The organism is Arthrobacter rhombi, from assembly GCF_900163545.1.
Lineage (GTDB): Bacteria > Actinomycetota > Actinomycetes > Actinomycetales > Micrococcaceae > Arthrobacter_H > Arthrobacter_H rhombi_A.
Genome location: NZ_FUHW01000025.1, coordinates 1 through 56499, shown reverse-complemented (window position 1 = coordinate 56499; position 56499 = coordinate 1). Strand labels below are relative to the sequence as shown.

At 64.4% G+C, this 56499-nt stretch carries 55 protein-coding genes (1 of these 55 only partly in view); 44 read left to right on the top strand and 11 right to left on the bottom strand.

Features of this window, described 5'->3' with window-relative positions:
* Window positions 1-841: the 5' portion of a sensor histidine kinase gene (locus FM101_RS06845; RefSeq protein WP_179204264.1), read on the bottom strand. The gene continues 452 nt to the left of window position 1, outside the view; the window shows 841 of its 1293 coding nt (coding positions 1-841); it begins with the start codon at window positions 839-841; its stop codon lies beyond the left edge, outside the window.
* Window positions 842-965: 124 nt separating this feature from the next.
* Between FM101_RS06845 and FM101_RS06840 the strand changes: the two genes are divergently transcribed.
* Window positions 966-1760: a GAP family protein gene (locus FM101_RS06840; RefSeq protein WP_086997470.1), complete on the top strand. Its 795-nt coding sequence runs from the start codon at window positions 966-968 to the stop codon at window positions 1758-1760.
* 6 nt (window positions 1761-1766) lie between these two features.
* Here FM101_RS06840 and FM101_RS15560 read toward each other — a convergent pair whose 3' ends face one another.
* Both FM101_RS15560 and FM101_RS06835 read right to left on the bottom strand, forming a co-directional pair.
* Complete coding sequence (locus FM101_RS15560) at window positions 1767-2033, bottom strand: hypothetical protein (RefSeq protein ID WP_143269239.1); 267 nt, start codon at window positions 2031-2033, stop codon at window positions 1767-1769.
* On the bottom strand, window positions 1955-2971 hold the full coding sequence (locus FM101_RS06835) for a heparan-alpha-glucosaminide N-acetyltransferase domain-containing protein (RefSeq protein WP_086997367.1): 1017 nt from the start codon (window positions 2969-2971) through the stop codon (window positions 1955-1957). Before FM101_RS06835 ends, FM101_RS15560 begins: the two co-directional genes overlap by 79 nt.
* A gap of 199 nt (window positions 2972-3170) precedes the next feature.
* Here FM101_RS06835 and dapA point away from each other — a divergent pair, with 199 nt between their 5' ends.
* The 6 genes from dapA (at window position 3171) to FM101_RS06805 (ending at window position 10486) form a co-directional block, all read left to right on the top strand.
* Window positions 3171-4088 (top strand): 4-hydroxy-tetrahydrodipicolinate synthase, encoded by a 918-nt coding sequence (gene dapA / locus FM101_RS06830; RefSeq protein ID WP_086997364.1) that lies wholly within the window; start codon window positions 3171-3173, stop codon window positions 4086-4088.
* Window positions 4089-4101: 13 nt separating this feature from the next.
* Window positions 4102-5808: a ribonuclease J gene (locus FM101_RS06825; protein ID WP_086997361.1), complete on the top strand. Its 1707-nt coding sequence runs from the start codon at window positions 4102-4104 to the stop codon at window positions 5806-5808.
* Between the two features lie 50 nt (window positions 5809-5858).
* The gene (locus FM101_RS06820) at window positions 5859-8777 is read left to right on the top strand and encodes a DNA translocase FtsK (RefSeq protein WP_086997358.1); all 2919 of its coding nucleotides are present in this window, start codon (window positions 5859-5861) and stop codon (window positions 8775-8777) included.
* A 9-nt stretch (window positions 8778-8786) separates the two neighbouring features.
* Window positions 8787-9395, top strand: coding sequence for a CDP-diacylglycerol--glycerol-3-phosphate 3-phosphatidyltransferase (pgsA, locus tag FM101_RS06815; RefSeq protein ID WP_086997355.1), 609 nt, complete (start codon window positions 8787-8789; stop codon window positions 9393-9395).
* Complete coding sequence (locus FM101_RS06810; protein ID WP_245806648.1) at window positions 9392-9880, top strand: CinA family protein; 489 nt, start codon at window positions 9392-9394, stop codon at window positions 9878-9880. The genes pgsA and FM101_RS06810 overlap by 4 nt, the downstream gene beginning before the upstream one ends.
* Before the next feature lie 168 nt (window positions 9881-10048).
* A complete protein-coding gene (locus FM101_RS06805) occupies window positions 10049-10486 on the top strand; it encodes a helix-turn-helix domain-containing protein (RefSeq protein ID WP_086997352.1) in 438 nt (145 codons plus the stop codon).
* A gap of 76 nt (window positions 10487-10562) precedes the next feature.
* On the opposite strand, the gene FM101_RS06800 is transcribed toward FM101_RS06805, so the two are convergent.
* Window positions 10563-11042 carry a MarR family winged helix-turn-helix transcriptional regulator gene (locus FM101_RS06800; RefSeq protein ID WP_086997349.1) on the bottom strand — a complete coding sequence of 160 codons (480 nt, stop codon included), beginning with the start codon at window positions 11040-11042 and terminating at the stop codon, window positions 10563-10565.
* 48 nt (window positions 11043-11090) lie between these two features.
* On the opposite strand from FM101_RS06800, the gene FM101_RS06795 reads away from it, so the two are divergent.
* The 6 genes from FM101_RS06795 (at window position 11091) to dapF (ending at window position 16700) form a co-directional block, all read left to right on the top strand.
* Window positions 11091-11312 (top strand): DUF3046 domain-containing protein, encoded by a 222-nt coding sequence (locus FM101_RS06795; RefSeq protein ID WP_086997464.1) that lies wholly within the window; start codon window positions 11091-11093, stop codon window positions 11310-11312.
* Window positions 11313-11508: 196 nt separating this feature from the next.
* Window positions 11509-12561: a recombinase RecA gene (gene recA / locus FM101_RS06790; RefSeq protein ID WP_086997461.1), complete on the top strand. Its 1053-nt coding sequence runs from the start codon at window positions 11509-11511 to the stop codon at window positions 12559-12561.
* Window positions 12562-12602: 41 nt separating this feature from the next.
* Window positions 12603-13244 (top strand): regulatory protein RecX, encoded by a 642-nt coding sequence (locus tag FM101_RS06785; protein WP_342744368.1) that lies wholly within the window; start codon window positions 12603-12605, stop codon window positions 13242-13244.
* A 60-nt stretch (window positions 13245-13304) separates the two neighbouring features.
* Window positions 13305-14828: a tRNA (N6-isopentenyl adenosine(37)-C2)-methylthiotransferase MiaB gene (gene miaB / locus FM101_RS06780; protein ID WP_086997346.1), complete on the top strand. Its 1524-nt coding sequence runs from the start codon at window positions 13305-13307 to the stop codon at window positions 14826-14828.
* Between the two features lie 6 nt (window positions 14829-14834).
* The gene (gene miaA, locus FM101_RS06775; RefSeq protein WP_086997343.1) at window positions 14835-15749 is read left to right on the top strand and encodes a tRNA (adenosine(37)-N6)-dimethylallyltransferase MiaA; all 915 of its coding nucleotides are present in this window, start codon (window positions 14835-14837) and stop codon (window positions 15747-15749) included.
* Between the two features lie 9 nt (window positions 15750-15758).
* Window positions 15759-16700: a diaminopimelate epimerase gene (dapF, locus tag FM101_RS06770; protein ID WP_086997341.1), complete on the top strand. Its 942-nt coding sequence runs from the start codon at window positions 15759-15761 to the stop codon at window positions 16698-16700.
* Here the strand turns inward: dapF and FM101_RS06765 are convergent.
* Window positions 16697-17344, bottom strand: a complete 648-nt coding sequence (locus tag FM101_RS06765) for a class I SAM-dependent methyltransferase (RefSeq protein ID WP_086997455.1) — start codon at window positions 17342-17344, stop codon at window positions 16697-16699. The genes dapF and FM101_RS06765 overlap by 4 nt on opposite strands.
* Before the next feature lie 189 nt (window positions 17345-17533).
* Here FM101_RS06765 and hflX point away from each other — a divergent pair, with 189 nt between their 5' ends.
* Entirely contained in the window at window positions 17534-19108 is a 1575-nt protein-coding gene (hflX, locus tag FM101_RS06760) for a GTPase HflX (protein ID WP_086997338.1), read from the top strand.
* Window positions 19101-21119 carry an ATP-dependent DNA helicase gene (locus FM101_RS06755; protein WP_086997335.1) on the top strand — a complete coding sequence of 673 codons (2019 nt, stop codon included), beginning with the start codon at window positions 19101-19103 and terminating at the stop codon, window positions 21117-21119. The genes hflX and FM101_RS06755 overlap by 8 nt, the downstream gene beginning before the upstream one ends.
* Before the next feature lie 58 nt (window positions 21120-21177).
* Here FM101_RS06755 and lexA read toward each other — a convergent pair whose 3' ends face one another.
* Window positions 21178-21903: a transcriptional repressor LexA gene (gene lexA, locus FM101_RS06750; RefSeq protein WP_086997332.1), complete on the bottom strand. Its 726-nt coding sequence runs from the start codon at window positions 21901-21903 to the stop codon at window positions 21178-21180.
* A gap of 263 nt (window positions 21904-22166) precedes the next feature.
* Here lexA and FM101_RS06745 point away from each other — a divergent pair, with 263 nt between their 5' ends.
* The 7 genes from FM101_RS06745 to FM101_RS06720 all read left to right on the top strand — a co-directional run bounded on the left by FM101_RS06745 (window position 22167) and on the right by FM101_RS06720 (window position 26965).
* A complete protein-coding gene (locus FM101_RS06745) occupies window positions 22167-22565 on the top strand; it encodes a LysM peptidoglycan-binding domain-containing protein (protein WP_086997330.1) in 399 nt (132 codons plus the stop codon).
* Window positions 22566-22633: 68 nt separating this feature from the next.
* Complete coding sequence (locus tag FM101_RS06740; RefSeq protein ID WP_086997328.1) at window positions 22634-23764, top strand: histidinol-phosphate transaminase; 1131 nt, start codon at window positions 22634-22636, stop codon at window positions 23762-23764.
* 58 nt (window positions 23765-23822) lie between these two features.
* Window positions 23823-24443 carry an imidazoleglycerol-phosphate dehydratase HisB gene (hisB, locus tag FM101_RS06735; protein ID WP_086997325.1) on the top strand — a complete coding sequence of 207 codons (621 nt, stop codon included), beginning with the start codon at window positions 23823-23825 and terminating at the stop codon, window positions 24441-24443.
* A complete protein-coding gene (hisH, locus tag FM101_RS06730; protein WP_086997322.1) occupies window positions 24444-25082 on the top strand; it encodes an imidazole glycerol phosphate synthase subunit HisH in 639 nt (212 codons plus the stop codon). It begins immediately after the preceding gene.
* On the top strand, window positions 25082-25234 hold the full coding sequence (locus FM101_RS15720) for a hypothetical protein (protein WP_179204263.1): 153 nt from the start codon (window positions 25082-25084) through the stop codon (window positions 25232-25234). The genes hisH and FM101_RS15720 overlap by 1 nt, the downstream gene beginning before the upstream one ends.
* Before the next feature lie 43 nt (window positions 25235-25277).
* Window positions 25278-26036: a bifunctional 1-(5-phosphoribosyl)-5-((5-phosphoribosylamino)methylideneamino)imidazole-4-carboxamide isomerase/phosphoribosylanthranilate isomerase PriA gene (gene priA / locus FM101_RS06725; RefSeq protein ID WP_086997319.1), complete on the top strand. Its 759-nt coding sequence runs from the start codon at window positions 25278-25280 to the stop codon at window positions 26034-26036.
* Window positions 26037-26038: 2 nt separating this feature from the next.
* A complete protein-coding gene (locus FM101_RS06720) occupies window positions 26039-26965 on the top strand; it encodes an SseB family protein (RefSeq protein ID WP_086997316.1) in 927 nt (308 codons plus the stop codon).
* A gap of 98 nt (window positions 26966-27063) precedes the next feature.
* Here FM101_RS06720 and FM101_RS06715 read toward each other — a convergent pair whose 3' ends face one another.
* Window positions 27064-27432 carry a DUF1844 domain-containing protein gene (locus FM101_RS06715; RefSeq protein WP_086997314.1) on the bottom strand — a complete coding sequence of 123 codons (369 nt, stop codon included), beginning with the start codon at window positions 27430-27432 and terminating at the stop codon, window positions 27064-27066.
* Between the two features lie 237 nt (window positions 27433-27669).
* On the opposite strand from FM101_RS06715, the gene infC reads away from it, so the two are divergent.
* The 7 genes from infC to FM101_RS06680 all read left to right on the top strand — a co-directional run bounded on the left by infC (window position 27670) and on the right by FM101_RS06680 (window position 33041).
* Window positions 27670-28746: a translation initiation factor IF-3 gene (gene infC / locus FM101_RS06710; RefSeq protein WP_245806646.1), complete on the top strand. Its 1077-nt coding sequence runs from the start codon at window positions 27670-27672 to the stop codon at window positions 28744-28746.
* 116 nt (window positions 28747-28862) lie between these two features.
* Window positions 28863-29057 carry a 50S ribosomal protein L35 gene (gene rpmI / locus FM101_RS06705; RefSeq protein ID WP_086997312.1) on the top strand — a complete coding sequence of 65 codons (195 nt, stop codon included), beginning with the start codon at window positions 28863-28865 and terminating at the stop codon, window positions 29055-29057.
* A gap of 104 nt (window positions 29058-29161) precedes the next feature.
* Window positions 29162-29854 carry a 50S ribosomal protein L20 gene (rplT, locus tag FM101_RS06700; RefSeq protein ID WP_086997309.1) on the top strand — a complete coding sequence of 231 codons (693 nt, stop codon included), beginning with the start codon at window positions 29162-29164 and terminating at the stop codon, window positions 29852-29854.
* A gap of 139 nt (window positions 29855-29993) precedes the next feature.
* On the top strand, window positions 29994-30908 hold the full coding sequence (locus FM101_RS06695) for a TrmH family RNA methyltransferase (RefSeq protein WP_086997306.1): 915 nt from the start codon (window positions 29994-29996) through the stop codon (window positions 30906-30908).
* Window positions 30909-31006: 98 nt separating this feature from the next.
* Window positions 31007-31963, top strand: a complete 957-nt coding sequence (locus FM101_RS06690) for a cation diffusion facilitator family transporter (protein ID WP_086997304.1) — start codon at window positions 31007-31009, stop codon at window positions 31961-31963.
* Window positions 31960-32424, top strand: coding sequence for a (deoxy)nucleoside triphosphate pyrophosphohydrolase (locus FM101_RS06685; protein WP_086997302.1), 465 nt, complete (start codon window positions 31960-31962; stop codon window positions 32422-32424). The genes FM101_RS06690 and FM101_RS06685 overlap by 4 nt, the downstream gene beginning before the upstream one ends.
* Window positions 32421-33041 carry a hypothetical protein gene (locus FM101_RS06680; protein WP_086997299.1) on the top strand — a complete coding sequence of 207 codons (621 nt, stop codon included), beginning with the start codon at window positions 32421-32423 and terminating at the stop codon, window positions 33039-33041. The genes FM101_RS06685 and FM101_RS06680 overlap by 4 nt, the downstream gene beginning before the upstream one ends.
* A 425-nt stretch (window positions 33042-33466) precedes the next feature.
* Here FM101_RS06680 and FM101_RS06670 read toward each other — a convergent pair whose 3' ends face one another.
* Window positions 33467-35392: a penicillin-binding transpeptidase domain-containing protein gene (locus FM101_RS06670; protein ID WP_086997451.1), complete on the bottom strand. Its 1926-nt coding sequence runs from the start codon at window positions 35390-35392 to the stop codon at window positions 33467-33469.
* 168 nt (window positions 35393-35560) lie between these two features.
* Here FM101_RS06670 and pheS point away from each other — a divergent pair, with 168 nt between their 5' ends.
* Both pheS and pheT read left to right on the top strand, forming a co-directional pair.
* On the top strand, window positions 35561-36646 hold the full coding sequence (pheS, locus tag FM101_RS06665; RefSeq protein WP_086997295.1) for a phenylalanine--tRNA ligase subunit alpha: 1086 nt from the start codon (window positions 35561-35563) through the stop codon (window positions 36644-36646).
* A gap of 2 nt (window positions 36647-36648) precedes the next feature.
* Window positions 36649-39192, top strand: coding sequence for a phenylalanine--tRNA ligase subunit beta (gene pheT, locus FM101_RS06660; RefSeq protein ID WP_086997292.1), 2544 nt, complete (start codon window positions 36649-36651; stop codon window positions 39190-39192).
* Between the two features lie 96 nt (window positions 39193-39288).
* Here pheT and FM101_RS06655 read toward each other — a convergent pair whose 3' ends face one another.
* A complete protein-coding gene (locus tag FM101_RS06655; protein WP_086997289.1) occupies window positions 39289-39870 on the bottom strand; it encodes a DUF2087 domain-containing protein in 582 nt (193 codons plus the stop codon).
* A 19-nt stretch (window positions 39871-39889) separates the two neighbouring features.
* Complete coding sequence (locus tag FM101_RS06650; protein WP_086997286.1) at window positions 39890-40876, bottom strand: quinone oxidoreductase family protein; 987 nt, start codon at window positions 40874-40876, stop codon at window positions 39890-39892.
* A gap of 135 nt (window positions 40877-41011) precedes the next feature.
* Here FM101_RS06650 and argC point away from each other — a divergent pair, with 135 nt between their 5' ends.
* The 6 genes from argC to FM101_RS06620 are packed head-to-tail and all read left to right on the top strand — an operon-like array spanning window position 41012 to window position 46980.
* On the top strand, window positions 41012-42043 hold the full coding sequence (gene argC / locus FM101_RS06645) for an N-acetyl-gamma-glutamyl-phosphate reductase (RefSeq protein WP_086997283.1): 1032 nt from the start codon (window positions 41012-41014) through the stop codon (window positions 42041-42043).
* On the top strand, window positions 42040-43233 hold the full coding sequence (gene argJ, locus FM101_RS06640; RefSeq protein WP_086997280.1) for a bifunctional glutamate N-acetyltransferase/amino-acid acetyltransferase ArgJ: 1194 nt from the start codon (window positions 42040-42042) through the stop codon (window positions 43231-43233). The genes argC and argJ overlap by 4 nt, the downstream gene beginning before the upstream one ends.
* Window positions 43234-43244: 11 nt before the next feature.
* Window positions 43245-44192 (top strand): acetylglutamate kinase, encoded by a 948-nt coding sequence (gene argB / locus FM101_RS06635; protein WP_086997278.1) that lies wholly within the window; start codon window positions 43245-43247, stop codon window positions 44190-44192.
* A complete protein-coding gene (locus tag FM101_RS06630) occupies window positions 44189-45490 on the top strand; it encodes an acetylornithine transaminase (protein WP_086997275.1) in 1302 nt (433 codons plus the stop codon). The genes argB and FM101_RS06630 overlap by 4 nt, the downstream gene beginning before the upstream one ends.
* Window positions 45491-46468: an ornithine carbamoyltransferase gene (gene argF / locus FM101_RS06625; protein WP_086997272.1), complete on the top strand. Its 978-nt coding sequence runs from the start codon at window positions 45491-45493 to the stop codon at window positions 46466-46468.
* The gene (locus FM101_RS06620; RefSeq protein ID WP_086997270.1) at window positions 46465-46980 is read left to right on the top strand and encodes an arginine repressor; all 516 of its coding nucleotides are present in this window, start codon (window positions 46465-46467) and stop codon (window positions 46978-46980) included. The genes argF and FM101_RS06620 overlap by 4 nt, the downstream gene beginning before the upstream one ends.
* A gap of 13 nt (window positions 46981-46993) precedes the next feature.
* Here FM101_RS06620 and FM101_RS06615 read toward each other — a convergent pair whose 3' ends face one another.
* Window positions 46994-47425 (bottom strand): ankyrin repeat domain-containing protein, encoded by a 432-nt coding sequence (locus FM101_RS06615; protein WP_179204262.1) that lies wholly within the window; start codon window positions 47423-47425, stop codon window positions 46994-46996.
* Between the two features lie 131 nt (window positions 47426-47556).
* Between FM101_RS06615 and FM101_RS06610 the strand changes: the two genes are divergently transcribed.
* The 7 genes from FM101_RS06610 (at window position 47557) to tyrS (ending at window position 55933) form a co-directional block, all read left to right on the top strand.
* Window positions 47557-48765 (top strand): argininosuccinate synthase, encoded by a 1209-nt coding sequence (locus tag FM101_RS06610; RefSeq protein WP_086997267.1) that lies wholly within the window; start codon window positions 47557-47559, stop codon window positions 48763-48765.
* Between the two features lie 2 nt (window positions 48766-48767).
* Window positions 48768-50189, top strand: coding sequence for an argininosuccinate lyase (gene argH / locus FM101_RS06605; protein ID WP_086997264.1), 1422 nt, complete (start codon window positions 48768-48770; stop codon window positions 50187-50189).
* A 63-nt stretch (window positions 50190-50252) separates the two neighbouring features.
* Complete coding sequence (locus FM101_RS06600; RefSeq protein ID WP_086997260.1) at window positions 50253-50990, top strand: maleylpyruvate isomerase family mycothiol-dependent enzyme; 738 nt, start codon at window positions 50253-50255, stop codon at window positions 50988-50990.
* Window positions 50987-51679 (top strand): DNA-3-methyladenine glycosylase, encoded by a 693-nt coding sequence (locus tag FM101_RS06595; RefSeq protein ID WP_086997258.1) that lies wholly within the window; start codon window positions 50987-50989, stop codon window positions 51677-51679. Before FM101_RS06600 ends, FM101_RS06595 begins: the two co-directional genes overlap by 4 nt.
* A gap of 30 nt (window positions 51680-51709) precedes the next feature.
* Window positions 51710-52225 carry an adenine phosphoribosyltransferase gene (locus tag FM101_RS06590; RefSeq protein ID WP_086997255.1) on the top strand — a complete coding sequence of 172 codons (516 nt, stop codon included), beginning with the start codon at window positions 51710-51712 and terminating at the stop codon, window positions 52223-52225.
* Window positions 52226-52299: 74 nt separating this feature from the next.
* Window positions 52300-54582, top strand: coding sequence for a HelD family protein (locus tag FM101_RS06585; RefSeq protein ID WP_086997252.1), 2283 nt, complete (start codon window positions 52300-52302; stop codon window positions 54580-54582).
* 31 nt (window positions 54583-54613) lie between these two features.
* Window positions 54614-55933 (top strand): tyrosine--tRNA ligase, encoded by a 1320-nt coding sequence (tyrS, locus tag FM101_RS06580; RefSeq protein WP_428844147.1) that lies wholly within the window; start codon window positions 54614-54616, stop codon window positions 55931-55933.
* Window positions 55934-56499: the final 566 nt, after the last annotated feature.

Genomic DNA, 56499 nt, shown 5'->3' with positions numbered 1-56499 from the left:
CGACCAGTGCCTCAAGGTCCACGAGGAACCCTGCAGCTTCCTCTGCGACCCCCGAAGACAGGATCCGGATCATCGAGGTCAGCTCATTTAGACCGGCGACGCTTTCATGCCGGACATGGGACAGGACCTTGACAGCGAGTTCACGGGTCCCGGTGCTCAACGCGGCACCGGTCTGCAGGGCAATCGCCGAGAAGCGGGCCGAGAGGACGTCGTGGAGTTCATGGGCCATACGTTGGCGTTCGGAGGCCATCGCCAGTTCGTGTCGGGCGGATTCCAGTATCGCTTGCTGTCTGACCGCTTCCTCCGCCGCCAGAGCCCGGGTGGCCTCCGCCGCGGACAGTTTGCGTTCCTTACGCACGTTGCTGGCCCATTCGGCCGGGAGCAGCAATGACATCCCGGCAATCAGTGCTGTCAAGATGGCAGCGGGCAGCTCCGCGGTGAAAGCCAAGACGGTCAGGGTGGCGCCTGCGGTGATGGCGAGGGCAGCGATTTCGGTCAGGTGAGAGACCCGGTCCCCGGCAAAGAGGACGAGTGAGAAGACGGTTTCCCAGAACAGAAATAATGCTGCCGTCTGCCCCATCAGCAACAACAGGAGTGCCGCCGTCCCGGTGAGGGAAGCCATCAGGAACGTCGCCTCCCGCCGGAAGAGGATGCCCACCGACCCCACGACGGCCACGGCTGGCCACCAGGCCGAGAGAGCCGCTGGGAACCAGGCCCAGTCGCCATCGTTGTTCACGGTCGCCAGCAGCCACATCATCGCCGGATAGCCCAGGGCCAGCAGAAGGTCCTCGCGCCGGATGGCACGTAGCACCTGGAGAGCGGGTTGTTCGGCGTGGTTCATGGTTTCATCGTGCCCGTTCTCCCCGGGGCTTCCAAGGCGGGAGGTAAAAGATGAGACGAAGGGATGACCCCCGGTGCATCGATGGAAGGACGCACGAGGACAGGGAGCCGAGCAGGCTGGGGGTATGACCGCTGACAGTCTCTTCAAACTCCTCGTCCTGGCATTGATCGACAGCACCAGCATCGGCACGTTGGTGATCCCCGTGTGGTTGCTATTGCGCCGTGACGCCGGGCGCATCGCCGGACGGATCGGGATCTATCTGGTGACCATCGGGATCTTCTACTTCCTCATCGGTGTGCTCATGCTGACCTCTGCCACCGCGGTGCTGCACCTCTGGGGCGATGGTGCTCGGACGTTCATCGACTCACGTCCGGCCCATTGGATGGCGCTCGCTGGCGGAGCCGGGCTGCTGTGGTTTGCTCTCAAGGACGGCAAAACGGTGAGACGGACGACGCGCCCGCAGCACGCGAGGACGGTCGCCGGTAAAATTGCCACCGGATCGGAGACACCAAGGCCACCGGAGTCGTCCGAGCCGGACGTGTGCCGGCAAACGGCGGAGGGGCGGTGGAAGGCGCGCATCGGCAGGGCACTGTCCACCCCCGTCGGACTGTTGGGCCTGGCCCTGGTGGCCGGTGTGCTCGAGCTACCGACCATGCTGCCCTACGTGGCAGCGATCGGTGTACTCACCGCCTCGGGCCCTGCCGGGGCGGGATCGTTCCTGCTGCTGGCCGGCTACTGCACGGTCATGTTGCTGCCAGCGGCTTTGCTGTTGATCGCCCGGACTTTATTGGCCCACCGCATCGATGGAGCCCTGCACCGATTGGGTCAGTGGCTGGGCCGGGCCTCAGCAGAAGCGGTGTTGTGGATCATGGGAGTCGCCGGGTTCTTGTTGCTCCGCTTCGCGGTCGCTGGGCTCTAAGCGTGATCAGGCGGTGCCGCTGCGGGCGAGCACATGTATTCCGGCTTCCAAGGGCCCCCGCCGACCGGCCCACTTCAGCCCGATGCCCACCAGCAGGGAACCGACCACAAAGCACAGGTACAACCCCAGGCGCGGCATGCCTGCGGTGACGGTGCTCAGCAGGTCCAGGGCGACCAGATGCCCCGCATACAGTGTTAATGTCGCGGAGCCGGCCCCGGAGAGCGGCCAGAGCAGGGCGTCGCCGGCCAGTCCGAGTAGCGCCGATAAGGCCATGGCCAGCAACTGGCAGAGGCCCAGCACGGCGAGCGCTGTCCCGGCCACATGCAGCAGGTCCAAAGGCGTGCTGCTATGCGGGGCAGAAAGGGCGAACCACCAGGGGTCCCTTCAACCCCCTCCAGTCCGTGCCCGGAGAGCAGCGCCGCATCGAGCGGCAAACCGTTCGCCTCGGTGATCGCCCCCAGCGTTCGTAGCGCCTGATCATTCGCGCCGATCAAATGGTCCGAGAGGGCCCGGGCCGCCCACGAGAGTAAGGCGCCGCCGACGGTCAAAGCCAAGGCGACCGGAGGCAGGGAGAGCCGGCAGCGTCCCACGGCCAGACCCAGCACAATGAACCCCGTCCACACCAGCACCGGGTAGTAGCCGGTGATGAACAGATCGGCGGTTAGCGATGCCGGACGCAGGAGGTCGCCCAGCCCGGGGGAAGGGCCCACGGTGGCGGGGGAGATCCGGGAAGTGGCCAGCGGGAGCAGGAGGTACCAGAGGACGGGGGAGAGTAGCAGCCAACCGACCGCGGAGAACCAGAGGGTCCGCAGGCGCAGCCCAAGGAATAAGGTAGCGATCAAAAACAGCGCACCGTAGTGCACCAGGATGACTGCCACATTCGTGTTCAACGCACCGCAGCCCAGCCCGATGACGGTGATCAGCACGGCGCGTACCAAAACCGAACGCCGCCCGGATTTGAGTCGGGTGCCGGTATGGGGTCGGCTTCCCCCGGTGAGCAATGCCAAACCGACACCGGCGAGGATCGCGAAGAGGGCGGAGGACGTCCCGGCGAAGATGGTGGCAGCCCAGGTGGCGTGGACGGCCCCGGACTCATCGGCGCGGGTCAAGGGCATGATGTGGGTGGCCATCATGCCCAACAGGGCCAGTCCGCGGGCCACATCGACCCCGACGATCCTGCCGGCGGGGGCGCTCGCGCTCTGACTGGGCATGGGCTCCTGGGAGATCGGATCGGGCGGCTGGGATGCCGGGGGACTCAGGGACGAATATACCAAGACGAGCCAGCTGGCTGTGCGGTGTACGACGACGGAATCGGACTCGCATCGTCATCGTCGAACACCAGCGCGTCATCTTGGTCACGTGACGCGTGGACAGAGGGGATTCACGGTGGCTCCGGGGTAACGTGGTGCCATGCCTACCCCGGAATCCAACACCCCGCGTCATGATGCCATCTTCGGGAACCTGGGGACCGCCATGGTCACCCCGTTCACGTCAGCCGGAGAGGTCGACTACGACCAGGCGGCGGCCCTCGCCACCAAACTCGTCGATGAAGGGTGCGATAACCTCGTGGTCACCGGGACCACCGGGGAGACCTCGACTCTGACCGACGAAGAGAACGTGGGGATGTTCCGCACGGTTGTTGAGGCAGTGGGTGATCGCGCGAAGATCATCGCCGGTTCAACCACGAACGACACGGCTCATTCGATCCAGCTCTCCCAGGCCGCAGCGAAGGTCGGCGTGCACGGGCTGCTGGTCACGGCGCCGTATTACAACAAGCCCAGCCAGGCGGGGGTGCAGGCCCACGTCGAGACACTCGCCTCCTGCACCGATCTGCCCGTCATGGTCTATGACATTCCCGGCCGTACAGGGATCTCCATCAGCACCGAAACCCTGATCCGTCTGGCAGAACACCCCAACGTGGTGGCGTTGAAGGACGCGAAGGCCGACTACCAGGCCACCACCCGCGTGTTGGCCAACACCGACCTGGACGTGTACTCCGGTGACGACGGGCTGACGCTGCCGCTGATGGCCGCCGGCGCGCAGGGCGTCATCTCCGTGACCGCCCATGTCGCCACCGCCCGCTACCGCCGTCTGGTCGACGCCTTGCTGGCCGGCGATCTGGCGACCGCCAGGGCCCTGCACTTCGAGCTGGACCCCATCCAACGCGCCGTCATGTCACATATCCAAGGTGCTGTGGCGGCCAAGACGGTCCTGAAATGGCAGGGGGTCCTCTCCAACGCGATCGTGCGTCTGCCGCTCGTGGAGCCGACCGAAGAGGAAACGGCACCGATTCGTGCCGACCTCGCCGAGGCAGGAATCAAGCTCTAGGAAAGGTGCCCCGATGAGCGAAACCGGCGTCGTTCCGGATCAGGAAACTCCTCCGAACCCGCCACCACCGCTGGCCCCCGATGTCCTGCGGATTGTCCCGCTGGGCGGGATCGGAGAAATCGGCCGGAACATGGCCGTCTTCGAGATCGGCGGAAAACTGCTCATCGTGGACTGCGGGCTCCTCTTCCCCGAGGAGCACCAGCCCGGGGTGGACGTCATCCTGCCGGACTTCGACTACATCCGCGAGCGCATCGACGACGTCGTCGGGGTCGTGCTCACCCACGGACACGAAGACCATATCGGCGCCGTGCCCTACCTGCTGCGGTTGCGCGAAGACATCCCACTGATCGGTTCACGGCTGACGCTGGCCCTGATCGAAGCCAAACTGGTCGAACACCGCATCACTCCCGTGCTGGTCACCGTCGAAGAGGGGCAACGCCAGAGATTCGCCGGCTTCGACTGCGAATTCGTGGCAGTGAACCATTCGATCCCTGACGCGCTCGCCGTCTTCATCCGTACGAACGCCGGCACCGTATTGCATACCGGTGACTTCAAGATGGACCAGCTTCCACTGGACGGGCGCATCACCGACCTGAGGTCGTTCGCCCGCCTCGGCGAAGAGGGCGTGGACCTGTTCATGTCCGACTCCACCAATGCCGACGTCCCGGGTTTCACGACGGCCGAACAGGAGATCGGACCGGTCCTGAACGACCTCTTCTCCCGGGCCACCCGGCGCATCATCGTCGCCTCCTTTTCTTCCCACGTCCACCGCGTCCAACAAGTGCTCAACGCCGCGGCGGCGCACGGCCGGCAGGTGGCTTTCGTGGGCCGCTCCATGGTGCGAAATATGGGCATCGCTGCCCAACTGGGCTACCTGGAGGTGCCCGAGGGGATCCTCATTGACCTCAAACAAGCCGACCAGTTGCCGGAAGACCGGGTCGTGCTGATGTCCACCGGCTCCCAAGGCGAATCCATGGCCGCGCTCTCCCGGATGGCTAGCGGTGAACACCGGGTCTCCGTCGGCCGCGGAGACACCGTCATTTTGGCCTCCTCGCTGATCCCCGGCAACGAGAACGCCGTTTTCCGGGTGATCAACTCCCTGATGGCCCGGGGCGCAGACGTCGTGCATAAGGGCACCGCGAAGGTCCATGTATCGGGGCACGCGTCCGCCGGTGAACTGCTCTACTGCTACAACATCCTGCGGCCCGGCCATGCCATGCCCGTACACGGTGAAACCAGGCATCTGCTGGCCAACGCCCGTATTGCCGAACAAACCGGCGTTCCCGCGCAGAACATCCTGGTCACCGAAGACGGGGCAGTGGTCGATCTGAAAGACGGGGTGGCCCGGCGGGTCGGGACCGTGAACTGCGAACTGGTCTACGTCGACGGGTCAGCAGTGGGGAGCATCACCGAAGACGACCTTCATGACCGCATTGTTCTGGGCGAAGAAGGGTTCATTTCGGTTATTTCGGTCATCAGCCGGCAGAACGGAACAGTTCTCTCCGGGCCGGAGATCCACTCCCGCGGGATCGCCGAAGATGAGGCGGTGCTCGAATCCATCAAACCGGCCATCCTCGCGGCACTTGCCGAGGCACTGGCGAAGAACCCCGCCTCAACCACCCACCAATTGCAGCAAGTCGTCCGCCGGACCATCGGTTCTTGGCTCGGCCGGACCCTGCGTCGCAAACCGCTCATCATGCCGGTCGTCCTTGAGGCCTGAAGGCGTGTGAATCCGGGGTTTTGACCCCTGTATCCTGTACGGTTGCGCATATGGCGACCCGTACTTCCCCCACCCCGACGAAGGCCTCCGGCCGCAAACCGGCGGGCAAGACACCAGCGCGCGGAAAAACGGGTACCGGTTCCACGCGTCAGGGCGGGACGAAGCCAGCGGAGAACACCACGCCTGCCGAACAGGACATCGCCCTGCCGTTGCGCGCCATTCGGGGCCTATGGATGGGGTTGGCCCGTGTGGTTGGCGGTGCCTTCCGCAAGATCGGGCAGGACGTTCGTCCCGACCGGGACATCCGTCGGGACGGGACGGGGCTTTTCCTCGTCGTCATCGCCGTCATCGTGGGCAGCGTTGAATGGTGGGGACTGCGCGGGGTCGGTTGGTACGGAACCACCGTGCACAACATCTTCGGCGGATCGCTGGGCTTCATGGCCTCGCTTTTGCCACTGGTGCTGTTCATCGGCGCCTACCGGCTCTTCAGGCGTCCCGCAGAAAACCGGGCCAATAACCGGATCGGCATCGGCCTGACCCTAGCCACCTTGTCCATCGCCGGCATCGCTCATATCGCTGCCGGATTGCCGACCCTCGATCAACCGCTCAACGCCCTCTGGGCCGGTGGCGGTGTCGTCGGGTTCCTCATCACCGTTCCCTTGGCCGGACTGCTGACCAAATGGGGCGCCCTGGCGATCATGATCGCCGGTGCCATCCTCAGCGTGATGATCATGACGGCCACCCCGTTCCGACATATTCCGGCACGCCTGCGCCAGGGATACGAATGGATCATGGGCCAGCCGGAACCTGGCTCCGAACCTGCCGAACACCACGAGCAAGCCGCTTCCGAGCATGACCAGAGCTACCTCTATGCCGATCAGGGGGGCGAGGGAGCCCGCCCCAAGCGCAGCCGACGCTTCGGGAAGGCAGCCAGGGCCCGCCAACGCGAGGAAGACGACGCCGCAGCAGCCACCGAAGGCCTCACCGGCGATGAAGCGTATGACAAAGCGGTCATCAACGACCACGACACAGCCACCAAACCGGTTCCGGAGCCGAAGATTCCGCCGGGAGTGCGCCGCCCCACGGCCTCCGAGAAGGCCATGGAGAAGGTCAAGAACGACGTCGGATTGGGGACCCCCGCTGCTGCTCAGGGCGGGGAGCCGGCCACCGAGGCGCTGGACACGACCGCGATCAACGGCATGCTGGCCGGAGCCGGAAGCCCGGCAGCTCCCTCAGTCGTGGCCGTCAACCCGGTGGCCCAGCCGGCACCGTTGACGCCGATCCCTCAGCGCACCGAACAGCTGCAGCTCTCCGGCGACGTGGCCTACACGCTGCCTTCCTCTGAGTTCCTGCCGGCCGGCCCCCCAGCGAAGGAACGCTCCGAGGCCAACGACGAGGTCGTCAAGGCCCTGACCGACACCCTCGACCAGTTCAAGGTCGAGGCTCACGTCACCGGCTTCAGCCGCGGTCCGACGGTCACCCGCTACGAGATCGAACTCTCTCCGGGAACCAAGGTCGAGCGCGTGACGGCCCTATCCAAGAACATTTCCTATGCGGTCGCCTCCTCCGATGTCCGCATCCTCTCGCCGATCCCGGGCAAGAGCGCCATCGGGATCGAGATCCCGAACGCCGATAAGGAAGTCGTCGCCCTCGGCGACGTGCTGCGTTCGAATGCCGCCCGTAAGACGGAACATCCCATGGTCATGGGTGTTGGCAAGGACGTCGAAGGAGGGTTCGTGGTCGCGAACCTGGCCAAGATGCCCCATATGCTCGTCGCCGGTGCGACCGGTGCCGGTAAGTCGGCCTTCGTGAACTCGATGATTACCTCCATCTTGATGCGCGCCACCCCCGATGACGTGCGCATGGTCATGGTCGACCCTAAACGGGTGGAACTGACCGCCTATGAGGGGGTTCCGCATTTGATCACCCCGATCATCACGAACCCGAAGAAGGCGGCAGAGGCGTTGCAGTGGGTCGTCCGGGAGATGGACACCCGCTACGACGACCTGGCGAACTTCGGGTACAAGCACATCGATGACTTCAATAAGGGGGTACGCAACGGCAAGGTGGTTCCCCCCGAAGGCTCCAAACGCGTATTGAAGCCCTACCCGTATTTGCTGGTGATCGTCGATGAGCTGGCCGACCTGATGATGGTTGCCCCACGTGACGTCGAGGACTCGATCGTACGCATCACCCAGCTCGCTCGCGCCGCGGGGATCCACCTCGTGCTCGCCACGCAGCGGCCCTCAGTGGATGTGGTCACCGGTTTGATCAAGGCCAACGTACCCTCGCGTATGGCGTTCGCCACCTCCTCGGTGACCGACTCACGGGTGGTGCTGGACCAGCCAGGAGCCGAGAAGCTGCTCGGCCAAGGCGATGCCCTCTTCCTGCCGATGGGGGTTTCCAAACCGATGCGTGTCCAGGGTTCCTGGGTTACCGAATCCGAAATCCATCGGGTCGTGGAGCACGTCAAGGGCCAGCTCACGGCCGTCTATCGCGACGATGTTGCTCCGGAGGCCGCCCCCAAGAAGGAGATCGACGACGATATCGGCGACGATCTCGAAGTCCTTCTGCAAGCCACCGAATTGGTCGTCACCACACAATTCGGCTCGACCTCGATGCTCCAACGCAAGCTACGCGTCGGCTTCGCCAAGGCCGGACGGCTCATGGACCTGCTGGAATCACGCGGAGTCGTCGGCGCGTCCGAAGGTTCCAAGGCCCGCGACGTCCTCGTCCAGCCAGACGACCTTCCGGCCGTACTCGCTGCCATGAGGGGGGACACGCCTCCGGCCAGTGCTGAAGACGCCGCGCCGGCGGAGGCCGCTCTGGTCGAAAACGCCAACGCGAACCACGTGGGCACCGATCTCGTTGCAGAAGATCTTGCATCACGGACACCGGTCACCGAATATCACGACGAAGACGATGATGACTCCGGTTCGGAAGACGCCTGGAACCTCACTGGACGGTAACCTGAAGGGGTGACTGATACACCAGCAGGACAGGCCCCCGGCCACGTCCCAACCCTAAACATCGCCAACGTTCTGACGACTCTTCGGATCATCATGGTTCCCTTCTTCGTTTGGGCGCTGGTGGCCGATGACCAACAGCACGCGGCGCTGAGATGGACTGCCGTCGGACTTTTCGTCGTGGCCATGTATACGGACAAACTCGACGGAGATCTGGCCCGCAGTCGCGGTTTGATTACCAACTTCGGTAAGATTGCCGACCCCATCGCCGATAAGCTCCTGCTGGGGGCCGCCCTGGTGACCCTGTCCTGGCTGGGTGAACTGTGGTGGTGGATTACCATCGTCATCCTCGTGCGCGAACTCGGAATCACGGTGCTGCGCTTCGCCGTAATCCGCCGCGGGGTCATGGCTGCCTCACGCGGCGGCAAGCTCAAGACCGTCACCCAGACGGCGGGTCTGTTCCTCTTGTTGTTGCCGTTCACCCCAGCGATCACGTGGCTGTCGATAGTGGCCCTCGTCGTTATTCTGCTGGCTGTGCTGATCACCGTCTACACGGGGATCGACTACATCATCCAAGCCGCACGGATGGCTCCAGCCGGCCCAGGAGGAACGACGTCGTGACCGGCGCCAGCCCCCTGCCGGTGGCCGAGCGGATCATTTCGGAGGCAACCCTGCGCGGAGTGAGCGTAGCCACCGCCGAGTCTCTGACCGCGGGCTGGATCGCCGCCGCCTTGGCCGATGTTCCTGGAGCCTCAGCTGTGTTGCGCGGGGGTGTGGTCAGTTACCATAACCAGGTCAAACAGGAGGTCCTGGGGGTCGAAGAGTCCTTACTGGAAGCCCGGGGATCCGTCGACGCTGAGGTGGCGCGACAAATGGCCGAGGGAGCACGCAGAGTCTGTACCAGTGACGTCGCGGTTTCCAGCACGGGGGTTGCCGGTCCCGAAGTCCACGACGGCAAGGCAGTGGGTACGGTCTTCATCGGCTATGCCAGTGCCGCCGGAAGCGGTTCGCTTGAATTCCGGTTCACCGGGGGGCGACAGGCGATCCGTTCCCAGGCACGCGATGCAGCCTTGGAATGTCTGATGGATCTCATCGAGGAAAAGTGACCCTCCACAACTGCCCGAGAGCACTGGCTGTTGGGGCAGTTTTGTGACTAGGCTAGAGGCTGGGGAACAAAACCGGGGTCCCGTGAGTTGAAAAAACTACAGGGTCCATGACAGGACTCATCGGCCAGGGACACTTGGCACAGGATCAAAAGGAGTAAGGCGATACACATGGTCAAGCAACCCGTATCCGTAAACGGCATCGTCCGTTGGCGAGATGTGGGACTGACAGAAGATGCCCATCGCGAGCATAAGGAGCCCAAAATGGTAGTACTCCGCCACGAGATTGGGGACGTCCTGAGGGATGTCCGCCAGCGTCAGGGCAGGACCCTACGCGAGGTTTCGCATAATGCCCGTGTTTCCCTTGGTTACCTCTCCGAGGTGGAGCGTGGACAAAAGGAAGCATCGTCCGAACTGCTCTCATCCATTTGCGGAGCTCTGGATGTTCCACTGTCCTTGATGCTTCGCGAGGTCAGCGACCGGGTCGCAATGGCCGAGGGTGTCGACATTCCAGACACCGTGCCGTCCGACCTCACCAACGAATTCGCTACGGTCCTCCCCGAGGACTGGACCGAAGGTCTGGCTCAGGGAATGGCCCCGACCCACTAGGGGCGGAGCGCAACCGAACGCCACCGCAGCGAGGCAGCCGTTCATACGGCTGCCTTGCTGCGGTTAACGGGTGTTCTCAGCCGCGGTCATTCAAATAGGAACCATTGAGCTTGGTCAGCAAGGCGGCCAATGACAGGAGTTCCTCATCTGGCCAGTCGGCGAGCAGGTCGCGGAAGATGTGCTGGCGTGAGGTCTGCGCCGCCGCCAGTTGCTGCGCCCCGGCCCGGGTCAAGGTGATCGACTGGGCGCGCCCATCCGCAGGATCGGCAACCTTGGCCAGCACACCCAGCTCCTCCAGCATTTTGACCTGACGGCTCACCGAAGGTTTGCCGACACCGATCTCCGCGGCCAGCTCCGTCAACCTCAGGGTGCCGCGGCGCTGCAGTGCCGCCAGCAGGCCGTAAGCTCCGGGCTCCATATCGGGATGGACTTGTTTGGCGACCTTATTGCCATTGGACCGGGCCCGACGCCAGAGGAAACTGAGTTGCTCCTCCATGTCATGGATGGCTCGGGTGCGCTGGGCCACTGCATCATCTACGGGATCCGGTTCATTCATGGCACCATCTTAGGGTCGGAAGGACCAACCCGTGGAAGAATGGACAACGTGAGACTCAGTGATTTCTGGCGCCTAATGGACGACGAGTTCGGAGCCGGCTACTCCCGCGTGCTGGCCTCGGAACTGGTTCTGTCCGAGCTGGGAGGCCTCAGCGCCCAAGCGGCTCTATCCTCGGGGATCGAACCCCGCCTCGTGTGGTCGGCCATCTGCGAAAAACAGGATGTTCCGGCCTCGCGACGACTCGGTCGCGATATCGCCCCGAAGAAGTAATCGGCGATGACACGCCGACCCGTTGTTCGAACATGTGTTCGGAACAGCTGTAGGCTGTCCACAGAGACATGGCACGGGTGGCAGACCGGGGTTCTCCACAGGGACGACGGCCCGCACCAAACTGTCCGGTGCGGCGCATACCGTGTGAAACAGGACGACAACAGGCCGTAGGGCCGCAACACAACCGAGGTGAATGATGGCCGCAGCAATGGACCGCGAGAAGGCTCTCGAATCAGCGCTGGCACAGATCGACAAGCAGTATGGCAAGGGGTCGGTGATGCGTCTGGGAGACGATACCCGAGCCAGGATCGAGGTCATCCCCACCGGCTCGATCGCCATGGATATTGCCTTGGGTATCGGCGGACTGCCGCGGGGTCGCGTCGTGGAGATCTACGGGCCGGAATCATCGGGTAAGACGACCTTGGCACTGCACGCGGTGGCCAACGCACAGGGCAACGGAGGCATTGCGGCCTTCATCGATGCCGAACACGCGTTGGATCCCGAATATGCCAAGAAGCTGGGCGTTGACACCGACGCCCTACTGGTTTCCCAGCCGGACACCGGCGAACAGGCGCTGGAAATCATGGACATGCTCATCGGCTCCGGCTCCCTTGACGTCATTGTCATTGACTCGGTGGCTGCCCTAGTGCCACGCGCCGAAATCGAAGGCGAGATGGGCGATAGCCATGTGGGCTTGCAGGCACGCCTGATGAGCCAGGCATTGCGTAAAATCGCCGGGCGTCTGAGCCAGACGAAGACCACTGCAATTTTCATCAACCAGTTGCGTGAAAAAATCGGTGTCTTCTTCGGGAGCCCCGAAACCACCACCGGTGGCAAGGCGTTGAAGTTCTACGCCTCCGTGCGGATCGACGTCCGTCGCATCGAGACGCTCAAGGAAGGCACCAACCCGGTAGGAAACCGGACCCGTGCCAAGATCGTCAAGAATAAAATGGCGCCACCGTTCAAGCAAGCAGAATTCGACATCCTCTACGGGGTGGGGATCTCCCGTGAAGGCGGCCTCATCGACATGGGCGTCGAAGAAGGCTTCGTGAAGAAATCGGGTGCTTGGTTCACCTACGACGGTGACCAGCTCGGCCAGGGCAAGGAGAATGCGCGTAAGTTCCTGCGTGACAACCCGGACCTCGCCGACGAACTGGAACGACGCATCAAGGAAAAGCTGGGGATCGGTGCCCTGCCCCCGGAGGAACCGGGTGACCCGCAGTTGCGCGCTGTGGGCACTGACTCCTAGGCCAGGGGACGCGACGAAACGCCGGCCCGGACGGGGTGGCAATGGAGGAGGACAACGCCGTCATGGTGAGCGGTGACCGGGGTGGGGGAGCCCTGTTCCCTCCAGAAGATGCCGAGCACCTCGAATCAGGTGGCGAGCACCAGACGGGGCAGGAACCTGGTGGTCGGGGCGATGAACGGCGACGCCGGGGAACCGGACGGGCCCCAGAGGCTGACCCGGAGTCTGCGGCACGGGCCATTGTTTTGCGACAGCTCACCGGCTCGCCGAAGAGCCGCAAGCAATTGGCCGACAAACTCTTCGAACGAGACATCCCGGATGAGATCGCCGAGAACATCTTGGATCGCTTCGAGGAACTTCAACTCATCGACGATGCGGCCTTCGCCGATGCCTGGGTGCGCAGTCGCGCGCGCACGCGGGGGCTGTCCCGAAGCGCGTTGCGCCGCGAACTGCGAGATAAGGGCATTGCCGAGGAACTCTCAGCTGCCGCGCTGGAACAGCTCAGCGGCGAAGACGAGGTGGAGATGGCTCGCGAACTCGTGGAAAAGAAGGTCAGATCCATGCCGGCAGGCCTAGAGCGCGATAAGGGCGTCCGACGACTAGTGGCGATGCTCGGACGCAAGGGATACAGCTCGGGGATCGCCTTCCGCGTCGTCAACGAGGTGTGGCCCGACGCCCGAGGCTAACCCGCCGCGCCCCGTCCAAGCCGAGTTCCTCCGGCTCCATGCGTTCGGTACTCTGGGGGAGTGAGTTTGACCATCCCCAGCCCCGATTCAGCCCCGACCGTCGACGAAGCACACCGTAGCTACGAGGTGCGCACCTACGGTTGTCAGATGAATGTCCACGACTCCGAGCGCTTGGCCGGACTTCTGGAAGAAGCGGGTCTGGTTCCCAGCCAGGACCCGGATACCGAAGCCGACGTCGTCGTGTTCAATACCTGCGCCGTCCGGGAGAACGCCGATAATAAGCTCTACGGGAACTTGGGCCGCCTGGCCCACGTCAAGGAAAAGCGTCCCGGCATGCAGATCGCTGTCGGCGGTTGCCTCGCGCAAAAGGACCGCGAGACGATCTTGCGCAAGGCCCCCTGGGTTGACGTTGTCTTCGGAACCCATAACGTCGGTTCCCTGCCCACGCTCCTCGAACGGGCCCGGCATAACAACGAAGCTCAGTTGGAGATCCTCGAATCCCTGGACGTCTTCCCCTCGACCCTTCCCACTAAACGCGATTCGGTCTACGCCGGCTGGGTGTCGATCTCGGTGGGCTGTAACAACACGTGCACCTTCTGCATCGTCCCGTCCTTGCGCGGCAAGGAGCGCGACCGGCGGCCCGGTGACATCCTGGCCGAAGTGCAGGCGCTGGTTGACGATGGTGCCATTGAGGTGACATTGCTCGGGCAGAACGTGAACTCCTATGGCGTTGAATTCGGAGACCGTCTGGCCTTCGGCAAATTGCTGCGTGCCTGTGGCCAGATCCCCGGTCTCGAGCGGGTCAGGTTCACCAGTCCTCACCCGGCTGCCTTCACCGATGACGTCATTGACGCGATGGCCGAAACACCCAATGTCATGCCGCAATTGCATATGCCGTTGCAATCGGGATCCGACCGGGTCCTCAAGGACATGCGCCGCTCCTATCGTTCGAAGAAGTTCCTGGGAATCCTGGACCGGGTTCGTCAACGCATGCCTGAGGCAGCCATCACCACAGACATCATCGTTGGTTTCCCCGGGGAAACCGAGGAGGACTTCCAAGCAACACTGGACGTGGTCGAGCGATCGAGGTTCTCCAGTGCCTTCACCTTCCAATATTCCAAACGACCCGGTACACCAGCGGCCGAATTGGCCGATCAACTGCCTAAAGAAGTCGTCCAGGAACGCTACGAACGGCTGACCGCACTTCAGGACCGTATTTGCGCTGAAGAGAATGCCCGCCAACTCGGCCGTGAGGTTGAAGTCATGGTCACCGCGCAGTCAGGTCGCAAGGCCGAACAGACCCATCGGCTGTCGGGGCGTGCCCGCGACCAGAGACTCGTGCACTTTTCCGTCCCCGACGGTGCCGAAGCCCCCCGGCCCGGGGACCTCGTGAGCGTCACCATCACGGAAGCCGCTGCCTTCCATTTGGTGGCCGATCCGACCACTGCTGGCGAATACCATCTGCGTCGTTCACGCGCCGGCGACGCGTGGGACCGCTCGCAGGAAGAGTCCTGCGGCACCGGTCAGGGGGCCGCCGGTCTGGGAGTCTCCCTGGGGATGCCCGCTCTGCCCCCGCGTCGCTAGCCCGAGATGAGGCCACTTATTGCGATCGTCGGGCCGACGGCAACGGGAAAGTCCGACGCCGCCATCGTCCTGGCCCGGCGCTTTGACGGGGAGATCATCAATGCCGATGCCCTGCAGTTCTATCGCGGCATGGACATCGGCACGGCCAAACTGCCGGAGAACGAGCGGGGTGGAATCACACACCACCTAGTGGACATCATGGACATCGATGACGAAGCAAGCGTCGCCACGTTCCAGCAGCAGGCCCGCGAGAAGATCGCCGAAATCCAGGAACGTGGCCGGCTGCCGATCCTGGTCGGGGGTTCCGGGCTCTACGTCCGGGCAGTGATCGACGACCTGGAGTTCCCGCCCACCGATCCGGTGATCCGCGGACGCCTGGAAGACGAGGCGTCCACGGAAGGTGTGACCGGAATGCGTGCCCGACTCGCGCTAGCTGACCCGGTATCAGCAGCCCGGGACCTCGACGAGCGTCGACTGATCCGGGCCCTTGAAGTCCATGAGCTCACCGGCCGTCCCTTCAGCTCCTATATGCCCCGCCGCAACTACCGGCAACCCACCCTGCAACTGGGGTTGGACATCGAACGTGGGCGTCTGCACGCCCGGGTGGCAGAACGGGTACACACCATGTGTGACTCAGGGCTGCTGGCCGAAGTGGAATCGCTGGCACAGCGCGGTCTGCGCGAGACCCGAACGGCATCCCGGGCCATCGGCTACTCTCAGTTCCTTCAAGTACTTGAGGGAACCAGCACGATCGAGCAGGCCATCGAATCAACGACAGTGGCCACGCGGCAGTTTGCCCGCCGCCAACTCACCTGGTTCCGGGCCGATCCCCGAGTCCGCTGGTTCGATGCAGCCGAACCGGACCTACGGGGGATGCTGGCGACCGCCGTCCAGGAATTCGAAGCTTCCGGAGGGACGTAGGCTGGGTTGATGAGCATGAGGGAACCTGAACACCACACCGACGTCCTACCGGCGCTGTCCGGTCTGGCTTTCACCAAGGGCCATGGAACGGGTAATGACTTCATTCTGATCTCCGACCCGGATAATCGGCGGGATATCCTGCCGACACAAGTGGCGTCCCTGTGTGACCGTCATCTAGGTATCGGTGCCGACGGTCTGATCCGTGCCATCCGATCCGAGACGCTGGCCGAGGGGCGGGATGTGCTGGACGGGCACCCGGAGGCCGAATGGTTCATGGATTACCGTAATGGCGACGGATCGGTATCCGAGATGTGCGGAAACGGGGTGCGGGTCTTCGTCCATTTCCTGGTCTCCCAGGGTCTGGTGTCCCTCGCCGATGGAGACGCCCTGACGATCGGCACTCGAGCAGGCGTGAAGGTCGTCTCCCGTTCAGCTGCCGGGTACTCGGTAGACATGGGGCCGTGGGAATTCCTTTTCCCCGAGCAGGCCCACGAGCGGGCGCTGGACAGCATCGTGGATGCCTCGCTGGAGGTCCCGCGACCGGGCCTGAGCGTGGACATGGGCAACCCCCACACCGTCGTCGCGCTCTCCGAAGCGACCGAGCTTGACCAGTTGGATTTGCAGCGCAGTCCGGTGGTTGACCCCGTTCCGGAGCATGGAACGAATGTGGAGTTCGTGTTGCCCTCTGATCCATTGGTCAACGACGGGGTCGGAACCATTCGCATGCGCGTTCATGAACGCGGGGTGGGGGAGACTCTCTCTTGCGGAACAGGAGCCTGCGCCGCCGTGGTCGCGACCCGCCATTGGGCCGGTGGGGCCTCGGCGCGGCGTTGGGACGTGCAGGTCCCCGGTGGGACCGTTTCCGTGCGGTTCGTTACGGGGCCCGACGGCCGTGAGCATGTGGTCCTGGAAGGGCCGGCGGCACTGGTGGCCGAGGGGACCCTCGTCTAGGCCTCCGCCGGAATCGAGTCGTGCTCAGCCATGCCGAGGGTGTTGCGCACCCGCAGGATGCGGAAAGATTTGGCCGTTGAATACCGGTCCACGAGGAATCCCGTGGGTAGTTCTCGAGCCAGCCACTTCTGGAGGGAATCAGAGCCTAGGTTCTTCTGGACGACCAGCCAGGCTGTCCCTCCCGGTGCCAGCCGGGGTAACCATTGGAGCAGGATCCCGTGCAGGGCCTCTTTGCCCACCCGAATCGGGGGATTGGACCAGATGGTGTGGAACCGCACGCTCTCATCGACGGCTTCGGGGGTCGTCGTGACGACATTGTCCAGCGACAGAGCCTGGGCATTTTCTCGGGTGAGTTCCACGCTGCGCTCGTTGACGTCCACCGCGTGAACTGTGGCTTCTGGGGAAGCCATGGCCAGGCTCAAGGCGATGGGGCCCCAGCCGCAGCCGATATCCAGCAAGTGACCCTGCGGGGCCGGAGCAGGTACGCCGCCGAGCAGGACCGCGGTGCCCTTGTCGATCCCGTCGGGGCTGAAGATGCCTCCGGCCGTGTTCACGGTGTGCTCCCGGCCGCCGAGCGTCACGTGGATGCTCTTGCGGGTGAAAGGCGTCGACGGCTGTGCGCTGAAGTAGTGGTCCGAACCCATGAGTTGAAGATTAACCGTCCGGGCGAGGGCAAAGCGAATCTTGTCCTCCCGGGGGGCCTGCATTTAAGTGATAGAGTAATCCCAATCACTAATAGTTTGGAGGTCTGCTGGTTTCGGCCTGTGGAGAAAATCCGCCACTTATCGGCGGCCCGGACTAGAATTGGTGGACGAATCCTTTCAAAGGGGAACATGACCACTCACAATGAGCCCAATCCGGAGGGACGCGACCTCCCAGAGGACGAGATCCAATCCGTCATCGACCGTATTCTGGCGAGGGACGATGCCGCGGACCGCGCCACGTCTCAGCGTGACGATAGCTGGCGCACGCAAGCACCGCTGGGTGGCAAAGCCCTGGCGTTGGATGGTGACGGTGCCGGACACTCCCTCAGCGATGGTGACCAGCAGGACCTGGCCGAACGACATGCCTTGCGCCGCGTCGCCGGACTGTCCACGGAGCTCGAAGACGTTACCGAAGTCGAAAACAGGCAGCTACGGCTGGAACGTGTGGTCCTGGCCGGGATCTGGACCGAAGGAACAGCCCAAGAGGCCGAGAACTCCCTGCGTGAGTTGGCTGCCTTGGCGGAAACAGCAGGTTCGGAAGTTCTCGATGGAATGGTCCAGCGTCGTCTGAAGCCTGACCCTGCCACGTTCCTTGGATCCGGCAAGGCCCAAGAACTGCGAGATATCGTGGCCAGCACCGGAGCCGACACCGTGGTCGTCGACTCCGAACTGGCTCCTTCCCAACGCAGGGCGTTGGAGGACATCGTACGGGTGAAGGTCATCGACAGGACCTCCTTGATTCTGGACATCTTCGCCCAACATGCGCAGAGTCGTGAGGGCAAGGCCCAGGTTGAATTGGCCCAGCTTGAATACCTGCTTCCTCGCCTCCGTGGCTGGGGCGAATCCATGTCGCGGCAGGCAGGTGGCCGGGTCGGCACGGCGGGCGGCGGCATCGGTTCACGCGGCCCGGGTGAGACCAAGATCGAATTGGACCGCCGACGGATTCGTGACCGCATGGCCAAACTGCGCCGTGAGATCAAGGGCATGAAACCGGCGCGTGATGCCAAGCGGTCGAACCGCAAGCGAAATGCTGTACCTGCGGTGGCCATTGCCGGCTATACAAATGCGGGAAAATCTTCGCTGCTGAATCGGTTGACCGACGCGGGAGCCCTGGTGGAGAACGCCCTTTTCGCCACGTTGGATCCAACGGTTCGGCGGACGGAAACCGAGGATGGGCTGGGATATACCATTGCCGACACCGTGGGTTTTGTCAGGTCATTGCCCACCCAACTGGTGGAAGCCTTCCGCTCGACGCTTGAAGAAATAGCCGACGCAGACCTGATCTTGCACGTGGTCGATGCTTCGCACCCGGATCCCGAAGGGCAGATCCATGCGGTCCGTGAAGTCTTGACCGAGGTCGACGCCCAGAACATCGCCGAGATCATCGTGTTGAATAAGGCCGACATTGCCGACCCGTTCGTTGTCGAGCGTATTCGCCAACGCGAACCGAACCATGTGGTGGTCTCCGCTCGCACCGGCGGCGGGATCCCCGAGTTGCTCGAAGCGATCAGCCAGGCAATTCCCCGCCCTGATGTGGCCCTGGAATTGTTGATTCCCTATGACCGCGGCGATCTGGTTCACCGGCTCCATGGCACCGACGCGGAGATCCTGGAAATCGAGCATCTTGATGAAGGCACTCGCCTGTCCGTGAAGGTACGCGGGGCACTCGCCGCTGAATTGGAGCAGTTCGTCGCACATGGCTGAAGTACAAGAGGTGGTCTCCCTCCTGGACCAGGCCGTTGAACGCATGGGCGGACAAAGCCGGCCCGGACAGCACGAGATGACCAAACAAGTGCTCGAGGCCTTCGAGAGCGGAAAGCATCTTCTGGTGCAGGCCGGCACCGGGACCGGCAAATCACTGGCCTATCTGGTCCCCGCGATTGCCCACGCTCTCGAATCGGATAAGCCAGTCGTTGTCTCCACAGCCACTCTTGCACTGCAGGCCCAGATCGTCGGCCGGGACGTTCCCCGCCTCCTGGAGAACCTCAACGACGAGTTACCTCGCCAGCTGGATGTAGCGCTGGCCAAGGGGCGGTCCAATTATGTCTGCAAGTACAAGCTCGGCGGCGGATACCCCGATGAAGATGAAGGGGCACTCTTCGCACTGGGTGACGATGGGGCCGCCCGGCCGCTGACGGCTGGCGCAGGGCCCACCTCGGCACTGGGCCAAGAGGTCGTGCGCGTACGTCAATGGGCCGAGGAAACCGATTCGGGTGACCGCGATGATCTGGTCCCGGGGGTCAGCGATCGGGCGTGGAGACAGGTCTCCGTGAGCGCCATGGACTGTCTCGGTGCTCAACGATGCCCCATGGCCGAGGAATGCTTCAGTGAATTGGCCCGGAAGAAGGCCGGCGACGCCGACATCGTGATTACCAACCACGCCCTGCTGGCGGTCTCGGCCTTTGAAGGACTGGCGGTGTTGCCGGAGTTCGACACGGTGATCATCGATGAGGCGCATGAACTCCAAGACCGGGTGACCAATTCAGTGACGCGCCCCATCTCTGCTGCGCTGGTTGCTGCGGCAGCTACTGCGACCCGACGCAATTGCAAAGGTGTCGCCGTCGAAGCGCTTAATCAGGCCGGCAAGGCGCTAGCGGACTCCTTGGAAGGTGTCCCGACCGGTCTGCTACCCAAGGGTCTGAACGAGGAGCAGGGTGCTGCCATTGCCGCTGTGCGTGAGGCGGTCCGCACAGCGTTGTCTGATTCAAAACCCGGAAACGGCGAAACTGCTGATGGTGGGCGCCAGATGGCCCGGTCCCAATTGCTGTATCTCCAGGAACAGTGCGAACGCCTTGATGGTCCCGCCGATGAACGGGAAGTCGTGTGGATCTCCCGACAAGGAAACTTCACCCCGGGCGCCGGCTACAGTGCTCCCGATGAGTCGGCACCAGCGACCATCAATGTCGCCCCGCTATCGGTGGCCGGCAAATTGCGTGAGGGCCTCTTCGATGGCCGAACGGTTGTGCTGACCTCAGCCACCCTGGCCATAGGTGCCGCTTTTGAACCGGTGGCCGGTTCGCTTGGACTTCTGGGCGAGGGCGCTCCTGCCTGGACAGGTATCGACGTCGGTAGCCCCTTTGATTACTCCCGACAGGGGATGCTCTACGTCGCACGGCATCTGCCCAAGCCGTCGCGAAATGTATCCACCGAGGCGATGGATGAGCTCGCAGATCTGATTGGGGCATCCGGTGGGGGAGTGCTCGCCCTGTTTTCCTCGCGTCGGGCCGCCGAGGAGGCTGCCGAAGCCTTGCGACCGCGGGTCACTCCGGAAATTTTGTGCCAAGGCGAATCGAGCATGTCCACCCTGGTCAAACAATTTGCCGATGAACGCGACACCTGCCTCTTTGGCACCATGACCCTCTGGCAGGGAGTCGACGTCCCCGGTCAGTCATGCCGCCTGGTGGTTATTGACCGGATCCCCTTCCCCCGTCCGGATGACCCGCTGTCCACGGCGCGCAGTCGGGACGTGGCCCGCCATGGCGGGAACGGTTTCATGGCCGTCTCCGCCTCCCATGCAGCGGTGCGTCTGGCCCAAGGGGCGGGCCGACTCATCCGATCGACGGACGATCGTGGCGTCGTGGCCGTATTAGATTCACGGTTGGCCACTGAACGCTACGGTAGCTACCTGCGGGCATCGCTGCCCCCCATGTGGTCAACCACGGATAAGAACGTCGTGCTGGGTTCATTGCGCCGTCTGGCGGCCAGCGAGCACTAGATAGAGATGAAGGAGGGCCCCGTCCACGGACGGAGCCCTCCTTGGTCTCTACGGCGGTCTAGATCGAGCGCATCACCGAAACGACCTTGCCCATGACGGTGGCATGATCGCCCAAGATCGGCTCGTACTGGCGATTCTGTGGCAGCAGCCAGGTGTGGCCGTCACGCTGCCTGAAAGTCTTCACCGTGGCCTCGTCGTCCAATAAAGCCGCGACGACATCGCCGTTCTCTGCATGTTGTTGGCGGCGGACGACGACCCAGTCCCCATCACAGATCGCTGCTTCAACCATTGAATCGCCGCTGACCTTGAGCATGAACAGCTCGCCGTGCCCAACCAGCTGGCGGGGCAGGGACATCACGTCTTCCACTGCCTGGTCCGCCAGAATTGGTCCGCCCGCCGCGATGCGCCCCACCAGAGGCACACGGGCCACCTCTGAGGAGTCGTCCGACTCCACCACTGAAAGTGTCGGGCGGGGCTGCACCGGCTCTTCGGGGGCGAGGGACAGCTGTGGGTTCGCTGCCGTCTCCGGGTGCCCGGAACGCAGGATTTCCATGGCCCGCGGGCGGCGCGGGTCCCGCCGAATGTAGCCGAGCTTCTCCAACTGAGCGAGCTGGTGGGTGACGCTAGACAAACTCGCCAGACCGACGGTGTCGCCGATTTCGCGCATGGACGGCGGGTACCCCTTATCGGCCACGGCATCCTGGATGGTTTCCAAGATCCTCTTCTGTCGGATAGTCAACCCCTTCGGTGCCTTCTTCGGCGCCGGATTCTCAGCTGAGCTCATGATCCATCCCGTCCTGGTAAATCGCCGGCGTACCGGGGCTGTGCGCAATGTGTCGGATGCAACTGGTGGACTCTCATCCATCCAGCCGATGGCTTCTACTCTAGGGCAGTCGTCGACGTCATTCAAAGATTTATTCGAACGTGTCTCGACAATCTTCGTACATAGATGCTAAAAATGAGACAGAAGTTCGAATATGAGTTCGAAGACGGGAGTTGAATCCCGCAACCAGGACCCGCTTCGGCGGACAACAGGAAGGTAAGACCATGGCGCAGATCGCACTCGCGACCCCGGTGTTCCTCAATGACGATTCCGTTCAGACCATTTCCTCCAACCCCTCCAAAGCTCGCAGTGGCCGCCTGACGCTGACTCGTCGGGGCCGGTTCATCCTCATCGGCTTGCCGGTCATGCTGGTGGCCACCACACTCCTGGTGCTTGCCGGTATCTTCACCGCTCCGGTGATGGCCTCTGACGCCTCCGACACGACCTCTGTTGAGGCGCAGACGGTCTCGGTCATGGAAGGGGATACCGTCTGGGCCCTGGCCGCGGAATTCGCTCCGCAGCGCGACCGCCGAGACGTTGTGGCGGAAATCACCGAAATGAATGACCTGAAGGGATCGGTCCTCGTCCCCGGCCAACAGATCTTCGTTCCCGCCGGCAGCTAAGCCTCCTTTATGACCCCGGGCCCCGGCCCCGATTCCCGCCCCGGACGGACGGGCAATAGAATGGGGCCGTGAGTGATCAGCTGGAACGACTGGCCAAATTGCCCCTGCGTGAGAACCTGCGGGGCATCGAACCCTACGGCGCACCCCAACTGGATGTTCCCATCCTGTTGAATGTCAACGAGAACACCCATCCGCTGCCCGCAGCCGTGAGCCGGGCCATCTCCGAAGACGTGAGCGCAGCCGCAACGGACCTGAACCGCTACCCTGACCGCGAGTTCACCGAACTGCGTGAACGCCTTGCCGGATATTTGGGGCACGGGCTGGGAGCCGAAAGTATTTGGGCGGCCAATGGCTCCAACGAAGTTCTGCAGCAGATCCTCCAGGCCTTCGGGGGGCCGGGGCGGACCGTGATGAGCTTCCCTCCGACATATTCGATGTACCCGCTGCTGGCCAGCGGTACCGATACCACCTACCTTGCCGGAGCGCGGGGCGAGGACTTCGGACTCAGCGCCCAGTCAGCAGCGGATCAGGTCGCAGCGGCCGCCCCGAATCTGGTGATCCTTTGTTCACCGAATAATCCGACAGGCACCGCCCTCGGGTTGGACGTCGTTGAAGCCGTCTACGAGGCGGGGCGGGCCAGCCAGGCGATCGTCATTGTTGATGAGGCCTACGCCGAATTCGCGCTCAGCGGGACCCGGTCGGCGCTGACGCTGCTTCCCGGCCGTGAACGACTGATCGTCACCAGGACCATGAGCAAGGCCTTCGCGCTGGCTGGAGCACGGCTTGGCTACCTCGCCGCAGCTCCGGAAATTGCCGACGCCCTGCGCTTGGTGCGTCTTCCGTACCACCTCTCGGCCGTCACTCAGGCCACCGCCAATGCTGCGTTGAAGCAGGTTGATGCCTTGCTGGCCACGGTCGAGGACATCAAGGGCCAACGCGACAGGATCGTCAGCGAACTGACCCGGTTGGGTTTGAAACCTGCGGTGAGTGACTCCAACTTCGTGTTCTTCGGTGGTCTCGAACATTCCAGTGCGACCTGGCAGGGCCTACTCGACGCCGGCGTGCTGGTCCGCGATGTGGGCATCGCCGGCCACCTGCGGGTCACGGCGGGAACGGAAGCCGAGACAACCGCTTTCCTCCACGCGTTGGAAGCCCTCGTGTCCTCCGCCCCGAAAACTGATTCAGGGCACGACAGCTAGACTTAACCCGTGGGCCGCCACCGTTGCCGCCCGCCCCACCCACACCGAAGGAATACCCATGTCTGCAGAACTGCTTGGCGGTCGCCGAGCCCGCATGGAGCGCGCCACCAGCGAGTCCACCGTGTCTGTTGAACTCGACCTTGATGGCACAGGTACCGCCAACATCAGTACCAGTGTCCCGTTCTACGACCACATGCTGACAGCGTTGGCCAAACACTCACTGATCGACCTGAACATCCAGGCGACCGGCGACACCCACATCGATGCCCACCACACGGTGGAGGACGTTGCCATCACCCTCGGCGAAGTCCTGCGCACCGCCCTGGGCGACAAGGCAGGCATCCGCCGCTTCGGCGAGGCTTCAGTCCCGCTGGATGAAGCCCTGGCTCACGCTGTCGTTGATATCTCGGGACGTCCGTACCTGGTCCATGGAGGCGAACCGGCAGGACAGGAATACCACCTCATCGGAGGCCACTTCACCGGTTCGCTGACCCGCCACGTCTTCGAATCGATCACCTTGCACGCGCAGATCTGCCTCCACATGCGAGTCCTGGGCGGTCGGGATCCGCACCACATCGTCGAAGCGCAGTTCAAGGCCTTCGCCCGCGCCTTGCGGCAAGCCGTGGAACCAGACCCTCGCAATGCCGGAATGATCCCCTCCACGAAGGGTGCCTTGTAGATGGCCGGGCCCCGTATCACGGTGTTGGATTACGGGTCGGGCAACATCCGATCCGCGGTTCGCGCACTTGAACATGTCGGCGCCGAAGTCACGTTGAGCAATCAACCAGCCGATATCCGTGAGGCTGATGGCCTCGTCGTCCCGGGCGTGGGTGCGTTCGCCAGCGTGATGAAAGCACTCAATGACGTCGGGGCGGGACCGCTCATTGGTCGCCGGATCGCCGGGGGGCGACCGGTGCTGGGAATCTGCGTCGGCCATCAGGTCTTCTTCGACGAAGGCGTCGAACATGGCATTCGGACTGCCGGTTTCGGCGAGTGGCCGGGAACCGTCGAACGACTCAAGGCCGAAGTCGTCCCACATATGGGGTGGAACACCGTGACTGCGGCGACGGGATCACGACTCTTTGCCGGCATCGAAGATGAGCGCTTCTACTTCGTGCATTCCTACGCAGTCCAGCATTGGGATTTCCCGGTGGCCCAGCCGCGTATGAACCCCCCGGCAGTGACCTGGTCGGATCATGGCGGCCCATTTATCGCCGCCGTGGAGAACGGCCCGCTTTCGGCCGTGCAGTTCCACCCGGAAAAGTCAGGGGAAGCAGGGGCGCAACTGCTCTCCAACTGGCTGGAGACCCTGTCCTGATGTGGAGCCTGATTCTGATGGCGGTCGGAGGAATCCTCGCTGGTGGCGCCCTGTCCCTGCGCCAGCAGAAAGCCCATATCTCCTGGATCGTTGCGACCTGGGTGCTGGCTGGGATGGCCTTGTTGGCCGCCTACATCATGACCCTGAAGTAGCCGTCCCTGCCCGGCGTATGCCGGGCAGCGGCCCACCCAATCGATGAAGACCGGAGAAGAACCTGTGACCAGCAACAACATCCTCGAACTCCTGCCAGCGGTGGACATCGCCGACGGGCAAGCCGTCCGCCTCGTTCAGGGCGAAGCCGGCAGTGAGACCGGATACGGTGACCCGCTTGATGCAGCCCTGGCCTGGCAGCAGGACGGCGCCGAGTGGGTGCACCTGGTGGATCTGGACGCCGCGTTCGGCAGGGGGAACAACACCGAGGCCGTCGCGAGGATTTCTCGCGAACTGGGCATTAAGATCGAACTTTCTGGTGGAATTCGCGACGACGAATCATTGGAACGTGCGCTGGAATTTGGGGCGGCCCGGGTCAACCTGGGCACTGCGGCACTGGAGGCACCGGAATGGACGGCCCGCGCCATCGCCCGGCATGGAGACAAGATCGCCGTCGGACTTGACGTGCGAGGAACGACGCTGGCCGGCCGTGGATGGACCAGCGACGGCGGAGACCTCTGGGATGTCCTGGCCCGGCTCGAAGACGCTGGATGCGCACGCTACGTCGTCACCGATGTGACCAAGGACGGCACCTTGCGCGGACCGAACGTCGATCTCTTGCGCGAAATGTGCACCCGAACCAGACGACCCGTCATCGCCTCCGGAGGAATCTCCAGTCTGGAGGACCTGCGCGAACTGCGGGCCTTGGTGCCCAACGGAGTTGAAGGCGCGATCGTGGGCAAGGCGCTGTACTCCGGGCAGTTCACCCTGCCCCAGGCCCTCGACGTCGCCGGCCGGCGGTAGCGATGAGCGACGGCGCTCCTGAACCGGCCGCCGGAACCCCGACCGGAGGCAGCCCGGCGAACCCAAGGATCAGTCGGCACCTGCCCGGCCATATCGAAGCCGCGCTGCTCCGTGCCGGAGAGGCCACTGACTCCGCTGGCCAGTCCTGGGCCGGAAGGGACCTGTCCGGCGAAGGCAATCCGTTGCATCATTTCGACGACGACGACGGGGCACCAGACGCCGGCTATCTCGAGGCGATCGGCGCGTTGAAGGCTGGTACCGGCACCGAGCGTGAAGTCCACGCTGCATTGGCCCACGCCAGGCTTTTTGTCCCCGTCGTGGCGACTCTGGCCGAAGGGGGCATCGGTGAGCACGGCTTCACCGAAGACAAGGAAGCCGATATGGCGCTGGTGACCATCACCGCTCCCGACGGCCGACCAGCCCTGCCGGTCTTCAGTAGCGTTGACCTGTTGCAAGCGTGGCACGAGCAAGCTCGCCCTGTTGCCGTCTATGCTCCGCGTGCAGCCTTGTCGGCAGTTGCCGAAAAAGCCCAACTGCTGGTCATCGACCCGGCCGCAGAGACTACTTTCGTCCTGCGTCGGCCAGCCATGTGGGCGCTGGCTCAACAGCAGGAGTGGACTCCCAGCTACGCCGACGAGGCGCTCTTGCCGCTCTTGCAGGCAGCAGCCGACGCAGACCCTGCCATCCGCGGGATCACCGCGGCGCCCGGGCGGGGAGTGGCCTCTCGTACCGCAGACGGGACGGTCATGGCAGGGGGAGGCCCGGGCCCCGAACTACGCGTGGAGATCTCCTTGCGTGCCGGGATGGCCCGCGAAGACGTGCAGGCCACCGTCGGGCGACTTCAACGGGTACTTGGCGCGGACGCGGACTTCGCTACGCGGGTGGATTCGTTGGAAATTGGGCTGCACGGGCCGGCTGCACGCGTGTGAAGGGCAGTGGCTGCCGGCGGCGCTGAATCATGGTGGCGCACGAAAAGGGAGGTCGCCACCACGGTGGCGACCTCCCGGGTGAGACGTGCGTTGGAGCTTTAGTTCACGGGACCAGTGAGTTTTTCTCCGGGCCCCTGCCCGGGGGCATCCGGGTAGTTGGAGGCTTCGCGGAAGGCCAGCTGGAGCGAGCGCAGACCGTCGCGGAGTGGTCCGGCATGTTGTGAGCCGATTTCGGGTGCTGCCGAGGTGATCAGGCCGGCCAGGGCAGTGATGAGCTTGCGGGCTTCATCTAGATCCTGCAGGCCCTCGGCGTCTTCGCCTTCGGCGAGCCCGCATTTCACGGCCGCCGCGCTCATCAGATGCACGGCAGCCGTCGTAATGACTTCCACGGCCGCCACTTCGGCGATGTCGCGAACCTCGTTGGTCTCGCCGAAGGTGGCGTCAGGATTGGTTTCAGGGGTACTCATACTGCTAAGCTTTTCACAGACCGACTGGTTTTGCTGACTCAGCGGATTCCGCCCCATCAGGCGAAGGATCTGCCTCGAGCAACAAGACGAGTATGCAAGTGGAGGCCTACTCCCACCCGCTGTAACCGCTTCAGGTTGCCGGGTCACTTCGGTACGGAACTTCTGGTTCCGTGGCATGCGTGAGCAGCCGAACCGAATTTTCAGGCCTCCATCTGCCCAGCAGCTGGAGGCCTTCTCTTGTTGCTGGGGGCTTCGAACTACGAACAGCAGGAGCGACACATCAGCGATCCACGCATTAACGATCGAATCCGCGTCCCCGAGGTGCGGCTGGTTGGACCCAACGGCGAACAGGTGGGCATCGTCCGCATTGAGGACGCGTTGCGTCTGGCCGCGGAGTCCGACCTTGATCTGGTCGAGGTGGCGCCGACGGCCAAGCCTCCCGTGTGCAAACTGATGGACTTCGGCAAATTCAAGTACGAAGCCGCGGTTAAGGCTCGTGAGGCACGCAAGAACCAGACCAACACGGTGCTCAAGGAAGTCCGCTTCCGACTCAAGATCGACAAGCACGACTATGAGACGAAGACCGGGCACGCTTTGCGTTTCCTCGGTGCTGGCGACAAGGTCAAGGCCATGATCCAGTTCCGTGGACGTGAGCAGCAGCGCCCAGAGCTGGGCATTCGCCTGCTCAACAAGTTCGCCGAAGACGTTGCCGAAGTCGGCGTCGTCGAGTCGAGCCCGCGCCAGGACGGCCGGAACATGGTCATGGTCGTTGGACCGCTGAAGAACAAGGCAGAGGCCAAGGCCGAAGCACGCCGTCAGGCACAGCGCGAAAACGACAAGGCCAAGGCAACGGCAACCAAGGAAGGTCGCGTCGATACCTCGGGCGATCAACCGGCAATGACCCAGTCGCTGGGGGACAACCTCCCGGACGAGTTCCAGGCACGCCTGGCTCAGGTCGAAGCGGATAACGCAGCGAAGGCCAAGGTTGACGCTGCTGCCGCCAAGGAAGCCGAAGCTCAGGCCGCCGCAGCCCCCAAGGCCAGCGAAAAGCCGGCAGCTGAAGCTCCGAAGGCCGCTGAGGCCGAGCCGGCCGCGAAGCCTGCGACGGCTACCAAGCCGGCTGCAGCAGCGAAGCCAGCAGCAGCCAAACCGGCAGCAGCCAAACCGGCCGCCGCCTCGAAGCCCGCAGCTACTCCGAAGCCGGCTGCCAAGCCCGCGCCGAAGCCTGCACCGAAACCGGCCCCGAAGCCCACCGCGGCTCCGAAGCCAGCACCGAAGCCCACCGCGGCTCCGAAGCCACGCCCGGGCAAATAGCCCGGAACGGCGAGCCCCTCAGGGGGCAGCACCTGACCCACGGGTTTCCAATACCGGAAGCCTCAAAGATCCCCGGTCCGATAGGGCAACGGGAGCACGTAAGGAGAACGGCGGATATGCCGAAGTTCAAGACCCACAGTGGCGCCAAGAAGCGCTTCAAGCTCACCGGTAGCGGCAAGATCATGCGCCAGCAGGCCAATCGTCGTCACTACCTGGAGCACAAGCCTTCCAGCCTGAAGCGCCAGCTCAAGGGCGAACGGATCGTTGCCAAGGCGGACACCAAGACCATCAAGCGGATGCTGGGCATCTAAGCACACGCACCGGGAACGGTGAGTTCCCACCCATCCATGGAGTTCCCCCGGACAGATCGCCAACAGGCAGATATCCCGAGGGCAAGATATTAAGGAGTACACACGTGGCACGTGTGAAGCGGGCAGTCAACGCCCATAAGAAGCGTCGGGTCGTTCTTGAGCGGGCCAAGGGCTACCGCGGTCAGCGTTCGCGCCTGTACCGCAAGGCCAAGGAGCAGCTGCTCCACTCGTTCGTCTACAGCTACGGCGACCGCCGCAAGCGCAAGGGTGACTTCCGTCGCCTGTGGATCCAGCGCATCAACGCTGCCTCCCGCGCGAATGGCCTGACCTACAACCGTCTGATCCAGGGCCTGAAGGCCGCTGAGGTCGAGGTTGATCGTCGGATGCTCGCCGAGCTGGCCGTTTCCGACGCCAACGCGTTTGGCGCGCTGGTCAAGGTTGCCAAGGAGGCCCTCCCGGCCGATGTCAACGCCCCGGCCGCCGAGAAGCCCGCCACCAAGTTGCCGGCCGCTCCTGCCGCCAAGAAGGCTGCCGCCCCCAAGGCCGCCGCCAAGAAGGCTGCTGCCCCGAAGGCCGCCAAGGCCACCGAGGGTGAAGGCATGGTCAAGGCCGTTGAGGGCGAGGATGCCCCCGAGGGCTACGTCATCAAGGGCAACCAGTCGATGAAGTACCACGTGCCGGATTCGACCTGGTACGAGCAGACGCAGCCGGAGTTCTGGTTCAACTCCGTCGAGGCCGCCAAGGCCGCCGGTTTCGAGCCGGCAGGTGGCGAGTCACGCCAGCAGTTCTCCAAGTAGAACACTGCGCCGCGGGCCATCGTCCGCCCGGTGTGAGGGGACGGAATTCTCAACGGATTCCGTCCCCTCGGCCGTTAACCAGTGGTGGGAAACTGCCCACCTGCGCGCTGCGGCGCCCGAGCCCGATAAGGTTCTTCTCATGAACGCTGTGCACCACACCGAGGCCGAGATGACCAATCCGCGGGCCGAACGTGTCCGAGATGTCGCCCGGTTGGCCACCCGTTCTGGGCGGTCTAAGCGGGCGGCCTTCCTGGCCGAAGGCCCTCAAGCCGTTCGCGAAGCGTTGCAGCGCCACGACACGGCACTGGCCGACGGCGGAGGGGGAATTGTCCAGGAGGTCTTCGCCACCGTCGAAGCCCTGGAACGACACCCGGACTTGGGTCTGTCCCGGGGACAGGTCAGGTTGCGGACCGTGGGCGCCGAAGTGCTGGCCGCGATGGCTGATACCGTTTCGCCGCAGGGAATCATTGCCGTATGCCGCATGGTGCCCCACAGCCTCGAGGACGTGTTTGGTGCCGGAGTGCAACTGGTGGCGGTGATGTGCCGGGTCCAGGATCCCGGCAACGCCGGCACCATTCTGCGGGCAGCCGTGGCGGCCGGTGCGGATGCCGTCGTCCTGACCGAAGGCAGCGTCGATATCTACAACCCCAAGGCCGTGCGGTCGACCGTGGGTTCCATCTTCCAGGTGCCGATCGTCACCGGTGTTTCATTCGACTCCCTGGCTGTGGCGGCACGAGCGGCAGGGGTTCAGCTCTTGGCGGCCGATGGCTACGGGACCACCGATCTCGACATCCTGCAGGATGAGAGCACGATGCGGCGGCTAGGGTCGGCGAGCGAAGTCGAGAACAGCTCGAACCCGCGGTTGGAAGACCCCTCCGCGTGGCTCTTCGGCAACGAGGCCCAGGGACTGGACGATCAGGAACTGGCGATCGCTGGCCACCGGGTCGCCGTCCCGCTCTACGGGGTTGCCGAATCATTGAACGTGGGCACGGCGGCCACCGTCTGCCTCTATGCCTCGGCACGCGCCCACCGCAGGTCCGACCCGTCGTCCTGACGGTACGGTGCGAGCAGGGCTGAAAGAGCCCTGCGACGTAGTAACGTGGCGCAAGGATATTCAACGAGGCGCACCGCGCCCCGACAGAGGCGGAGACCATGGCAGCATCCGGTGGAAATAAGGCCGTCGTCGCGGCGTTGGCAGCCAACCTGGCGATCGCCGTTTTCAAATTCGTCGCCTGGCTACTGACCCAATCATCCTCGATGCTGGCCGAGGCGATCCACTCCGTCGCGGACTCCGGCAACCAGGTCCTGCTGCTGATTGGCGGGAAGAGATCCACACGCCAAGCCAGCCCCGAACACCCCTTTGGTTTTGGCCGTGAACGCTATATCTACGCGTTCATCGTCTCCATCATCCTCTTCAGCGTCGGCGGGCTCTTCGCACTGTATGAAGCCTTTCAAAAATTCAAGGACCCCCACGGCATCGACGGTCCATGGTGGTGGGTTCCTGTGGCCGTGCTCGTCGGGGCCATCATCGCTGAGGGGCTCTCCTTCAGGACAGCCATCCATGAATCAAACCAGGTCCGCGGCACGACGGGGTGGGTGAAGTTCGTCCGCCGGGCCAAGGCACCCGAACTGCCGGTGATCCTCCTGGAGGACCTGGGAGCGCTGGTGGGCCTGTTCTTCGCACTCCTCGGCGTGGGCCTGACCCTGCTCACCGGGAACGGGATCTTCGACGCCGCCGGGACGGCAATGATCGGTGTGCTGCTGGTCTGCATCGCCATCATCTTGGCCGTCGAAACCAAATCCCTGTTGCTGGGGGAATCGGCATCCCGTGAGAACATCGCCAGAATCGAAGAAGCCATCCGCGCCGACGGGACCGAAATCATCCACCTGAAGACCCTTCACCTGGGCCCCGAGGAAATCCTCGTCGCTGCGAAGTTCGGTACCCGGAAGGGTAGTACGGGTGAACATATTGCCGCGGCCATCGACGCGACCGAGGCCCGGATCCGCGCCGCCGTACCGACGGCAACGGTCATCTACCTCGAACCCGATATCGAACGAACCAGCGAGGCCAGGCAGGCACCGGGAACCACCGAAGGAGCCGCGCAATGACTGGGCTGAAACAGATCGTCGGTGCGGCACTGGTCGATTCTCTCCAGACACCGACCCGGCTGTTGGCCGCCCGCCGGACCAGCCCGCCAGCGCTGGCCGGACTCTGGGAATTTCCTGGGGGCAAGGTGGAAGCCGGGGAGACCTGCGCAGAAGGTTTGCTGCGTGAGTTGACGGAAGAACTCGGTATCGAGGCCGACCTTGGCGCCGAAATTGAAGGCCCGATCGACCAGGGGTGGAAACTCGCGGGGTCCGCGGCCATGCGTGTCTGGCTGGCCCGGATTACTGCGGGGACCCCCGAACCTCTTGAAGACCACGACGAACTGCGCTGGTTGGAAATCGGCGGGAACCTCGTCTCTGAGGTGCCCTGGATTCCTGCCGATCTGCCGATCGTCGAGGCAATCGTGGCCCGTCATGGAGCGGTGGTTGAGGGGGCGTCGGGACGGGGCGCCGACCAGCCATGATCCTGCTGACAGGATTCGAACCCTTTGGCGGCGATTCCACCAATCCCTCGATCGAGGCGTCCCGGCGTGCTGCGGTGATCCTGACCGAAAACGGCTGGCCAGCTGCCGCCGTGGAACTTCCCTGCATTTTCTCCGACGCGCCGGGGGCACTGCGACGGGCCCTGGAGAAGTACGATCCGGAGCTCGTGGTCTGTACGGGGTTGAATGCCGGTACCGGGCAGATCAGGCTCGAACGGGCAGCCCTGAACATGATGGACGCACGGATTCCGGATAACGCGGGGCAGCAGCCCATCGATGTGCCCGTTGCCCCCGGCGGTCCGGCAGCCTATTTCACGAGCCTTCCGATCAAACGGGCGCTGGCTGCGCTGCAGAAGGTAGGAACTCCCGCGCAGGTTTCCCCAAGCGCCGGCACCTTTGTCTGCAACCAGATCTTTTACACCCTGATGCACGAACTCGGCGCCTCCGGCAGCGCGATCCGTGGTGGATTTGTGCACGTCCCGCCCTCGGGCGCCGCCGGGATGGAACCGGAGGTTGTGGCTCGGGCGCTGGTCCTGGTGGTCCGCGAGGCACTGGACGGTTCGGCGGATATCAGCCTCGGGGCTGGGACCGTGGCCTGAGAGGACGTAGTAGCTCTCTGATCGGCCGGGCCTGCCGCTGCGTATATCCGCCGGCCGCCAGACCCGCGTGCCGTTCGAAGACATTGCGGGAAGCGGGGTCCCCCGTCCTGAGCCATGAGTATCCGGCTGCTACCGCGTAGAGGGGGAGGAAAGGCAAGCCCAGGCAGAAAGCGTATTGCGTGGCATGGCGTTCCTCATGGGTGATGAGTCGAGGAAAACGTTCCGGCTCCTCGAGGCCTTTCCGTAGGAGGATGACGCTGCCCAAGGTGAAGGCAGCCGCTACCGGCAAACGGGGCCCGTAGCCGAAGGCGAAGTGCAGGCCTCGAGGGCCACGAGCCATCCGGCATCCGGCGGCACGGGCCACCAGCAGTCCACACGGTGTCGTCAGGTTCAGCCAGTTCGCCGCGCTGCGCCAGCGCGCCCGGTCAGTTGCTTCCACCGGCCTTTTGCACCCCGGTGAGGAAATCGGCGACGAGGGGTCCCGCCGTCTGGGCCCCGCCGTCGCCCTCGGAGACAAACGCAGCCACGGCCAGATCACCCTGGACGGCGATGACCCAGGCGTGGGCATTCTGATCGGCGTCGTACTCGGCGGTACCGGATTTTCCGTAGATCGTCGGCCCCGGGACCTTCTGCAGGGCCACCAGGGTGCCATGGGTGACGGTTCCGGCCATCATTTTCTTGAGCTCGGTGGCCTCCTTCGAGCCCAGCTTCTTCGCCGGGGCCTTGGCGGCATCCGGCTTCGGGGACTGCAGCAGATGCGGAGAAACCGTCTGACCGGCAGCTACCGAAGCGGCCACCGTGGCCATGCCCAGCGGGGAGGTCTCCACGACGCCTTGGCCGATGCCATTGGCCGCCAGGGTGGTTCCCGTCGAATCATCGGGGATGGAACCCAGGAACGTGGATGCGCCCGTTGAGGGGGAGGAATTCAGCCCCAGCGAGGCCCCCGCGCTGGTTAGGTCCTTGGCCTTCAGGCCCGCAGCACCATCAACGAAGACGGTATTGCAGGACTGTGCGATGGCCTCGGAGAGCGGGATCGTTCCGAGTTTGTCGGAGGGGTAGCCATCGAAGTTCTTGAACTTCTTGCCCTTGATCGTGATGGTTTTCGGGCATTTGACCTTGCTCGAAGGGTCCTTCCCGTCGCGGAGCATGGCCAGTGCCGTGATCACCTTAAACGTGGAGCCGGGGGCGTATTTACCGAGCATCGCCGTATTCAGGCCCTGATCCGCCGGGCCGGAGGCCGCAGCCAGAATGGCGCCGTCGGAGGGACGAATGGCAACGAATGCCGACGTGGGATCCACCTGGGCGAGGAGCTTCTCGGCCAGTTTCTGCTGTGCCGAATCCAGGGTGACGGTCACGTTCTTCCCGTCCTTGGGTGGCCGATCAAAGAGCTCGTCCACCTGCTGGCCGGAGGGATCGTAGCTGGCCACGGTGAGACCTGCTGTACCGGAGAGCCGGTCGTCATACTGGGCTTGTAGACCGGAGAGCCCCACGATGTCCCCGGCCTTGGTCTTGCCCTCGGACTTCTTGACGATTTCGGCGGTAGCCTGCCCGACGGAGCCCAGAATCGGTCGGGCGAAGGTCCGGGTGAGGGCCAACGGCTCGCTGCCGGTGATGGCCCGGCCCCCGGGGATCGCCTCGATTTGGGCGTCGGTGACCTTGCGCTGGTGGTTATCGCGCAGCGTGATCGCTTCGACAAACGCCTGATCCCCGGCAGCCTTGACCCGGGCGACGTAGGCGGAAACGTCAACGTCGGCGAGCTTGGCGAGCTTCTTCGCCGCGTCGCCTGCCTCGCCGTCTTCCAGCCGCGTCTTGTCGAGGCCCACGCGAACGACCGGGCGGTCCTTGACCAGTGCCTGCTTATCGGTGCTGCGGATCTGCCCGCGCTGGGAGGCCTCGGTCCGTAACGCCACCTCGTTGCCCGGTTCCAGCCCCGTGAGTTCCACCTGGTCGTAGTCGACCTGCCAGGCCTCCGCCTCCTGGTCATACACCAGCTTCGCGGTGGTGGTGTACTCCCAGTCGGTCTCGGTGTCATCCACATCCCAGACCGTTGTGAAGTTGGCGGTGGCCGTGGGGGAGTCCTCATCCTCGTCCTCGGGCCTCTGCACCGAATCCACCGTGGTGTGGTGTTTCAGGTCCTTCAAGGACTCGAAGGCGGTGGCCAGATCCTCGGAGACGGTGGCAGGATCGGCGTTCTTCAGCGGCACCGAGGAGAAATCGAAGGTCTCCAGGGCCTCCGCCACTGATTGGGCGACCGGCTCCGGATCGGGCACCGGGGAGGAACAGGAGGTGAGGCTTCCCAGGGCGAGCGTGGACAGGACGGTCGTCAGCGTCAAGCGCCGGGCTACATGCATGATCGTCATTATGGCCGGGGAGCGCACGTGATCACAAGACGAGATCTGTGGAATGACGCCACGGGGTGCGCAATGTCTGTGCTCGGGTTCGGGGGCCCGGGGGCGAACTACTAGACTGGGATCCAGAAACAGGACCACCACCATCGTGAAAAGGGCCGTACATCTGCCATGTCTGAAGCCACGCCACCGAACGGTGGACCCGTAGGAGCCGCACCGTCGGTTCCGCATCCCACCGACGAGGCAGCCGTCCAAGCTGCCGTCGACGCCGCCCTGGAAGCCATCGAGGCGGCCACCGACCTGGAAATGCTCAAACAGGCGCGGCTGGCCCATGGCGGGGAGAAGTCCCCCCTGGCTTTGGCCAACCGGGCAATCGGCCAGTTGGACAAGACCGAAAAGGCGACTGCCGGCAAATTGATGGGGGCGGCTCGCGGTCGCGTCAACAAGGCCCTGGCTGCGCGCACCACGGTCCTCGAGGAGGAACATGCGGCCCGCATCCTCGTGGAGGAGGCCGTCGACGTGACGGCTGCTGCGCACCGCCGTCGTGCCGGGGCCCGGCACCCGCTCTCCACACTGCAGGAACGCGTCAGCGACATCTTCGTGGGCATGGGCTGGGAAATCGCCGAAGGCCCCGAGGTCGAATCGGAATGGTTCAACTTCGACGCTCTGAACTTCGCCCCGGACCACCCGGCCCGCGATATGCAGGACACCTTCTTCATCGAACCCCCGGAATCCCATCTGGTGCTGCGCACGCATACCTCTCCGGTCCAGATCCGTTCGATGCTCGACCGTGAACTCCCTGTTTATGTGCTGTGCCCGGGCAAGACCTTCAGGACCGATGAGCTCGACGCCACCCACACCCCGGTCTTCCACCAATTCGAGGGACTGGCCGTGGATAGGGGCCTGACCATGGCCGACCTGCGCGGCACCTTGGAACACTTTGCCCGGCAGATGTTTGGCGCCGAAGCGCTCATCCGGCTGCGCCCGAACTTCTTCCCCTTCACCGAGCCTTCCGCCGAGCTGGATATCTTCCACCCCGGCGCCAAGGGTGGTCCGGCCTGGATCGAATGGGGTGGCTGCGGGATGGTGCACCCCAACGTGTTGCGCGCCGCGGGCATCGACCCCGAGGAATACTCGGGCTTCGCCTTCGGCATGGGCATCGAACGCACGCTCATGTTCCGCAACGACGTCCCCGATATGCACGACATGATCGAGGGCGACATCCGCTTCAGCGAACACTTCGGGATGGAGATCTAATCATGCGCATACCCCTTTCATGGTTGCGCGAATACGCGCAGGTACCGGCCGACGCCACGGCCGAAGACGTCATGGCCGACCTGGTGCGGGTCGGGTTGGAAGAAGAGGACGTCCACCGTCCCACCGACTCCATCTCGGGTCCCATCGTCGTGGGCCGGGTCGAATCGCTGGTCAAGGAACCCCAGACCAACGGCAAGACCATCAACTGGTGCCACGTCCGCGTGGTGCCCGAGGGCGCCACCCAGAAACTCACCCACGAGGGGATCGATCCCTCCGGTGTGCAGGGCATCGTCTGCGGTGCGCATAACTTCGTCGAGGGTGACAAAGTCGTGGTCACCCTTCCCGGGGCCGTGCTGCCCGGCGATTTCGCCATCAGCGCCCGGAAGACCTACGGCCACCTCTCGGCAGGGATGATCGCCTCCTCCCGCGAATTGGGCATCGGTGATGATCATGACGGCATCATCGTGCTTTCACGTCTGGGCCTGGACCCCGAGATCGGCTCCGATGCCCTGGAGCTTTTGGGCCTGTACGACCAGGCAGCGGAAATCAATGTCACCCCTGACCGTAGCTACTGCTTCTCGATCCGCGGGGTGGCCCGCGAATACGCCCATGCCACCCACACCCCGTTCACCGACCCGGCAGCGGACATCATCGTGCCCGCCGCGACAGGCCCCGGGTACCCGGTACGGATCGCCGACGACGCCGGCGCCTACGCATCCCCAGGATGCGACCGCTTCGTCGCCCGGAAGGTCACCGGCGTCGACGCTTCGAAGCCGACCCCTCCCTGGATGGCATCGCGCCTGACCCTGGCCGGAATGCGCACGATTTCACTGATCGTGGACATCTCCAACTACGTGATGCTCGAACTCGGCCAGCCGCTGCACTTCTACGATGCCGACGACCTCCGTGGAGATATCGTGGTGCGACGTGCCGCGGCGGGGGAGAGCCTGAAAACCCTCGACGACAAGCAGCGAACCCTGGATCCCCAAGATGTGGTGATCGCCGACGACCGGGGCGCCATCGGCATCGCCGGGGTCATGGGCGGCGCCGAAACCGAGGTCTCGACCTCCACGTCCACCGTGCTCATCGAAGCAGCACACTTCAGCCCCGTGGCCATCGCAGGCTCCCGCCGCAGGCATAAGCTGCCCTCCGAGGCCTCCAAACGCTTCGAACGCGGGGTCGACTGGGAAGTGGCCGACGAAGCCGCCCAACGCGCCGTGGAACTACTGGTCGACCTGGCCGGCGGCACCGCCGAGAACACGGCGACCGATGAAGGCACCCGGCCCGAACCCAGTGTGATCGACCTGCCCGAGGGCTTCGCCTCACGGCTGATGGGCATCGACTACACCCCCGAACAGGTCACCGGCACCCTGACCGATCTGGGCGCCACGGTGGAACAGACCGCAGACGGGCTGCGGGTCACCGCACCGTCCTGGCGGCCTGACCTGCGCATCCGCGAAGACCTGGTGGAGGAGATCGCCCGGCTGGTCGGCTACGAGCAGTTCCCCTCGACCCTGCCGGTCGCTCCTCCCGGGCGCGGGCTGACCCGCACCCAACAGCAGCGCCGCCGGGTGCTTCAGGGGCTGGCCGACGCTGGACTGACCGAGGTGCTGAGCTACCCGTTCGTTTCCGCCGTGCAGAACCAGACGTTCGGCACGGCCACGGCAGGCGCCGAAGTGGCAGCGGTGAAGCTGGCCAACCCGCTCTCCGCCGAATTCGGGTTCCTCCGCACCAGCATCCTGCCCGGGCTGTTGGAGACCGCGCGTCGGAACCACTCGCGGGGATTCCGCGATCTGGCCCTCTACGAGGCCGGACTGGTGTACCTCCCCGGCGAAACGCTGGGCAGCCCCTCCATCCCGCCGTTGGGTGAACGCCCCGCGGACGAGGTCCTGGACGCCCTGGATGCCGGTCTGCCGAAACAGCCGCAGCATATCGGCGCCGTGCTCTTCGGCAACGATTCGGCCCCCGGCGTCGGGGTGGAACCACGCCCCTACGACTGGGCCTCGGCCCTGGATGTGGCCCGGCTGGTGGGCGACATCCTCGGCATCGAACTGGTCGTGACCCAGGGGACGCATCAGGCGTTCCACCCGGGACGTACGGCCCAGCTGTCGTTGCGCACCGGCGAATACGTGGGTGTCGCCGGAGAACTACACCCCCAACTGCTGGCCGCTTCCGATCTGCCGGCGCGCACGGTCGCCATGGAACTCGACGCCGACAGCCTCTTCGAGGCGGCAGCGGATCTGGTCGTCGCCCGCTCGATCTCCACCTACCCCTTGTCCACGCAGGACGTGGCCCTGGTGGTGGATCACGACGTGGTGGCCGGAGACGTGCTCGAAACCCTCCGGCTGGGAGCCGGCGAACTCCTGGAAGACGTCGCCCTCTTCGACGTGTACCAGGGGCCCGGGATCGAAGAAGGCAAAAAGTCGCTGGCCTTTGGCCTGCGCTTCCGTGCCGATGACCGGACGCTGACCGCCGACGAGGCGTCGGCCTCGAGGTCGGCAGCCGTTGCCGCCGCCGCCGAGAAGTTCGGGGCCGTCCAGCGCTGAACCAGCCCGCAGGACGACGACGGGGCCGGAACCTCCCAACGGGGGTTCCGGCCCCGTCGTCGTCCGGGGGGTGGCCGGGAGGGCCGTCGGTGGGGTTCAGCCCGGGCGGATCGCATCCTGCCCGGACGGCTCCTGCGAGGTCTCCTCCTCGGCGGCGCGCCGGTAGGCCGAACCATCGGGGGAACGGGTCAGCAGACCCGCGTCCACGAGGTAGCGGCGCAACGTCACCACATCGGAGGTCAGCGCCTCCAACCGGTGGTTCAGCCCGCCTTCGGTGAGGACCTCCTCGGCCTCCAGCGCCTGGGTTGCGGCCCAGACCAGCAGCCGGCGGCGTGGCCCCGGTTTGGCCGGATAGGTGTGGATGCGTCCCCCGGAGACGAAGCGATCCACTTCCTCGTCACCGGTGGCCTCCGACTCCGGCTGTGTCGGTGCCGAAAGCAGGCTGCGCAGTCCGGCGGCGTCGACCCTCCAGTCGCCGTCCGTTCCGGCCAGCACCCCGGAGCCGGCCAGCTGGTCCAGGCCCTTGCTCCGCCGGGCATCCGAAACCACGGTTCCCTCCCGGGCGGCCTCGGCCATGATGACCTCGGCCAGCAGCAGGCGCTGCTCGGCGTTGGCCAGGGCCGCCAGGACCGGGCGCCACTGCTGGGGGCCCGGTGTTCCGTCGTCGTGCCGTGTCATGGTCCTCCTGGTGCCTGGATCAGGCGTTGACGTTGTGGGAATCCGGCAGCAGGATGACCTTGCCGGTCGTGGCGCGTGAAGCCAGCGCCGTATGGGCGTGCCCGGCCTGCTCCAACGGGAAGCGGGCGCCGATGGCCACCTTCAACGTCCCCGCGGCCACCAGATCGAACATTTCCTTCGCCCGCCACTGACGCTCCTCCACGTCCAGGAGGAAGTCGGAGAGCTTCGGACGGGTCACGGTCAAGGATCCGTGGGAGTTCAGCCGCTGCAGATCAAAGGGAGGTACCTGTCCCGACGCGCCACCGAAGAGCACCAGGGTGCCGCGGATGCGTAACGATGCCAGCGAACCCTCGAAGGTGTCCTTGCCGATCCCGTCGTAGACCACGTCGACGCCGCGACCGTCGGTCAGTTTGCGGACCCGATCGGGGACGTCCTCGTAGGCCAGGACGTGGTCGGCACCTGCGGCCCGGGCCAGTTCCGCCTTTTCGGCGGTCGACGTGGTGGTGATGACCGTCGCCCCGCGCAGCTTCAGCAGCTGGATCAGCAGTTGGCCGACACCGCCGGCGCCGGCGTAGGTCAGCACGGTGTCTCCCGGGCGGACCTGGTAGCTGTTATTGATCAGGTAGTGGGCGGTGAAACCCTGCAGCGGCAACGCGCCGGCGACCTCGTCGGACACGCCCTCGGGCACCGGGAACGCCTTGTCGGCGTCCAGGAGCATGTACTCGGCATAACTTCCCGTCCCCTCCGAGGTGGCAACCCGGTCGCCAATGGCGTAGTCGGTGACGCCTTCGCCGATCGCCTCCACACTGCCGGAACCCTCGGTGCCGGGAACGAACGGGTACTGGACCGGGTACACCCCCGAACGCTGGTAGGTTTCAATGAAGTTCACTCCCACGGCGGCCAGACGAACCACGAGTTGCCCGGGCCCGGGGGAGGGGCGTTCGACATCCACCCATTCGAAGACCTCGGGGCCGCCTGCCTGGGGGATCCGTAGTGCGTGGGGCATGGAAAACTCCTTCGTTGGGGGTGGTCTTCCCAGCCTAGGCTCTTCGAGCAGCGGGTGCTCTGTAGTGGTCGAACATGACCCACCACGATGAATAATTATTAGCCATCGTGCATAAGAGCGTTGTAGGCTGAACTCATGAGTATTTCGGTAGCTGTTTCCGGGGCCAGTGGATATGCCGGCGGGGAGGTGTTGCGCCTGCTGGCGCACCACCCCGACGTCACGATCGGGGCCATCACCGCCCACAGTAATGCCGGCCAGCGACTGGGTAGCCTGCAACCGCATCTGCACGCGCTCGCCGACCGCATCCTGGTGGACACGACCGCGGAGAATCTTGCCGGCCATGACGTTGTTTTCCTGGCCTTGCCCCATGGTGCCAGTGCCGCCATCGCCGCAGAACTCTCCGACGACACCGTGGTCATCGATGCCGGGGCCGATCACCGGCTCGAATCCCCCGAGGCCTGGGAGAAGTTCTACGGCGGAGAGCACGCAGGGCATTGGCCCTATGGGCTGCCCGAAATGCCCGGGCACCGCGAGAAGCTGCGCGGGGCCACCCGCATCGCCGTCCCCGGGTGTTACCCGACCTCGGCCCAACTGGCCCTGGTGCCCGGTTTCACCGCGGGCCTCCTGGAGGCACGGGACGTCGTCATCGTCTCGGCTTCGGGAACCTCGGGTGCGGGGAAGTCCATGAAACCGCATCTGCTGGGCTCCGAAGTGATCGGGGGGATGAGCCCCTACGGAGTAGGTGGCCTGCACCGGCATACCCCGGAGATGGAACAGGGTTTCAGTGCCGCCGCGGGTGAACCAGTCAACGTTTCCTTCACCCCGACCCTGGCACCCATGGCCCGCGGCATCCTGGCCACGGCCACCGCACGGGTCAAACCCGGGGTCGACGCCGCAGCCCTGCGTGAGGCCTGGGCCCAGGCCTACGCGGACGAACCCTTTGTCCATCTGCTCCCCGAAGGCCAGTGGCCCACAACCAAGGCAGTGCAAGGCTCCAACCATGCGCAGCTGCAACTGGCCTTCGACGAGCACGCGGGCCGCGTCATCGTCGTCTGCGCCATCGACAACCTCACCAAGGGAACCGCCGGTGGGGCCGTGCAATCGATGAACCTGTCCCTGGGGCTGCCCGAAACCCGCGGACTCGACCTGGAAGGGATCGCCCCGTGAACCACCCCCACGAGAACCACACCCCGCAGGGGGTCACCGCTGCCGCGGGATTCCGCGCCACCGGCATCACCGCCGGGCTGAAGGCCTCCGGTACTCCCGACCTGGCCTTGGTGGTCAATGACGGGCCGTTGAAGAACGCCGCAGCGGTCTTCACCACCAACCGGGTGGCAGCTGCCCCCATCCACTGGTCGCGGAAGGTGATCGCCGACGGGCGTGCCGAAGCGGTGATCCTGAACTCCGGCGGAGCCAACGCCTGCACCGGCGTCGAAGGCTACGCCAACACCCAGGCAACCGCCGAGGCCACCGCCGGCGCGCTCGGCGTCGATGCCGCTGACCTGCTGGTCTGCTCCACCGGACTCATCGGCGAACAACTGCCGATGGATAAGATCCAGGCGGGCATCACCGCTGCCTGTGCGGCACTGCAGGCAGGGGCAGGGCACGACGGCGGTGCTGATGCCGCCACCGCGATCATGACCACCGACTCGGTCTCCAAGCAGGCCGGCTTCGCTGCTACCGGCTACCTCATCGGCGGGATGGCCAAGGGTGCCGGCATGCTGGCCCCGGGGCTGGCCACGATGCTCGTGGTCATCACCACCGATGCCGAACTCGAAGCCGCCGAACTCGACGCCGCCCTGCGCGCCGCCACCCGGGTGAGTTTCGACCGGGCGGACTCGGACGGCTGCATGTCCACCAACGACACGGTCATCCTGATGGCCTCCGGCGCCTCGGGCGTCCGCCCCGACGTCACCGAATTCACCGAGGGGCTCACCGGGTTGTGTACCGATCTGGCCCGCCAGCTCATTGCCGATGCCGAAGGCGCAGCCCACGACATCAGCATCCGGGCGTTCAACGCAGCTAGCGAGGACGACGCCGAGGAAGTTTCCCGCGCCGTGGCACGTTCGAACCTGTTCAAGGCGGCGATCTTCGGCCAAGACCCGAACTGGGGTCGGGTGCTCTCCGCCGTGGGAACCACCACTGCGGCTTTCGACCCCGATGAACTTGACGTCGCCATCAACGGGATCCAGGTGTGCCGTTCCGGGTGCATCGGTGATGACCGCTCGCTCGTGGACCTGAGCGGGCGCGACGTCTTGGTGGAGATCAATCTGCACGCCGGTGACGCCGAGGCGACGATCTGGACCAACGACCTCACCCACGACTACGTCCACGAAAACTCCGCCTACTCCAGCTAGGACCGCCGAGCATGAACACCGACACCCCGACCGGCCCCGAGGGAGCGCTCTCCGGCGACGCCTGGGATACCGCCCACCGCAAGGCCGAGGCGCTGATCGAAGCACTGCCCTGGATCCAACATTTCGCCGGCAGCACGATGGTCATCAAATATGGCGGAAACGCCATGGTCAACGACGAGCTGCGTCGGGCCTTCGCCGAGGACATCGTCTTTTTGCATCATGCAGGCATCCATCCCGTCGTCGTCCACGGGGGTGGGCCGCAGATCAGCTCCATGCTCGAACGCCTCGGCATCGAGTCGGAATTCCGTGGCGGACTCAGGGTCACCACCCCCGAGGCCATGGACGTCGTGCGTATGGTGCTCACCGGACAGGTCGGCCGTGAGCTCGTCGGCCTGATCAACTCCCACGGCCCCTACGCCGTCGGTCTCTCGGGGGAGGACGGCGGCCTGTTGCAAGCCGTGCGCACCGGAACAGTCATCGACGGTGAGTCAGTGGACCTCGGCCTGGTCGGGGAGGTGACCGGCGTTGAACCACGGGCCTTGGTCGACCTGCTCGGTGCCGGACGCATCCCGGTGATCTCCACCATTGCTCCCGAGGTCGACGACGACGGTGAACCCACGGGCCAGGTCCTCAACGTCAATGCCGATACCGCCGCCGCTGCAGTGGCCTCGGCCCTGGGAGCCTCCAAGATGGTCATCCTGACCGACGTCGAGGGGCTCTATTCGGATTGGCCCGATCGATCCTCCCTGGTCTCCTCCTTGACCGTGGCCGAACTACGCCGCATGATGCCGCGACTGGAATCGGGCATGATCCCCAAAATGGAGGCCTGCCTGAAGGCCGTCGATGACGGCGTCGAACGCGCCCACATCGTTGACGGACGCCAACCCCATTCCATGCTGCTGGAGGTCTTCACCTCGGCAGGCGTCGGCACCCAAGTCGTCCCCGAGGAGGAATCATGAGCCAGCCATCCGAACAATCCGGAGGCCAGCGGAGCTCCGCCAGCCACCCGGGGTCCCCGTTGGGGGAGACCGGCGAATTGGAGGCCCTGCAAGGCCTGGCCTCCACCGAGCTGACCGAACGCTACAACGCCTCGCTCATGGGGGTCTTCGGCACCCCGCAGCGCGTTCTGGTGCGCGGCTCCGGATGTGTGGTCTGGGATGCCGACGGCCGTGAATACCTCGATCTGCTCGGCGGTATCGCCGTCAACGCCCTGGGACATGCGCACCCGTTCCTCACCTCGGTCGTCTCCAGCCAGCTGGCCACGCTGGGACATATTTCGAACTTCTTCACCAGTCCCACCCAGATCGCGCTGGCAGAAAAACTGCTCGTTCTTGCCCAAGCCCCCAGCGGTTCGAAGGTCTTCTTCGCCAACTCGGGGACCGAGGCCAACGAGGCGGCCTTCAAACTGGCCCGTCGCAACGATGGCGCGGGGGCCGGAACCGCGCGAACGCGGATCATCGCCCTGGAAAATGCGTTCCATGGCCGCACCATGGGCGCCCTGGCCCTGACCTGGAAGCAGGCCTACCGCGAACCCTTCGAACCATTACCCGGCGGTGTCGAATGGGTGCCGGCAGGCGACGCCGACGCGTTGCGTGCCGCCGTGGATGAATCCGTGGCAGCCGTCTTCATCGAACCCATCCAAGGCGAGGCCGGGGTCCGCGGCTACCCGGAGGGATACCTGCAAGCAGCACGACAGATCACCGAGGAGGCCGGGGCCCTGCTCATCATCGATGAGGTCCAGACCGGCATCGGACGGACCGGGGCGTGGTTCGCCTCCGAAGGGATCATCCCCGACGCGATCACCTTGGCCAAGGGACTCGGCGGCGGTTTCCCCATCGGGGCGCTGATCACCTTCGGTGAGCACGTGTCCTCGCTCTTGAGCCCGGGCCAACACGGCACGACCTTCGGCGGCAACCCGGCGGCCACCGCTTCGGCGCTGGCCACCCTCCACGTCCTCGAAAGCCAGGGTGTCCTGGCCCAGGTCCGTGACACCTCAGCTGCCCTGGCGGCGGCACTGCAGGAACTGGACTGCGTGACCGAGGTGCGCGCCCATGGCCTGCTGGTGGGCTTCGACCTGGCCACCGAGGTGGCTCCCGCCGTCGCACGGGCGGGGCTCGAGGCAGGGTTCATCATCAATTCGACGGGTCCGGCCACCGTGCGCCTGGCCCCACCGTTGATCATCACCATGGAACAACTGAGGGGCTTTGTTGACGCCCTACCGGAGCTCTATGCCACAGCCATTGCACAGGAGAACTAAGTGAGCACCCCAACCGTCCGTCATTTCCTGGTTGATACAGACCTCAGCCAGGCCGAACAGACCGAGGTCCTGGACCTGGCGGCGGCCATGAAGAGCGACAGGTACGGGTACCGCCCGTATGCCGGACCGCAAACCGTCGCCGTCTTTTTCGATAAGACCTCCACCCGCACCCGGGTCTCCTTTGCCGCCGGCATCGCCGAACTGGGCGGCCAGCCATTGATCATCAACCCCGGTGAGTCCCAGTTGGGGCATAAGGAGTCGATTGCCGACTCGGCCCGGGTGCTCGAGCGGATGGTTTCCACGATCGTCTGGCGCACCTACGCCCAGTCGGGATTGGAGGAGATGGCCGCCAACAGTGGGGTGCCGGTGATCAACTCGCTCTCCGATGACTACCACCCCTGCCAACTGCTCGCCGATCTGCTGACCGTGCGCGAACATAAGGGCCGGCTCGCCGGACTGTCCATGGCCTACCTCGGTGATGCGGCGAATAACATGGCCAACTCCTACCTGTTGGCCGGAGTGACCGCCGGAATGCAGGTGCGCATCGCCGGGCCTGCCGGCCATCTACCCGATGAATCCGTCGTTGCCGCGGCCAGGGGCCGTGCCGCAGAAACCGGTGGGTCGGTCATGATCACCACCGACCCTTCGGAGGCCCTCAAAAATGTCGACGTCGTGGCCACCGACACCTGGGTCTCCATGGGGCAGGAAGACGAAAAGGCAGAACGAGTTGAACTGTTCGGGGACTATCGGGTCGATGAGGCGGCGATGGCCCTGGCGGCCCCGGACGCGATCGTCTTGCACTGCCTCCCGGCCTACCGTGAATATGAGATCGCTGCAGGGGTCATCGACGGCGGGCAATCGGTGGTGTGGGACGAAGCAGAAAACAGGCTGCACGCCCAGAAGGCCCTGATGGCCTGGCTGATGGCCTCTTCGGGGCTGGCAGAAGTCTCGGGTGTTGAAGCGGGGGACCGACGATGAGCCTGCAGCCCGGTGGCCAGCCCACCACAAAAATTGCCCGTCAAGCACGGATCAAAGCCATTCTCGGGGCCGGATCGGTGCGTTCCCAGGCCGAACTCGCAGGCCTGCTGGCGGCCGACGGCGTCCAAGTCACCCAGGCCACACTGTCCCGGGACTTGGTGGAACTGGGAGCCATCAGGGTCCGGGGTGTGGAAGGGGGCCTGGTCTACGCGTTGCGCTCCGAAGGCGGGGACCGGTCGCCGCAGACCGGCGTCACCCAGGAAGTGCTCGACGCGCGGCTGGCTAAGCTCTCGGCCGAGTTGATCGTCACCGCGGAAGCCTCGGCGAATATCGTCATCCTGCGCACCCCTCCGGGGGCGGCGAACTTCTTGGCCTTATCGATCGACCATTCGATCATGCCCGATGTCCTGGGCACGATCGCCGGCGATGACACGGTCATGCTGATCACCCGTGACCCCCAGGGTGGCGAGGAGATTGCCGCGCGTTTCCTGGAACTGGCCAACACGCAGTAGCCGCCGGCCCCGGTCAGGCGCCGTTCGTCGGGAAATACTCTTCGATCAGTGCGCGCATGGCGGGGAGATCGAACATGTCGGTCACCGCCCAGGCGTTCTGGGGGCCCAGCTTCGGGTCCGCCCCGGCCTCCAGGAGGAAGCGGCTGAGCTCGGCATTCTGCCGGAAGACGGTGCAGGTCAGTGCCGATTGGCCCTGGTCGTTGAGTCGGTCCACGGTCGCCCCGCGTTCGACGAGGCCGCGTGCCAGGTCGTTATGTCCGCTATAGGAAGCCAGAATCAGCAGCGAGTCGCCCTTATGGTCGGTCAGGTCAACGGGCAGGCCCTCACCGATGAGGGCCAGCAGCTTCTCGGTTTCCCCTTGACGGGCAAGGTCGAAAGTGGAATGAAGGAAGGCAAGCTCTTCATCGCTGAGTTCGGGCACGGGCTGGTTGGCGGGCTCTGTCATGCCGACCAGCCTACAGCCAGTGAGAAGGGGCCACATTGCATCGTGTGCATAATTATGTAGACTTATGAATAAGAACAGATCTTGATCGGCGCGGCCCATGCGTCGAACCCCATTCCCAGAGGAGAAACCCCGTGAAGGAACGCATTGTCCTGGCCTACTCCGGCGGCCTGGATACGTCCGTGGCCATCGGCTGGATCGGCGAAGCCACCGGCGCTGAAGTCATTGCCGTCGCGGTCGACGTCGGGCAGGGCGGCGAATCCCTGGAAACGGTGCGCGATCGCGCGCTGGGCTGCGGTGCCGTCGAAGCCTATGTTGCCGACGCCCGCGACGAGTTCGCCAACGAGTACTGCATGCCGACGCTGCAGACCGGTGCGCTCTACCAAAACCACTACCCGTTGATTTCTGCGATCTCCCGCCCGGTGATCGTCAAGCATTTGGTGACCGCGGCCAAACAGTTCGGGGCCACCACCGTCGCCCACGGGTGCACGGGCAAGGGCAATGACCAGGTCCGCTTTGAAGTCGGCATCCAGACCATCGGTCCGGAGCTGAAATGCATCGCCCCGGTTCGTGACCTGGCGCTGACCCGCGATAAGGCGATCGAATATGCGGAAAAGAACGATCTGCCGATCGAAACGACCAAGAACAACCCGTTCTCGATCGACCAGAACGTCTGGGGCCGCGCCGTGGAGACCGGCTACCTCGAGGACATCTGGAACGCCCCGACCAAGGATGTCTACAGCTACACCGATTCCCCCGAGTTCCCCCCGGCCCCCGACGAGGTGACCATCTCCTTCCGCCAGGGCATCCCGGTGGCCATCGACGGTGTGGCCGTCACCCCGCTGGAGGCCATCGAACAGATGAATCGCCGCGCCGGCGCCCAGGGCATCGGCCGCATCGACATCGTCGAGGACCGACTGGTGGGCATCAAATCCCGCGAGATCTACGAGGCCCCGGGGCCGATGGCCCTGATGGAGGCGCATAAGCACCTGGAAAACATCACGCTCGAGCGTGAACAGGCCCGCTTCAAGGCCACGGTGTCCCAGCGTTGGAGCGAGCTGGTCTACGACGGCCAGTGGTTCTCCCCGCTGAAGCGCTCGCTGGACACTTTCGTGGCGGACACCCAACGCCACGTCAACGGTGATATCCGCATGGTCATGCACGGTGGCCGCGCCGTCGTGGAAGGACGCCGTTCGGAAACTGGTCTCTACCGCTTCGACCTGGCTACCTACGACACCGGCGACACCTTCGACCAGTCAAGTGCCCGCGGATTCATCGATATCTTCGGTCTCTCGGCGAAGGTGGCCACGGAGCGCGACGAGCGCGTGGCCGAGGGCAAGTAGGCATGCCCGAGGCCCACGGCACCAACGAAGGAGCCCTGTGGGGCGGCCGGTTCTCCGGCGGCCCCGCAGACGCCCTGGCAGCGCTGAGCAAATCGACGGATTTCGACTGGCGACTAGCCCGCTACGATATCGCCGGCTCCCGAGCCCACGCCCGGGTCCTGCACACCGCGGGACTGCTGGACGACGCCGAACTCCAGGGCATGATCGGTGCCCTGGACCAGCTGGAATCCGATGTCACCGACGGCACGTACGTCGCCGCGGAATCGGATGAGGATGTCCATGGTTCACTCGAACGCGGATTGATCGAACGGGCCGGACCGGCGCTCGGTGGGAAGCTACGTGCCGGACGCTCACGTAACGACCAGATCGCCACCCTGGGACGGATGTTCCTGCGTGACCACGCCCGGGTCATCGCCCGCGGCGTGCTGGCGACCATCGACGCGCTCATCGCCCAGGCCGAGGCCCACCCGCAGGCTGCCATGCCCGGCCGTACGCATCTGCAACACGCCCAACCGGTGCTGCTGGCCCACCACCTGCTGGCCCACGGCTGGGCACTGCTGCGCGATGTGCAGCGCCTGGCTGACTGGGACCGCCGGGCAGCGGTTTCCCCCTACGGTTCCGGGGCACTGGCAGGATCTTCGCTCGGACTCGATCCCCACGCCGTAGCCGCCGACCTCGGCTTCGACTCGGCCACCTGGAACTCCATCGACGGAACAGCAAGCCGGGACGTCTTCGCGGAGTATTCCTGGGTCGCCGCGATGATCGGGGTGGACTTGTCCCGGATCTCCGAGGAGGTCATCCTGTGGGCGACCAAGGAATTCTCCTTCGTCACCTTGCATGACTCGTATTCCACGGGGTCCTCGATCATGCCGCAGAAGAAGAATCCCGATGTCGCCGAACTGGCCCGCGGCAAGGCTGGACGACTGATCGGGGACCTGACCGGGTTGCTGGCCACCCTCAAGGGGCTGCCGTTGGCCTATAACCGGGACCTGCAGGAGGATAAGGAACCGGTGTTCGACGCCACCGACACCCTGGAACTGCTGCTTCCCGCCGTTTCGGGGATGGTCGCCACGCTCGATTTCAACACCGAACGAATGGCTGAGTTGGCCCCTCAGGGCTTCGCGCTGGCCACCGATATCGCCGAATGGCTGGTCCGTCAGGGAGTCCCGTTCCGAGACGCCCACGAGCTCTCCGGCTCGGCCGTCCGTGTGGCGGAATCACGGGGCGTGGAGTTATGGGATCTGACCGACGAAGAGTTCGCCGCGATTTCCCCCGAACTGACCCCGGCCGTCCGCGAGGTCCTGAGCACCGCAGGGTCGCTGGCCTCACGGTCCTCACAAGGAGGGACTGCCCCCGATGCCGTGGCCGCACAGCTCACGGCGCTGAAGGAGCAGCTGGAAGAGCTGCGCACCTTCGCTGCCTGAGCCGCAGCACCGGCAGAGCCTGCCGCCGTCGTCCACTGTGGACGACGGCGGTAGGCTGCTGCCATGACACAGCTTTCCACCGCATCACTGGCCGAGGCCGTCCAGGATGCCACCGCCCGTGCCCGTACCGCGATCGGCGCCCTGCCTGCCGAGGAATTCGCCGCGCCATCCACGTTGCCCGGGTGGAATAATGCCCAGCTACTGGCCCATCTGGATGGGGTCAGCCGTGCCCTGGCCCGGCAACTGGCCTATGCCGCCCGTGGCGAACGCATCGAGTTTTACGACGGCGGCCAGGAGGGCCGCGACGAGCGGATTGAACTCGGTGCCCTCCAACAGCCCTCCACCGTGGCGGCCCGCACGATTCAAGGACTGGACCTGTTGGACGAGTCGATCAAGGATCTTCCCGCCGGGGGATGGGAGAACGCCACGAGCTTCCGCGGAGAAGGCACCGTGACCGATTGTGTGAAGGCTGCTTGGCGTGAAGTCCTGATCCACGCCACCGATCTCGGGACCACCGTCTCGCTGGTTGACTGGCCCACGGAATTCTCGGCCCACCTTTTTGAGTTCCTGTCGCTGCGGGTGCCCGCCGAATACCGGCTGCTCTTGCAGCCCACCGGCAGCCAGCCGCTGACCCTCGGCGACGGTCCCACCGGGTACGTGGTCACCGGCATGGAATGTGATTTGGCCGGCTGGCTCGCAGGACGCGAACCCTCCGGCCCCGTCCGGGCGACCGCCGCAGCCGACGGGGCCGACCTCCCCGAATTGCTGCCCTGGCCCTCGGGGCTGGCCGCCTCGAAATGAGCGGAGCAGACCCTCAACTGACCCGGACCGCGATCGACGTCGCACCCTTGCTGCTGGGAAGCATCCTGACCGTTCAGCGGGAAGGGCACCGTGTGGGCGTGCGCATCACCGAGGTCGAAGCCTATGAAGGTTCGGCAGACCCGGGATCCCATGCCTACCGAGGGCGCACGGCACGCAACGACTCGTTGTTCGGGCCGCCGGGAACCCTGTATTGCTACTTCACCTACGGGATGCACCACTGCGCCAACATCGTGTGTGGGGCAGACGGCCGGGCCTCTGCGGTGTTGCTGCGCGCTGGAGAGATCATCACGGGTGCTGAGACCGCCAGGGCACGACGCCGGAACCCTCGCCGGGACCGGGACCTGGCCAATGGGCCCGCCAAACTCGCCCAGGCAGTGGGGCTGGACCTGCAATGCAACGGACTGGAATTGATCACCGGGGTCCAGGGAATGGGGCTCCGCGAGCTGGATGCTGTTCCGTCCCCGCTGGGAGCAACCCTGTCCTCATTACCCGAAACCGCACCGCAGGGAGTGCGCTGCGGACCCCGGGTTGGTGTGGCAGGCCCCGGTGGCAGCAATGACTACCCCTGGCGGTTTTGGCTCGACCACGAACCCACCGTTTCGGCCTATCGTGCCGCGAAGCCCCGAAACCGCCCGAAACCGGCAGGGAACCCTGGGCGCAAGGACTAGAGTGGATGCGTGCAATCCGTGACCGAAACTATGCCCGAACTCCTGGACCGCCTGTGTGCGATCGTCCCCGACTACCCACAGCCGGGCGTCTCCTTCAAGGATCTGACGCCCGCATTCGCCGACGCCCACGGATTGCATCGCATGATCGATGAGATCATTGCCCCCTTTGAGGGCACCTTCGATGTGGTCGCCGGAGTGGAGGCACGCGGCTTCGTCTTGGCAGCGGCTGCAGCCTACGCCAGCGGCACGGGGATGGTGACCATCCGCAAGAAGGGCAAATTACCCCGTCCGGTCCACGCCGAGCAATACACCCTCGAATACGGTACGGCCACGCTGGAATTGCACCGTGACGACATCAAACCCGGAACCCGGGTCCTGCTCCTCGACGACGTCCTGGCCACCGGAGGGACCATCAACTCGGCCGTCTCCCTGTTGACCCGTGCCCAGACCGAGATCGTCGGTATCGGCGTCGTCCTCGAGCTGGAGGAACTTCGTGGCCGGGCCCGACTGCAGGATTATCACGTGGAATCTCTTCAAACGGTGTGATGGACGTCGTGAGCCGGCCGACCACCCAACCGGTAGACTGATTCGTCCGCCATTTCGCACCAGGAGGAAAGTACATGCCGCAGTCACCCTCGCCCGCACCTGAACTGGAGCGCGAGCGGGCTTATGTCGAGCGGCTCTACCGCCGGCTCGATGCCCTACGTGAGGAGAAGACCGCGCAACTGGCCCGGGTTCGCCGTGACGGAGCGCTTGGTTCGCTACAGAACATCTCCGAACGCGACTCGTTCGCGAATTTATACGAGGACCGCCTGGCCCAATTGAACGCCGTCGAGGACCGCCTGGTTTTTGGTCGCCTCGACCTCGAAAGTGCCGAGGACAACGGTGATGCCACCAGTCACTACATCGGACGCATCGGCATGACCGACGAACACCAGACCCGTCTCATGGTCGACTGGCGTGCCCCGGAAGCGGGGGCCTTCTACCAGGCCACCGCCTTCGAACGCCATGGAGTACGCCGTCGGCGCCACCTGATTCTCAAGGGCCGCAACGTGGTAGCCCTCGAGGACGATGTGCTGGACCCTGAATTACTCAACGAGGGTGTCTCGCACCAGGGGGAGGGGGCGCTCCTTGCTGCCCTGACCAGCCGACGCACCGGACATATGGCGGACATCGTCAGCACCATCCAGGCAGAGCAGGACCGGATCATCCGGGCCCCGCTGGCCGGTGTCCTCGTGGTCCAGGGCGGTCCCGGAACCGGTAAGACTGCGGTGGCCCTCCACCGTGCGGCCTACCTCCTCTACGAACACCGTGAACGTTTGAAGACCGCCGGTGTTTTGCTGGTCGGGCCCTCGACGGCCTTCATGCGCTATATCGAACGTGTCTTGCCCTCCCTGGGCGAAACCGGCGTCGTCATGTCCTCCGTGGGACAGCTGCTGCCGGGGATCAACGCCATTCCCGAACCCGGACGCGAAGCCGCCCGGATCAAGGGGGGACTCGGCATGGCCCAGGTGGTTGCCCGGGCGGTCGAGAACCGCCAGCGGGTGCCCGCGGGGCCACGCCGGGTCCTGGTCGAAGGCACCCCGCTGACGATCACCCCACGGCAGGTCCGGCGGGCCGGCGATAAAGCACGGGCGACGGGCAGACCGTATAACGAGGCCCGCGCGACCTTCGTCAAGGTCATGCTGCGCGAGCTGGCCGATCAGCTCAAGGAGAAGCTCGAGGAATCCTCCGGTGCCGGCAATGCTGCCGACCGCTCCTACTTGATCGAAGACGTTCGGGCCTCACGGGATGTGCGCATCACCTTGAACCTATGTTGGATGCCGATGAGCCCCGAGCAGCTCATCACCGACCTGTACGCCAAGCCCGAGGTCCTCGAAGCGGTTGCCCCTGAGCTGAGCTATGCCGAACGCCGCTCATTACTGCGTGGTCGCGGGGAACCATGGACCGAAGCGGATGTCCCCTTGCTCGACGAGGCCGCGGAACTTCTGGGTGCCTTCGATGCGACGGTAGGGCGCGAACAAGCCGTGGCCGAGGCCAACCGAAAACGCGATATGGCCAATGCTGAACAGGCGTTGAAGAACGTCAGCGCATCACTGGAAGAAATCGGCATTGATGGATCGGTCAGTGCCGAACAACTTGCCGACTTGAACGAGGAGACCGGCCCCCGGCTGACCGCTGCAGAACGCGCCGCTACCGACCGCAACTGGGCCTACGGCCATGTCGTGGTTGATGAGGCCCAAGAGCTTTCGCCGATGCAGTGGCGCTTATTGGTGCGTCGTTGTCCCCTGAAGTCTTTCACCGTGGTCGGTGATATCGCCCAGGCTAGTTCGGCTGCGAGCGTGGGGAGTTGGGCTGCGGCGATGGAACCGTTCGTCGGCCGTCGTTTTGAACTGGAGGAACTGACGGTGAATTACCGTACTCCCGTTCAGATCGCCGAAGCAGCAGCCCGGATGGCCCAGGAAGCTGGTCTGCAAGTCTCGACGCCGAAGGCGGTGCGCGAAGGTGATTGGCCCCCGCTGATCAACCGGGTCTTGCCCGGTGACGTCCTGGCAGCGACGCTGAGGGCGCTGCCCGAAGAGATCAGAATCGCCGATGGGGGACTGGTTGCTGTCATTGCCCCCGCGCAGCGACTCGATCAGGTCCGGACGGCGGTCGCTGGCGAGTATGGACGACGTGTCGGTGGCGGGTCCGGCGCCCTGGACCAGGACATCGTTGTGACCACTGCCAAACTGGCCAAGGGCCTCGAATTCGATGTTGTGATGGTGTTGGAGCCACAGGAAATCGTCGAAGAGGCGGAAGGAACCGTGGGCGATTTATATGTCGCGATGACCCGCGCGACCCAACGCCTGCAGGTTATCGCCAGTGGCAATATTCCTGCGGGAATGGACCCGAACGCCTGATCACGAGAGCGTTGCTGCTAGATTTGATGGCGTGTCAGTGAGTGAATTGAATCCCGCCATTGCGGGACAGCAGAATGATCCGTCCTTCCCCAACGTCTGGCAGGAGCTGAAGTGGCGTGGCTTGGTCCACGTTTCCACTGAGGAATCCGGGCTGGAGCAAATGCTCGCAGGGGAGCCGATCACCTATTACTGCGGATTCGATCCCACGGCGCCGTCTTTGCACTTGGGGAACCTGGTCCAATTGCTGAACATGCGTCGTCTGCAGCTGGCGGGGCACCGCCCGCTGGGCCTCGTGGGTGGTTCCACCGGTTTGATCGGAGACCCGCGGCAGAGCGCCGAGCGGGTCCTGAATACCAAGGAGACCGTCAACGAGTGGGTGGGCCGCCTGCAGCGTCAGGTCAGCTGGTTCTTGTCGACCGAAGGCTCAAACGCGATGCAGATCGTGAATAACTTGGACTGGACGGGACCCCTCAGCGCGATCGACTTCCTCCGTGAGGTCGGCAAACACTTCCGTGTGGGGACGATGGTCAAGAAGGACACTGTTGCCTCACGCCTGAATAGCGACGAGGGCATCAGCTACACGGAGTTCAGCTACCAGATCCTGCAAGGCATGGACTACTTGGAGCTTTACCGGGACTACGGATGCCGGCTCCAGACCGGCGGTTCTGACCAGTGGGGCAACCTGACCAGTGGGACGGAATTGATTCGCAAGGTCGAGGGCGCCACGGTGCATGCCTACGGAACCCCGTTGATCACCAACACGGACGGCAGTAAGTTCGGCAAAAGCGAAGGCAACGCCATCTGGCTCGACGCCGAGATGTGTAGCCCGTACGCGTTCTACCAATTTTGGCTCAACACCGCCGATGTCGATGTGGTCGACCGCTTCAAGGTCTTCACTTTCCGTACACGCCAAGAGATCGAGGCCATCGAACAGGAAGTAGCGGAACGACCCTTCGCCCGCGCCGGTCAACGTCAGCTGGCCTACGACGTCACGTCGCTGGTCCACGGTATCGACGCTACCGAAAAGGTCATTGCAGCCTCTGCAGCAATGTTTGGCCAGGGGGTACTCGCCGATCTCGATGAAGATCTCCTGGTGGCAGCCACCGCAGAATTGCCGAGCGTGCAGGTGCCGTCGGATTCATTGGGGATCGTCGAGCTGCTGGTGGCCACCGGGCTCTCCGAGTCCAAGTCTGCAGCCCGGCGGACCGTGGGAGAGGGTGGCGCCTACGTCAACAACGTTAAATTCTCGGATGTCGATGCAGTCATTGATTCATCGGCGCTTTTGCACGGGCGCTATGTGTTGGTGCGGCGTGGGAAAAAGAGCCTGGCGATGGTCGAGGTCGCGCCCTAAAGCATGTTGTTCGGCGCTGGTGAATCCGCAGCCGATCCAGACAACCAAGAGGCCGGCCGGCCCCGAGACGTGAATCACGTTGGGGCCGGCCGGCCTTTTTGCTCCCCAGGTAACCCCCTGCAGAGGCAAAAAACCGCCTTGAAGCCCGGTATCCCGGGGAAAAAGCAACGATCCAGGTCGCATGAACCCGAGAGAACGGCCGATTTGCAGCCGCCGGTCACCACGTGTAATGTTTTCTCTTGTCGCCGACGCTCCTGCAGCGGACAAAGGAAGCGAAAGTTTCCCGGTCAGGCGAACAAACTCCTTTCAAACCTCCAAGCTTTCTGGACGTTATTTGCACGCCTTGAAGCAGGGAAAAATGGAAGCGAGGGGAGACCAATTGGTCGAAATCAAAGCGATAAAGTCGATTTGACAACGATCAAACGGACTAATAAATTAGATATGTAGCAACGAAAGAAAAGCAAAAAGAATACGAATTCTTTACTTCGTTATTTGCTCGGAATCGTTAGCGGTCTGTTGTTTGAGAACTCAATAGTGTGCCATGTTTGTTGACACCGATTTTTTTA

Coding starts and splice junctions, on each gene's coding strand:
- FM101_RS06840 (WP_086997470.1), top strand. CDS start 966: ATGACCGCTGACAGTCTCTTCAAACTCCTCGTCCTGGCATTGATCGAC.
- FM101_RS15560 (WP_143269239.1), bottom strand. CDS start 2,033: ATGGCCTTATCGGCGCTACTCGGACTGGCCGGCGACGCCCTGCTCTGG.
- FM101_RS06835 (WP_086997367.1), bottom strand. CDS start 2,971: ATGCCCAGTCAGAGCGCGAGCGCCCCCGCCGGCAGGATCGTCGGGGTC.
- dapA (WP_086997364.1), top strand. CDS start 3,171: ATGCCTACCCCGGAATCCAACACCCCGCGTCATGATGCCATCTTCGGG.
- FM101_RS06825 (WP_086997361.1), top strand. CDS start 4,102: ATGAGCGAAACCGGCGTCGTTCCGGATCAGGAAACTCCTCCGAACCCG.
- FM101_RS06820 (WP_086997358.1), top strand. CDS start 5,859: ATGGCGACCCGTACTTCCCCCACCCCGACGAAGGCCTCCGGCCGCAAA.
- FM101_RS06805 (WP_086997352.1), top strand. CDS start 10,049: ATGGTCAAGCAACCCGTATCCGTAAACGGCATCGTCCGTTGGCGAGAT.
- FM101_RS06800 (WP_086997349.1), bottom strand. CDS start 11,042: ATGAATGAACCGGATCCCGTAGATGATGCAGTGGCCCAGCGCACCCGA.
- recA (WP_086997461.1), top strand. CDS start 11,509: ATGGCCGCAGCAATGGACCGCGAGAAGGCTCTCGAATCAGCGCTGGCA.
- FM101_RS06785 (WP_342744368.1), top strand. CDS start 12,603: ATGGAGGAGGACAACGCCGTCATGGTGAGCGGTGACCGGGGTGGGGGA.
- miaA (WP_086997343.1), top strand. CDS start 14,835: ATGAGGCCACTTATTGCGATCGTCGGGCCGACGGCAACGGGAAAGTCC.
- dapF (WP_086997341.1), top strand. CDS start 15,759: ATGAGCATGAGGGAACCTGAACACCACACCGACGTCCTACCGGCGCTG.
- FM101_RS06765 (WP_086997455.1), bottom strand. CDS start 17,344: ATGGGTTCGGACCACTACTTCAGCGCACAGCCGTCGACGCCTTTCACC.
- hflX (WP_086997338.1), top strand. CDS start 17,534: ATGACCACTCACAATGAGCCCAATCCGGAGGGACGCGACCTCCCAGAG.
- FM101_RS06755 (WP_086997335.1), top strand. CDS start 19,101: ATGGCTGAAGTACAAGAGGTGGTCTCCCTCCTGGACCAGGCCGTTGAA.
- lexA (WP_086997332.1), bottom strand. CDS start 21,903: ATGAGCTCAGCTGAGAATCCGGCGCCGAAGAAGGCACCGAAGGGGTTG.
- FM101_RS06745 (WP_086997330.1), top strand. CDS start 22,167: ATGGCGCAGATCGCACTCGCGACCCCGGTGTTCCTCAATGACGATTCC.
- hisB (WP_086997325.1), top strand. CDS start 23,823: ATGTCTGCAGAACTGCTTGGCGGTCGCCGAGCCCGCATGGAGCGCGCC.
- hisH (WP_086997322.1), top strand. CDS start 24,444: ATGGCCGGGCCCCGTATCACGGTGTTGGATTACGGGTCGGGCAACATC.
- FM101_RS15720 (WP_179204263.1), top strand. CDS start 25,082: ATGTGGAGCCTGATTCTGATGGCGGTCGGAGGAATCCTCGCTGGTGGC.
- priA (WP_086997319.1), top strand. CDS start 25,278: ATGAAGACCGGAGAAGAACCTGTGACCAGCAACAACATCCTCGAACTC.
- FM101_RS06720 (WP_086997316.1), top strand. CDS start 26,039: ATGAGCGACGGCGCTCCTGAACCGGCCGCCGGAACCCCGACCGGAGGC.
- FM101_RS06715 (WP_086997314.1), bottom strand. CDS start 27,432: ATGAGTACCCCTGAAACCAATCCTGACGCCACCTTCGGCGAGACCAAC.
- rpmI (WP_086997312.1), top strand. CDS start 28,863: ATGCCGAAGTTCAAGACCCACAGTGGCGCCAAGAAGCGCTTCAAGCTC.
- FM101_RS06695 (WP_086997306.1), top strand. CDS start 29,994: ATGAACGCTGTGCACCACACCGAGGCCGAGATGACCAATCCGCGGGCC.
- FM101_RS06690 (WP_086997304.1), top strand. CDS start 31,007: ATGGCAGCATCCGGTGGAAATAAGGCCGTCGTCGCGGCGTTGGCAGCC.
- FM101_RS06685 (WP_086997302.1), top strand. CDS start 31,960: ATGACTGGGCTGAAACAGATCGTCGGTGCGGCACTGGTCGATTCTCTC.
- FM101_RS06680 (WP_086997299.1), top strand. CDS start 32,421: ATGATCCTGCTGACAGGATTCGAACCCTTTGGCGGCGATTCCACCAAT.
- FM101_RS06670 (WP_086997451.1), bottom strand. CDS start 35,392: ATGCATGTAGCCCGGCGCTTGACGCTGACGACCGTCCTGTCCACGCTC.
- pheS (WP_086997295.1), top strand. CDS start 35,561: ATGTCTGAAGCCACGCCACCGAACGGTGGACCCGTAGGAGCCGCACCG.
- pheT (WP_086997292.1), top strand. CDS start 36,649: ATGCGCATACCCCTTTCATGGTTGCGCGAATACGCGCAGGTACCGGCC.
- FM101_RS06655 (WP_086997289.1), bottom strand. CDS start 39,870: ATGACACGGCACGACGACGGAACACCGGGCCCCCAGCAGTGGCGCCCG.
- FM101_RS06650 (WP_086997286.1), bottom strand. CDS start 40,876: ATGCCCCACGCACTACGGATCCCCCAGGCAGGCGGCCCCGAGGTCTTC.
- argC (WP_086997283.1), top strand. CDS start 41,012: ATGAGTATTTCGGTAGCTGTTTCCGGGGCCAGTGGATATGCCGGCGGG.
- argB (WP_086997278.1), top strand. CDS start 43,245: ATGAACACCGACACCCCGACCGGCCCCGAGGGAGCGCTCTCCGGCGAC.
- FM101_RS06630 (WP_086997275.1), top strand. CDS start 44,189: ATGAGCCAGCCATCCGAACAATCCGGAGGCCAGCGGAGCTCCGCCAGC.
- FM101_RS06620 (WP_086997270.1), top strand. CDS start 46,465: ATGAGCCTGCAGCCCGGTGGCCAGCCCACCACAAAAATTGCCCGTCAA.
- FM101_RS06615 (WP_179204262.1), bottom strand. CDS start 47,425: ATGACAGAGCCCGCCAACCAGCCCGTGCCCGAACTCAGCGATGAAGAG.
- argH (WP_086997264.1), top strand. CDS start 48,768: ATGCCCGAGGCCCACGGCACCAACGAAGGAGCCCTGTGGGGCGGCCGG.
- FM101_RS06600 (WP_086997260.1), top strand. CDS start 50,253: ATGACACAGCTTTCCACCGCATCACTGGCCGAGGCCGTCCAGGATGCC.
- FM101_RS06595 (WP_086997258.1), top strand. CDS start 50,987: ATGAGCGGAGCAGACCCTCAACTGACCCGGACCGCGATCGACGTCGCA.
- FM101_RS06590 (WP_086997255.1), top strand. CDS start 51,710: ATGCCCGAACTCCTGGACCGCCTGTGTGCGATCGTCCCCGACTACCCA.
- FM101_RS06585 (WP_086997252.1), top strand. CDS start 52,300: ATGCCGCAGTCACCCTCGCCCGCACCTGAACTGGAGCGCGAGCGGGCT.